The organism is Kribbella hippodromi (assembly GCF_039531045.1).
GTDB classification, from domain to species: Bacteria; Actinomycetota; Actinomycetes; order Propionibacteriales; family Kribbellaceae; genus Kribbella; species Kribbella hippodromi.
On sequence record NZ_BAAAPH010000035.1, the window covers coordinates 1 to 56,772 of the forward strand.

General features: G+C 66.9%; 54 protein-coding genes and 1 pseudogene (1 of these 55 only partly in view). 33 read left to right on the forward strand and 22 right to left on the reverse strand.

From position 1 onward, the window contains the following. Window positions 1-42 precede the first annotated feature (42 nt). Window positions 43-315, reverse strand: coding sequence for a helix-hairpin-helix domain-containing protein (locus tag ABD260_RS35235; RefSeq protein ID WP_344240914.1), 273 nt, complete (start codon window positions 313-315; stop codon window positions 43-45). Between the two features lie 108 nt (window positions 316-423). Here ABD260_RS35235 and bioB point away from each other — a divergent pair, with 108 nt between their 5' ends. The 3 genes from bioB to ABD260_RS35250 all read left to right on the forward strand — a co-directional run bounded on the left by bioB (window position 424) and on the right by ABD260_RS35250 (window position 2,210). After that, window positions 424-1,578 (forward strand): biotin synthase BioB, encoded by a 1,155-nt coding sequence (gene bioB / locus ABD260_RS35240; RefSeq protein WP_425553474.1) that lies wholly within the window; start codon window positions 424-426, stop codon window positions 1,576-1,578. Window positions 1,579-1,731: 153 nt separating this feature from the next. Then, window positions 1,732-1,929, forward strand: a complete 198-nt coding sequence (locus tag ABD260_RS35245; RefSeq protein WP_344240918.1) for a P-loop nucleotide/nucleoside kinase family protein — start codon at window positions 1,732-1,734, stop codon at window positions 1,927-1,929. After that, entirely contained in the window at window positions 1,836-2,210 is a 375-nt protein-coding gene (locus tag ABD260_RS35250; RefSeq protein WP_344240920.1) for a P-loop nucleotide/nucleoside kinase family protein, read from the forward strand. The genes ABD260_RS35245 and ABD260_RS35250 overlap by 94 nt, the downstream gene beginning before the upstream one ends. 593 nt (window positions 2,211-2,803) lie before the next feature. Here ABD260_RS35250 and ABD260_RS35255 read toward each other — a convergent pair. The 7 genes from ABD260_RS35255 to ABD260_RS35285 all read right to left on the reverse strand — a co-directional run bounded on the left by ABD260_RS35255 (window position 2,804) and on the right by ABD260_RS35285 (window position 9,064). Continuing rightward, on the reverse strand, window positions 2,804-3,454 hold the full coding sequence (locus ABD260_RS35255; RefSeq protein WP_344240922.1) for a hypothetical protein: 651 nt from the start codon (window positions 3,452-3,454) through the stop codon (window positions 2,804-2,806). A gap of 818 nt (window positions 3,455-4,272) precedes the next feature. Next, complete coding sequence (locus tag ABD260_RS35260) at window positions 4,273-5,358, reverse strand: hypothetical protein (RefSeq protein ID WP_344240924.1); 1,086 nt, start codon at window positions 5,356-5,358, stop codon at window positions 4,273-4,275. Window positions 5,359-5,630: 272 nt separating this feature from the next. Next, window positions 5,631-5,873, reverse strand: a complete 243-nt coding sequence (locus ABD260_RS35265; RefSeq protein ID WP_344240926.1) for a hypothetical protein — start codon at window positions 5,871-5,873, stop codon at window positions 5,631-5,633. An 85-nt stretch (window positions 5,874-5,958) separates the two neighbouring features. Beyond that, window positions 5,959-6,795: a DUF72 domain-containing protein gene (locus ABD260_RS35270; protein WP_425553475.1), complete on the reverse strand. Its 837-nt coding sequence runs from the start codon at window positions 6,793-6,795 to the stop codon at window positions 5,959-5,961. Next, window positions 6,792-7,334, reverse strand: coding sequence for a GNAT family N-acetyltransferase (locus tag ABD260_RS35275; RefSeq protein ID WP_344240928.1), 543 nt, complete (start codon window positions 7,332-7,334; stop codon window positions 6,792-6,794). Before ABD260_RS35275 ends, ABD260_RS35270 begins: the two co-directional genes overlap by 4 nt. Before the next feature lie 69 nt (window positions 7,335-7,403). Next, the gene (locus ABD260_RS35280; protein ID WP_344240930.1) at window positions 7,404-8,483 is read right to left on the reverse strand and encodes an inositol-3-phosphate synthase; all 1,080 of its coding nucleotides are present in this window, start codon (window positions 8,481-8,483) and stop codon (window positions 7,404-7,406) included. Beyond that, complete coding sequence (locus ABD260_RS35285; protein WP_344240932.1) at window positions 8,480-9,064, reverse strand: PadR family transcriptional regulator; 585 nt, start codon at window positions 9,062-9,064, stop codon at window positions 8,480-8,482. Before ABD260_RS35285 ends, ABD260_RS35280 begins: the two co-directional genes overlap by 4 nt. A 213-nt stretch (window positions 9,065-9,277) precedes the next feature. Between ABD260_RS35285 and ABD260_RS35290 the strand changes: the two genes are divergently transcribed. Next, window positions 9,278-10,765, forward strand: a complete 1,488-nt coding sequence (locus ABD260_RS35290; protein WP_344240934.1) for a short-chain fatty acid transporter — start codon at window positions 9,278-9,280, stop codon at window positions 10,763-10,765. A gap of 6 nt (window positions 10,766-10,771) precedes the next feature. Here the strand turns inward: ABD260_RS35290 and ABD260_RS35295 are convergent, their stop codons facing one another. Beyond that, complete coding sequence (locus tag ABD260_RS35295; RefSeq protein WP_344240936.1) at window positions 10,772-12,865, reverse strand: glycoside hydrolase family 43 protein; 2,094 nt, start codon at window positions 12,863-12,865, stop codon at window positions 10,772-10,774. 178 nt (window positions 12,866-13,043) lie between these two features. Here ABD260_RS35295 and ABD260_RS35300 point away from each other — a divergent pair, with 178 nt between their 5' ends. The 4 genes from ABD260_RS35300 to ABD260_RS35315 all read left to right on the forward strand — a co-directional run bounded on the left by ABD260_RS35300 (window position 13,044) and on the right by ABD260_RS35315 (window position 18,219). After that, complete coding sequence (locus ABD260_RS35300) at window positions 13,044-15,293, forward strand: transglycosylase domain-containing protein (RefSeq protein WP_344240938.1); 2,250 nt, start codon at window positions 13,044-13,046, stop codon at window positions 15,291-15,293. A gap of 89 nt (window positions 15,294-15,382) precedes the next feature. Further along, the gene (locus ABD260_RS35305) at window positions 15,383-16,597 is read left to right on the forward strand and encodes a mannosyltransferase family protein (protein ID WP_344240940.1); all 1,215 of its coding nucleotides are present in this window, start codon (window positions 15,383-15,385) and stop codon (window positions 16,595-16,597) included. Window positions 16,598-16,894: 297 nt separating this feature from the next. After that, complete coding sequence (locus tag ABD260_RS35310; RefSeq protein WP_344240942.1) at window positions 16,895-17,416, forward strand: SigE family RNA polymerase sigma factor; 522 nt, start codon at window positions 16,895-16,897, stop codon at window positions 17,414-17,416. Beyond that, complete coding sequence (locus tag ABD260_RS35315) at window positions 17,413-18,219, forward strand: hypothetical protein (protein WP_344240944.1); 807 nt, start codon at window positions 17,413-17,415, stop codon at window positions 18,217-18,219. The genes ABD260_RS35310 and ABD260_RS35315 overlap by 4 nt, the downstream gene beginning before the upstream one ends. An 18-nt stretch (window positions 18,220-18,237) precedes the next feature. Here the strand turns inward: ABD260_RS35315 and ABD260_RS35320 are convergent, their stop codons facing one another. Further along, on the reverse strand, window positions 18,238-22,188 hold the full coding sequence (locus ABD260_RS35320; protein ID WP_344240946.1) for a GH92 family glycosyl hydrolase: 3,951 nt from the start codon (window positions 22,186-22,188) through the stop codon (window positions 18,238-18,240). 498 nt (window positions 22,189-22,686) lie between these two features. Between ABD260_RS35320 and ABD260_RS35325 the strand changes: the two genes are divergently transcribed. From ABD260_RS35325 to ABD260_RS35370, 10 genes are all read left to right on the forward strand, one after another. Next, complete coding sequence (locus tag ABD260_RS35325) at window positions 22,687-23,310, forward strand: hypothetical protein (protein WP_344240948.1); 624 nt, start codon at window positions 22,687-22,689, stop codon at window positions 23,308-23,310. Further along, the gene (locus tag ABD260_RS35330; RefSeq protein WP_344240950.1) at window positions 23,303-25,114 is read left to right on the forward strand and encodes a hypothetical protein; all 1,812 of its coding nucleotides are present in this window, start codon (window positions 23,303-23,305) and stop codon (window positions 25,112-25,114) included. Before ABD260_RS35325 ends, ABD260_RS35330 begins: the two co-directional genes overlap by 8 nt. Then, on the forward strand, window positions 25,111-27,801 hold the full coding sequence (locus ABD260_RS35335) for an ATP-binding protein (RefSeq protein ID WP_344240952.1): 2,691 nt from the start codon (window positions 25,111-25,113) through the stop codon (window positions 27,799-27,801). Before ABD260_RS35330 ends, ABD260_RS35335 begins: the two co-directional genes overlap by 4 nt. 422 nt (window positions 27,802-28,223) lie before the next feature. Next, window positions 28,224-29,171, forward strand: coding sequence for a hypothetical protein (locus ABD260_RS35340; protein ID WP_344240954.1), 948 nt, complete (start codon window positions 28,224-28,226; stop codon window positions 29,169-29,171). Continuing rightward, entirely contained in the window at window positions 29,164-29,421 is a 258-nt protein-coding gene (locus tag ABD260_RS35345; protein WP_344240956.1) for a hypothetical protein, read from the forward strand. The genes ABD260_RS35340 and ABD260_RS35345 overlap by 8 nt, the downstream gene beginning before the upstream one ends. Further along, window positions 29,414-30,385, forward strand: a complete 972-nt coding sequence (locus tag ABD260_RS35350; RefSeq protein ID WP_344240958.1) for an HD domain-containing protein — start codon at window positions 29,414-29,416, stop codon at window positions 30,383-30,385. Before ABD260_RS35345 ends, ABD260_RS35350 begins: the two co-directional genes overlap by 8 nt. A gap of 172 nt (window positions 30,386-30,557) precedes the next feature. Then, window positions 30,558-31,133: a hypothetical protein gene (locus ABD260_RS35355; RefSeq protein WP_344240960.1), complete on the forward strand. Its 576-nt coding sequence runs from the start codon at window positions 30,558-30,560 to the stop codon at window positions 31,131-31,133. 254 nt (window positions 31,134-31,387) lie between these two features. Beyond that, window positions 31,388-31,564 carry a hypothetical protein gene (locus ABD260_RS35360; protein ID WP_344240962.1) on the forward strand — a complete coding sequence of 59 codons (177 nt, stop codon included), beginning with the start codon at window positions 31,388-31,390 and terminating at the stop codon, window positions 31,562-31,564. Window positions 31,565-31,596: 32 nt separating this feature from the next. Further along, on the forward strand, window positions 31,597-32,496 hold the full coding sequence (locus ABD260_RS35365; RefSeq protein WP_344240964.1) for an NAD-dependent epimerase/dehydratase family protein: 900 nt from the start codon (window positions 31,597-31,599) through the stop codon (window positions 32,494-32,496). Between the two features lie 41 nt (window positions 32,497-32,537). Continuing rightward, window positions 32,538-34,745 carry a glycosyltransferase family 2 protein gene (locus tag ABD260_RS35370; RefSeq protein WP_344240966.1) on the forward strand — a complete coding sequence of 736 codons (2,208 nt, stop codon included), beginning with the start codon at window positions 32,538-32,540 and terminating at the stop codon, window positions 34,743-34,745. Here ABD260_RS35370 and ABD260_RS35375 read toward each other — a convergent pair. Then, window positions 34,645-35,133, reverse strand: coding sequence for a GtrA family protein (locus ABD260_RS35375; protein ID WP_344240968.1), 489 nt, complete (start codon window positions 35,131-35,133; stop codon window positions 34,645-34,647). The genes ABD260_RS35370 and ABD260_RS35375 overlap by 101 nt on opposite strands. A 157-nt stretch (window positions 35,134-35,290) precedes the next feature. Between ABD260_RS35375 and ABD260_RS35380 the strand changes: the two genes are divergently transcribed. After that, a complete protein-coding gene (locus ABD260_RS35380; RefSeq protein WP_344240970.1) occupies window positions 35,291-36,445 on the forward strand; it encodes an NAD-dependent epimerase/dehydratase family protein in 1,155 nt (384 codons plus the stop codon). 18 nt (window positions 36,446-36,463) lie between these two features. Here ABD260_RS35380 and ABD260_RS35385 read toward each other — a convergent pair whose 3' ends face one another. From ABD260_RS35385 to ABD260_RS35400, 4 genes are read right to left on the reverse strand one after another with little or no spacing between them, the layout of a single operon-like run. After that, complete coding sequence (locus tag ABD260_RS35385) at window positions 36,464-37,186, reverse strand: methyltransferase domain-containing protein (protein WP_344240972.1); 723 nt, start codon at window positions 37,184-37,186, stop codon at window positions 36,464-36,466. Between the two features lie 59 nt (window positions 37,187-37,245). Then, window positions 37,246-38,247, reverse strand: a complete 1,002-nt coding sequence (locus ABD260_RS35390) for an alanine racemase (RefSeq protein WP_344240974.1) — start codon at window positions 38,245-38,247, stop codon at window positions 37,246-37,248. A 4-nt stretch (window positions 38,248-38,251) separates the two neighbouring features. After that, a complete protein-coding gene (locus ABD260_RS35395) occupies window positions 38,252-39,382 on the reverse strand; it encodes a lipid II:glycine glycyltransferase FemX (protein ID WP_344240976.1) in 1,131 nt (376 codons plus the stop codon). Between the two features lie 55 nt (window positions 39,383-39,437). Beyond that, window positions 39,438-40,370 carry an SDR family NAD(P)-dependent oxidoreductase gene (locus ABD260_RS35400; protein ID WP_344240978.1) on the reverse strand — a complete coding sequence of 311 codons (933 nt, stop codon included), beginning with the start codon at window positions 40,368-40,370 and terminating at the stop codon, window positions 39,438-39,440. A gap of 119 nt (window positions 40,371-40,489) precedes the next feature. Here ABD260_RS35400 and ABD260_RS35405 point away from each other — a divergent pair, with 119 nt between their 5' ends. Together ABD260_RS35405 and ABD260_RS35410 are read left to right on the forward strand one after the other, a co-directional pair. Beyond that, the gene (locus ABD260_RS35405; RefSeq protein ID WP_344240980.1) at window positions 40,490-41,056 is read left to right on the forward strand and encodes a TetR/AcrR family transcriptional regulator; all 567 of its coding nucleotides are present in this window, start codon (window positions 40,490-40,492) and stop codon (window positions 41,054-41,056) included. A 17-nt stretch (window positions 41,057-41,073) separates the two neighbouring features. After that, a complete protein-coding gene (locus ABD260_RS35410; protein ID WP_344240982.1) occupies window positions 41,074-41,772 on the forward strand; it encodes an SDR family NAD(P)-dependent oxidoreductase in 699 nt (232 codons plus the stop codon). Window positions 41,773-41,816: 44 nt separating this feature from the next. Here the strand turns inward: ABD260_RS35410 and ABD260_RS35415 are convergent, their stop codons facing one another. Both ABD260_RS35415 and ABD260_RS35420 read right to left on the reverse strand, forming a co-directional pair. Next, window positions 41,817-42,191, reverse strand: a complete 375-nt coding sequence (locus tag ABD260_RS35415; protein WP_344240984.1) for a hypothetical protein — start codon at window positions 42,189-42,191, stop codon at window positions 41,817-41,819. Between the two features lie 26 nt (window positions 42,192-42,217). Then, window positions 42,218-43,579 (reverse strand): helix-turn-helix domain-containing protein, encoded by a 1,362-nt coding sequence (locus tag ABD260_RS35420; protein ID WP_344240986.1) that lies wholly within the window; start codon window positions 43,577-43,579, stop codon window positions 42,218-42,220. A 235-nt stretch (window positions 43,580-43,814) separates the two neighbouring features. Between ABD260_RS35420 and ABD260_RS37705 the strand changes: the two genes are divergently transcribed. The 4 genes from ABD260_RS37705 to ABD260_RS35435 all read left to right on the forward strand — a co-directional run bounded on the left by ABD260_RS37705 (window position 43,815) and on the right by ABD260_RS35435 (window position 47,498). Next, entirely contained in the window at window positions 43,815-44,093 is a 279-nt protein-coding gene (locus tag ABD260_RS37705; protein ID WP_425553478.1) for a putative ATP-grasp-modified RiPP, read from the forward strand. Continuing rightward, entirely contained in the window at window positions 44,093-45,043 is a 951-nt protein-coding gene (gene tgmB, locus ABD260_RS35425) for an ATP-grasp ribosomal peptide maturase (protein WP_344240988.1), read from the forward strand. The genes ABD260_RS37705 and tgmB overlap by 1 nt, the downstream gene beginning before the upstream one ends. Next, a complete protein-coding gene (locus ABD260_RS35430; RefSeq protein ID WP_344240990.1) occupies window positions 45,040-46,167 on the forward strand; it encodes a methyltransferase domain-containing protein in 1,128 nt (375 codons plus the stop codon). Before tgmB ends, ABD260_RS35430 begins: the two co-directional genes overlap by 4 nt. A 122-nt stretch (window positions 46,168-46,289) precedes the next feature. Further along, a complete protein-coding gene (locus tag ABD260_RS35435; protein ID WP_344240992.1) occupies window positions 46,290-47,498 on the forward strand; it encodes an MFS transporter in 1,209 nt (402 codons plus the stop codon). A gap of 107 nt (window positions 47,499-47,605) precedes the next feature. Here the strand turns inward: ABD260_RS35435 and ABD260_RS35440 are convergent. Continuing rightward, window positions 47,606-47,902 (reverse strand): annotated as a pseudogene (locus ABD260_RS35440) (NUDIX domain-containing protein); the annotation flags it as partial. On the opposite strand from ABD260_RS35440, the gene ABD260_RS35445 reads away from it, so the two are divergent. Further along, the gene (locus ABD260_RS35445; protein WP_344240994.1) at window positions 47,901-48,395 is read left to right on the forward strand and encodes a hypothetical protein; all 495 of its coding nucleotides are present in this window, start codon (window positions 47,901-47,903) and stop codon (window positions 48,393-48,395) included. The pseudogene ABD260_RS35440 and the gene ABD260_RS35445 overlap by 2 nt on opposite strands. Here ABD260_RS35445 and ABD260_RS35450 read toward each other — a convergent pair. Both ABD260_RS35450 and ABD260_RS35455 read right to left on the reverse strand, forming a co-directional pair. Further along, window positions 48,385-49,191 carry a deoxyribonuclease IV gene (locus ABD260_RS35450; RefSeq protein ID WP_344240996.1) on the reverse strand — a complete coding sequence of 269 codons (807 nt, stop codon included), beginning with the start codon at window positions 49,189-49,191 and terminating at the stop codon, window positions 48,385-48,387. The two genes, ABD260_RS35445 and ABD260_RS35450, sit on opposite strands and share 11 nt — an antisense overlap. Before the next feature lie 44 nt (window positions 49,192-49,235). Next, window positions 49,236-49,745 carry an Lrp/AsnC family transcriptional regulator gene (locus ABD260_RS35455; RefSeq protein ID WP_344240998.1) on the reverse strand — a complete coding sequence of 170 codons (510 nt, stop codon included), beginning with the start codon at window positions 49,743-49,745 and terminating at the stop codon, window positions 49,236-49,238. A 94-nt stretch (window positions 49,746-49,839) separates the two neighbouring features. Here ABD260_RS35455 and ABD260_RS35460 point away from each other — a divergent pair, with 94 nt between their 5' ends. The 6 genes from ABD260_RS35460 to rplI all read left to right on the forward strand — a co-directional run bounded on the left by ABD260_RS35460 (window position 49,840) and on the right by rplI (window position 53,549). Next, window positions 49,840-51,060: an MFS transporter gene (locus tag ABD260_RS35460; RefSeq protein WP_344241000.1), complete on the forward strand. Its 1,221-nt coding sequence runs from the start codon at window positions 49,840-49,842 to the stop codon at window positions 51,058-51,060. A gap of 7 nt (window positions 51,061-51,067) precedes the next feature. Then, window positions 51,068-51,592: a DUF4241 domain-containing protein gene (locus ABD260_RS35465; RefSeq protein WP_344241002.1), complete on the forward strand. Its 525-nt coding sequence runs from the start codon at window positions 51,068-51,070 to the stop codon at window positions 51,590-51,592. 210 nt (window positions 51,593-51,802) lie between these two features. Next, on the forward strand, window positions 51,803-52,093 hold the full coding sequence (rpsF, locus tag ABD260_RS35470) for a 30S ribosomal protein S6 (RefSeq protein ID WP_130386399.1): 291 nt from the start codon (window positions 51,803-51,805) through the stop codon (window positions 52,091-52,093). Between the two features lie 92 nt (window positions 52,094-52,185). Beyond that, window positions 52,186-52,782 (forward strand): single-stranded DNA-binding protein, encoded by a 597-nt coding sequence (locus ABD260_RS35475; protein WP_344241004.1) that lies wholly within the window; start codon window positions 52,186-52,188, stop codon window positions 52,780-52,782. Window positions 52,783-52,854: 72 nt separating this feature from the next. Then, window positions 52,855-53,088, forward strand: coding sequence for a 30S ribosomal protein S18 (gene rpsR / locus ABD260_RS35480; protein WP_012924539.1), 234 nt, complete (start codon window positions 52,855-52,857; stop codon window positions 53,086-53,088). Between the two features lie 14 nt (window positions 53,089-53,102). Next, window positions 53,103-53,549, forward strand: a complete 447-nt coding sequence (gene rplI / locus ABD260_RS35485) for a 50S ribosomal protein L9 (RefSeq protein ID WP_344241006.1) — start codon at window positions 53,103-53,105, stop codon at window positions 53,547-53,549. A gap of 494 nt (window positions 53,550-54,043) precedes the next feature. Here rplI and ABD260_RS35490 read toward each other — a convergent pair whose 3' ends face one another. Together ABD260_RS35490 and ABD260_RS35495 are read right to left on the reverse strand one after the other, a co-directional pair. Next, window positions 54,044-54,538, reverse strand: coding sequence for a hypothetical protein (locus ABD260_RS35490; RefSeq protein WP_344241008.1), 495 nt, complete (start codon window positions 54,536-54,538; stop codon window positions 54,044-54,046). Window positions 54,539-54,666: 128 nt separating this feature from the next. Beyond that, window positions 54,667-56,097, reverse strand: a complete 1,431-nt coding sequence (locus ABD260_RS35495; RefSeq protein ID WP_344241010.1) for a hypothetical protein — start codon at window positions 56,095-56,097, stop codon at window positions 54,667-54,669. Window positions 56,098-56,345: 248 nt separating this feature from the next. Here ABD260_RS35495 and ABD260_RS35500 point away from each other — a divergent pair, with 248 nt between their 5' ends. Further along, window positions 56,346-56,772: the 5' portion of a DUF6668 family protein gene (locus ABD260_RS35500; RefSeq protein WP_344241012.1), read on the forward strand. 194 nt of this gene lie beyond the right edge of the window; 427 of the gene's 621 nt are visible here — the first part of the coding sequence; the start codon lies at window positions 56,346-56,348; its stop codon lies beyond the right edge, outside the window.

Below are 56,772 nucleotides of genomic sequence, written 5' to 3' on the forward strand. Positions count from 1 at the left end.
ACATTCACACTGTTAAGGGCCACCCCCATCCGGGGGTGGCCCTTAACATTTCCCCAGTTCTTTGCGTTCTGGCGTGTAGGACCACCACGGCCGGCCGGGATTTCCGTTGGCCTGATCGACTGCGGACATGATCGTGTCGAGCAGACAGGGGTCGTGCCGCTGGCCGTCGCGCTCGCAGATCGTCTCGTACAGCTCAACCGGGTCGCGCCCCACCAGCTGCCTGACCTCCGTGACCTCGGCCCGAGCCAGTCGGCGGGCCACCGCCGGCCCGACATTCATCAGATCCGTGAGGTCGCTCGAGTTCTTCGTTCCCATGATCCGACTGTCCCCCAAGCACCGTCCGGCTGTCTTGAACAGATCGGACAACTACTGCCCCCACCCCGCCGGCCTGAGCCACCGGCGCCGTCAGCTCGGGCTGCCGAGATGGGTACTGCAAGCGAATTGCCTGCAAGATCCCGGGCATCCCGTTGTGTGGTTCTGACAATTGTTGGTCGGGAGTCGCCACGCGAGGATCGAGTGGTGAATGTACTCGAAGGGCTTGTGACAAAGGCGCTGGAACGCGAACTGCCGACTCGCGAGGAGGCACTCCAGGTACTGGCCGGCGATGACGACCTACTGAAGATTGTCGCGGCCGCGTACCGAGTACGGCGGGAGTACTTCGGGCGCCGCGTGAAGCTCAACACGATCATCAACATGAAGAGCGGTCTGTGCCCGGAGGACTGCGGCTATTGCTCACAGCGCCTCGGCTCGACCGCGGAGATCATGAAGTACTCGTGGATCGATCCCACCGACGCCGCTCAGTTGGCCTCGAAGGCGGTGCAGGCCGGCGCGAAGCGCGTCTGCCTCGTTGCGAGCGGGCGCGGCCCGGGCGATCGCGACGTACGCCGGATCGAAGGCACCATCGACGCGATCAAGTCCGAGCACCCACAGGTAGAAATCTGTGTCTGCCTCGGATTGCTCAAGGACGGCCAGGCGGAAGTACTCCGAGACGCCGGCGCCCACGCGTACAGCCACAACCTGAACACCAGCGAAGAGCGGTACGCCGACATCTGCACGACTCACACCTACGCGGACCGAGTCGACACACTCGAGCGCGCCACGAAGGCCGGCCTGTCCCCCTGCTCCGGCGCGATCTTCGGCATGGGCGAATCGGATGACGACGTCGTCGACCTGGCGTTCGCGCTCCGCGAGCTCGATCCGGACTCCGTGCCGATCAACTTCCTGATCCCCTTCGAAGGAACACCGCTGGAAGGCCGCTGGGAACTGACGCCGGAGCGCTGCGTACGGATTCTCGCGCTGTTCCGGTTCTGCTTCCCGGATGTCGAGGTCCGGCTGGCCGGCGGACGGGAGATCCATCTCCGCGGCCTGCAGGCGGTGGCGCTGCATGTCGCGAACTCGATCTTCCTCGGCGACTACCTCACCAGCGAAGGCCAGCCGGGTACGGACGACCTCCAACTGATCGCCGACGCCGGCTTCACCGTCGAAGGCCTCAACCATCCGACACTGCCGACCGCCCGCCACGACCTGGTCACCCTAAGAAGACGCGGAGCAGGCACCACCACTCCCCCAAACGCCTGACTCCATACCCCGTCGCCGGACATCGCCGGGGCCTGCACTCTGTCCCGGAGCAGGCGGGCCCGTCCGTTCTCCGCCTGCGTGACGTGTGTGGTGCCGGGCACGCTTGGCATAACGCTGTCGCGCACGCCTTGCCGGAACCGTAAGGTCAGCTGGGTGGCTGAGCTGGTGTTGATTGTCGGGTTGCCGGGCGCGGGCAAGAGTCGGTGGGCCCGCAAGGTCGAAGCGGACCGTAAGGCACTTCGCCTGACACCCGATGAGTGGATGCATGCCCTGTTCGGCGCCGGCGACGCGACGGCCGGCGCTGGATCCTCGAATCCGAACTCCTCTGGAGCATTGCGGCCAGAACACTGACCCTCGGCACCGACGTCATACTCGACTACGGCTGCTGGTCCGAGGAAGAACGCGAACTCTTCCGAACCCGCGCCAAGCACCTCGCCGCCAGCACGCAACTGGTGCTGCTCGATCCACCGTTCGAGGTGTTGTGGAACCGGCTCGAGCGCCGAAACGAGAACCTGCCGCCGGCGACGTTCCCGATCAAGCAAAGCGAGCTACGCGAGTACCAAGCAAGATTCGAGCTCCCGACCACCGACGAGCTACACCGTTGGGACCACCACGTCGTGATCAACGACTAACTGATCCAGCAAGCCCGCGTCCGGCAGCACCGGCACTCACAAACCACTCACGAGCAGGTCGAACGACGCCTCGCCAGGGCCGCCCGCCGCCAAGTACTCCGCCTCAGCCGCCTACATGCCGGTGAGGACTGCTGCTGATTCCTGATCAGGCAAATGTGTCACGCCGCGAATCCGAACTGGATGACATCGTCATGCGGCCAGCTTGCTCACCACCGGATGAGCTTGCCGGCGGCAATCAGACACCGCTGCCCGGCGCGACCATCACTTCCACAACGCGCCGAGTCGGCGCGCGATCCGCGACGCGACAGCTTCGCGTCCGTGCCGGCCGCCGACCAGACACGCGCAGGACCGCGACGCGATAGTTTGGCGGCCGCATCGGTCGCCGATCAGTCAGGTGCATGACCGCGAGGCCGTTAGCGGCAGACCCGCTACCGACCAAGAGGGGGAGTGCATGGCGTGCGGCTCACCCCGGGTGGGGCTGACCTGGCGTGGGGCTGACCTGGCGTGCGGCTCATCCGGCGTGGGCTCAGCGCTCAGTAGGTCGGGTCGGCGATGACGATCAGGGGCGCGAGCACCTTGGTGGCAGGGGGCGGTTAGATCTCGGGTGCGATTCCGACCAGGGCGGCTGCGGCGCAGATGTGTACGGGGGTCATGTCGATCGGCGATACCGGTGCTTGGAGGAGCGTCCCCCGCTCGTACGGGGTGAGGTCGATGTCGATGCCCGGTGCGCCCGCGACCAGGCCGCGTACGTACGTGAGCCAGCCCATCATCGGAATCCCGCGACGGAAGACGCCTGCCGCGGCGGCGAGCTCGGTGTCGGCGATGCTCGCCCAGGCCGGTTCCCAGATCGTGACGACCGCGCGAAGTACCTGCGCGAAGCGCTCAGACTGCTGCAGCGCGTCCTCGTCACTCCAGTGCAGGGTGAGCTGATCCGAGACCGTGGTCATCGTGCCGCCCATGGACAGGTCGAACAGCCACGGGAGTTCGCCGGTGCTCTGCAGGTGCAGCCGCGTCGTACTCGTGCCGTTGGCAAGGACCTTTGTCGTCGCCTCCACCATCTCCTGCAACGGGGTGGAGCCGTCGGCCTCGAGGACGTGATAGCCCCACCGTTCGTCCTGGGTCCAGTTGTGCACGTCGGGGAACGCGACCGCGACGGCGGTCAGCGTACGGAGGACGCGCAGGGCCCGGTGTTCGACGGTCTCGTCACGGTGCGACCACTGGGCGCGGAGCAGCCACGAAGCCATTCACGCCCTCCGATCATGAGGCGGCCGGTTCTGCGGAGGAGAAACTGCACCGGATGCAGGCGACGGTACGCCGTCAAACGATCGGTTGACCAGAGTTCCGCCTACTCGGCGTGAGCGGGCACGACGGCTCTCCGGAAAAGTCACCGCAACAGTCTGCTGCACCCCCACCCCTGAGACCAGCACCGGGTCCGACTTCCGCAACAACCCATCCAAATCTGAACAACTGTCAAGACCCACCGCTGACCCGACAACCACCTCCCGCTCACAGGCGATGGGGATGCCGGCCCCCGACCAGGCTGAGGGCCAGGAACAGCACGAGACGCGTCCGAGCCCGATCAGCACGCTGACCACCGCCGCCTCACACCGCCGCCTCACACCGCCGCCTCACACCGGCGGGGGCAGTTGCCGGCGGTGCATTTGGGCCGGTCAGAGTGCGGTTCGGCCGGGTAGGCGTGGTCGGGCTGAGCAGTGTGCGTCAGTCCGAGCAGGGTCCCGAGCAGGCGGTTGGGCTGTGCAGAGTCGGTCGGGGTCGAGCAGAGCGGTCAGAGTTGAGCAGGGCGGTCCAGGCTGAGCGGGCGGTCGGGGCTGAGCGGAGCGGGTTGGGTTGAGTAGGCGGTCGGGGTTGAGCGGGGCGGTTGGGCTGAGCAGGCGGTTGGGCTGACCGGAGCGGGTCGGGGTTAGCAGGGTCAGAGTTGAGCGGAGCGGGTCGGGGTTCGCAGGGTCGGGTTAAGACGAGCGGGTTGGGGTTGAGTAGGGCGGTCGGGGTTCAGCGGGGCTGTCCAGCTGAGTGGGTGTGCGTAGCGGGGAGCTGGGTGGGGTCAGTTTGGTTGGAGGTGGTTGGGGGTTGGGCGTTTGGGGCGGGTGCCGGTTGAGGGGTGGTGGGAGACGGCTGCGCGGGGTGGTGGCGTGGTTGGGCTTGGTGGGGTGGGGCGGTGGGTTGGGGGTGCGACGCCGGACAGAGCGGTGTGGGTCGGGGACGGGACGGCGGTGTGGGTCGGGGATGGGGCGTCGGCGTGGGTCGGGGATGGGGCGGCGACGTGGGTTGGGGACGGGAGGGCGGTGTGGGTTGGGGATGGGAGGGCGGCTGGTGCTGTGTGGGTTGGTGGAGGGATGGCGGGGAGGTGGGGGCTGAAGGTGTAGGCGGACTCGGCGGACTGGATTTCCTGGTGGAGGTGGTCCAGGAGTTGGTGGGCGGTGGTCAGGGAGCTGGCGGTGGCGGCCTCGGGCGGGGCGAACTCGAAGTTGTCGAGGTGGGCCAGGCCGGAGCGGAGGATGGATTCGAGGCGGGATCGGGTGGGGGTGTCGGGCGGCTCCAGGTCAGGGAGGCGGGTGGAGTTGTAGGTGAGGGCGACCAGGAGCGGGAGCTGGCCGGCGGCGGTTTGGCGGTTCAGGAGGGCGAGGAGCTCGCCGGGGGCGAGGTTGTTGCGGGACTCCAGGTCGGTGGTGAGGGTGCGTACGGCGGGGACGAAGGCGGCGTAGTAGCCGGGGGCCTGGATGGAGGTGATGCCGGGGGCGGCTTTGTCGATGCCGAGGTGGCGGATGTACGCGTCGAGGTGGTCCTGTGCCCAGGCCTCGGTGACGCCTTCTTCGAGTTGGCGGCTGCCGGGTTTGACGAAGGCCTCGCGGGCGGCTTCCTGAGTGGCGTTGGTGGGGCCGAGGAAGTGCGCGTGCTCGTGGAGCAGGGTGGCGAGGGATTCCCGGTAGCGGATGAGGGTTGCTGCTGACTGGGTCTCGCCGGCGTGGGCGTACAGGTGGTGGAGGGGGTCGATGATTGCTTCGCGGTCCAGGTAGAGGGTGCCGTCCCAGTGCGCCAGACCGAGCATCGCGCCGGTGGACTCGACCACCCGACCGTTCCAGGCTGAATGGTCCGCGGCGGCAAGCACCCGCGCCGCTTCACCACTCACCTGGAGCAGGGCGCTGGCGGAGCTTGGGTAGGAAAGAGGTACGGGCGCGTCGGTGGTGGGGGCCGTCGCCGCGCGGTTGGTGGCGCGAGGGGCGGCTTGCTTGGTACTGCGGGCGCTTGTGGTGGAGCTGTTGGTGGGTGCGTGATCGCGTGTGGCGTGGCGGGGAGTCGTGCGTGCTGGTGTCGCGCGGTACGACCTGGTTGGAGGCAGACGGGTGTCGAGTGAGTTGGTTGCGGAGCGTGGGTGGGCCGGCTGGGGTGGCTGCCGGGCCGTCACGGGCGGGAGGCGGTGGCTAGGCGGATGAGGGAGTCGGCGGTGCGGCGGTAGCGGGCCTGGTCGTGGGGGTTGTCGGCGTGGGTGGCCAGGCGGCTGAACTCAGAGATGAGCCACTCGGCGCGGGCTTGGCGTTCGGCACGCGAGGAGCGGGGTGCGGCGGAAGTCGCGGCCGGGCTGGTCGGGATGGCCGGGCTGGCCGGGCTGGTCGGGCTGGCCGGGCTGGTCGGGATGTGGTCCATGTGTTGTCCTCCGAGGGGTGAAGTCGGCGGAGAACATATGGACTTTTGGGGTGGTGCGAGGTGGTGAGTTTGGGGTTGTGGATAACTAGAAAAGGGTGGGCGGCTCGGAGGGGGTCGGGTCGGGGAGGGGAGCGAGGGCTGGGAACGCCGCAGCTACGGAGGTGTGGAAGTGGCGGGCGAGGTTCAGGGCCTCGTTGTTGTCGGGGGTGTGGAGGAAGATGGTCGGCGAGCGGCCTTCGGTGAGCCACTGGACGGCGAGGGCAACCAGGTACGCCCAGCCGTCGACGGTTTCGGCAACTGAGTCGCGGCCGATGTAGCGGACGATCGGGTGGGCGGTCAGGGCGCGCGTACGGCGGGTGACGCGCGGCTTCTTCATCCACGCGTCGCGTTCGGCGAAGCTGGTCGGGCGGTGGGCGAACAGGGTGCCGGTGTCGAACGGAATCCACTCCGCGTTGACGCGGGCGAGGACGCGTTCGAGGTTGGTCGCGGCCTGCGGCTCGTCGAAGAACGCTCGGTGCCGGACCTCCACGGCGTACGAGTGGTCGCGGGGCGCCTGGTGGAGGAACGCGGCGAGCGTACCGAGGTCCGTGGGAGCAAAGGAGGCCGGCAGCTGAATCCAGACCGCGTGGTTGCGCGGGCCGAGCGGTTCGATCGCATGCAGGAAGTTGCGCAGTTCGGTGTCGGCGTTCGTCAGCCGGCGTTCATGCGTGATCAGCTGCGGGAGTTTCACCACGAAGCGGAAGTCGGGTGGTGTCTGCGCGGCCCAGTTCTCGACGGCGCCCCGGGAGGGCGTTGCGTAGAAGGTGGTGTTGCTTTCCACCGCGTTGCACCACGAGGCGTACGCCCGAAGTTTCTCCCGCCCTGGTTGCGGCCAAGCAGGATGTGTCCACTGCGCACACCCCACATGAAGCTGCGGGCTCACAGCTGCCGCACATACTGTCGGCAGATGTGTACGCGGGCGAAGCGTTCACGCATTGAGGCCTCGGCCGAGATCGGTGCATGCATGAACGCGGACACCAAACCGATCATGCCCGCGGGCGTCTCGAAGCCGTCCGCATTGTCCTGCCACGACTTGTAGACATGCAGATAGCGGAAGTTTTCCGTGAACCCGGATCGCTGGTACCACTCGTTCGCGGACCGATCGCCTCGTGTCCACGCGTCCAGTACGCCGGAGTCCAGCCGTGGGAGCACCGCGTCGAGTAGTTGCGAGGCCAGCCCGCGTCTGCGGTGGTCGGGATGTACGGCGAGCACGGCGATCGTCGCCCGGTCCGGAAAGATCTCGACGTCCATCAGGCCGATCACCGCGTCGTTCTCGACGGCGACAAGTTGGTGGGCTGGGTTCTCGTACGCCGGGCGTTGGACTGCGACGTCGTCGAAGTATTCGGTGTCGAAGAAACTGAGCAGGCGGCAGCGTAGCCAGGTGTCGGCGTCGGTGGTGCGGTAGTCGCGGATCTCGGCCATCCGACGCCATGATGGCACGCCGCCCCGCATCCGGCCGGATACGGGGCGGCGCCGATCAGAACGGTGCGATCAGTGGTCGATCTCGCCGCGGATGAACTTTTCCACCTGCTCGCGGGCCACGTCGTCGGCGTACTGCTCCGGCGGGGACTTCATGAAGTACGAGGAGGCGGACAGGATCGGGCCGCCGATGCCGCGGTCCTTGGCGATCTTGGCGGCGCGGATGGCGTCGATGATGATGCCGGCCGAGTTCGGGGAGTCCCAGACCTCGAGCTTGTACTCGAGGGAGAGCGGGACGTCGCCGAAGTTGCGGCCCTCGAGGCGGATGAACGCCCACTTGCGGTCGTCCAGCCAGGCCACGTAGTCGGACGGGCCGATGTGTACGTTGCGGTCCTCGATCTCCTCGCGCAGCTGCGAGGTGACGGACTGGGTCTTGCTGATCTTCTTGGACTCCAGCCGCTCGCGCTCGAGCATGTTCTTGAAGTCCATGTTGCCGCCGACGTTCAGCTGGTACGTACGGTCCACGGTGACGCCGCGGTCCTCGAACAGCTTGGTCAGTACGCGGTGGGTGATGGTCGCCCCGATCTGGGACTTGATGTCGTCACCGACGATCGGGAGGCCGGCCGCGGTGAACTTGTCGGCCCACTCCTTCGTGCCGGCGATGAACACCGGCAGCGCGTTCACGAAGGCGACACCGGCGTCGATGGCGCACTGCGCGTAGAACTTCGCGGCCTGCTCCGAACCCACCGGCAGGTAGCAGACGAGTACGTCGACCGCCGCTTCGCGGAGCGCCGCGACCACGTCGACCGGAGCGGCGTCGGACTCGGTGATGGTCTCGCGGTAGTACTTGCCGAGGCCGTCGAGGGTGTGACCGCGCTGCACCGTGATGCCGGTCGGCGCCACGTCGCAGATCTTGATCGTGTTGTTCTCGCTGGCGCCGATGGCGTCGGCGAGGTCCAGGCCGACCTTCTTGCCGTCGACGTCGAACGCGGCAACGAACTCCACGTCGCGGACGTGGTAGTCGCCGAACACGACGTGCATCAGGCCGGGGACGCGCTCGTCGGGTTTCGCGTCCCGGTAGTAGTGCACGCCCTGGACGAGCGAGCTTGCGCAGTTGCCGACGCCGACGATCGCCACGCGGATCGAGGTCATCTGGAATCTCCTTGGATAGGCGGTTGGTGCTGGTCAGGGGGCCGCTGCTGCCTCCGCTCGCCGTCGATCAGCTCGTTCAGCCAGCGGACCTCGCGCTCGGCCGACTCCAGGCCGTGCCGTTGCAGCTCGAGGGTGTAGGCGTCGACTCGCTCCGCGGTCCGGGTCATCGCGGCCCGGAAGTTCGCCAGCCGCTCTTCCATCCGGGCCTTGCGGCCCTCCAGGATGCGCAACCGGGTGGCCGGATCGGTCCGGCCGAAGAACGAGAAGCGGACGCCGAACGTGTCGTCCTCCCAGGCCGACGGGCCGGCTTCGTGCATCGCGTGCGCGAAGTAGTCCTTGCCGTCGGCGGTGATCGTGTAGACGATCTTGGGCCTGCGACCGGCCTCCGGCGTCCCGGGGTCGGCCGTGATCAGGCCGTTGCGGAGCATCGCCTTCAGGCACGGGTACAGCGAACCGAACGACAGCACGCGTCCCCAGCCGAACTGGGCGTTGACGCGCTTGCGGAGCTCGTAACCGTGCATCGGCGCTTCGTGCAGCAGACCGAGTACGGCGAGCTCCAGGACCCCACTGCGGTTTCCCATGAGCACCTCCTCGGTCCAGTTTGTCATGACCTGATGTATCGGTTCGATACATCGCACCGCCACTGTAAGCAGCCCGATGGCCTGTGGACAACACCTGACAAAGCTGAACTTTGTCACCTGAGTCACGCGGGCGCGCCGGGAAAGCTGTTACGTCAGGCTCCGATCGGCGTTAATCGAGTGACACGCAAAGTCGCGGTCCACGAGCGGAGGGTCATGACCGACACGCATGGGAAGCACGCCAGGTCCGAGGCCGTAGCCGAGGGCGTCCTGGCCCGGCTGGCGCTGCGATTCACCGCGTTCACCGAGAAGTGGCTGCCGGACGCGTTCGGGTTCGTGCTGGTGGGTACGTTCGTGGTGCTGCTGTTCGGTCTGGTCACCGGCGAACCGCTGCTGAAACGCCCCGACGACCCGGCCGCGACCAAGGGCTTCGGGATGATCGATGCCTGGGGCATCGGGTTCTGGTCGCTGATCACCTTCACCCTGCAGATGGCGATGATCATCATCGGTGGGTACGCGGTCGCGACCAGCCGGCCGGTCGCGCGGCTGATCGCACGGCTGGCGCGCATTCCGCGGACCCCGCGGACGGCGGTCGCGTTCGTCGCCGCGGTCGCGATGCTCGCCTCGTACCTGAACTGGGCCTTCAGTCTGATCTTCGCCGCGATCCTGGCCCGGGAGGTGGCGCGCAACGTGCCGAAGGCGGACTACCGGGCGCTCGGTGCGATGGCGTTCCTCGGGCTCGGTACCGTGTGGGCGCAAGGGCTTTCCGGCTCGGCCGCGCTGCAGGTGGCGAGTGCGAGCAGCAGCCCGGCGCCGGTGCAGGAGGTGATCAAGGCCGGCGGTCATGCCAGCGGGCTGATCCCGTTGAGCGACACGATCTTCACCTGGCAGGCGATTCTCGCGACGCTGATCGTGTACGTGGTCGGCGTGACGATGGCGTGGTTCATCGCGCCCGGCGAGGGCAATGCGCGGACGGCCGATCAGCTGGGCATCGAGCTCAAACCGTTGATCGGCCGCGGATCGGCGTACAACGGCCAGCGTGACGAGACCGAGACGCGCAGGCCGGGCGACTGGCTCGAACACTCACCGGTGTTCAGTTTGCTGATCGTTCTTCTCGGTGCGGTGTATCTGGTCCGCTACTTCAGCGGGAAGAACTTCTTCAACGCGCTCGACCTGAACACGGTCAACCTGATCCTGTTCCTGCTCGCACTGTTGCTGCACTGGCGTCCGTGGCGGATGGCCCGGGCGGTACGTGATGGTGCACCGGCCGCATCCGGCGTACTGCTCCAGTTCCCCTTGTACGGCGGGATCTTCGGCATGATCGCCTACACCGGGATCTCCGCGCGCTTGGCCGGCTGGCTGGTGCAGGCGAGCAGTCAGTTCTTCTTTCCGCCGCTGGTGGCGATCTACTCGTGCATCCTCGGCATCTTCGTACCGAGTGGTGGCAGCAAGTGGGTGATCGAGGCGCCGTACGTGTTGCAGGCGGCCAACGAACTCAAGGTGGACGCGGGCTGGATGGTCGTCGTGTACGACCTCGGTGAGGCGAGCGCCAACTTGCTGCAACCGTTCTGGATGCTGCCGACGCTCGCCATCCTCGGCCTGAAGGCCAGGGACATCATGGGCTATACGTTCACGATGTTCCTGGCCTGCTTCCCGGCCGCACTGATCGCGGTGACGCTACTCGCCCCGCACGTCACCTCATAGTTCACGTCACCTCGTAACGCGGAAGTAGTCGAAGAGTGCGGTCGCCTTGCCGTACTGGGCCTCTGTCTGGGCGGATGAACCCTGTGACACCAGGCCGATCCGCGGTGTCGTACCGGCCGGCAGAGTCCAGGCGGCACCCCACACCCAGTGCTTGCCGTCTGTGCTGGACGCTGCGCGGTACCGGTGTTCACCAGTCTTCGGTACGACGTCATGCGCCAGCCGCAGCCAGGTGGTTTCGGCCGGCGGACCGATCATCGCGCCGCCGAACGTGACGATCGACGGCGCGCCGACCGGGGTGAACCGCATCCGCTTGCCGAACTCGATGAACCGGCCCGTGCCGCCGGCCACGTGGTCGAGCCGCATCCAGTTCTCGTCGTCGAGGTACACGAGCAGTCCGGCTTGCTGGTAGTTCCGCACGGTGTCAGTACCGACATCGAGGTGCAGCTTGGTCTCCACGACGAAGTTGCCGGTCGGCTGGTCGCGCAGTAGCAGTGAGGCTTTGGCGGCAGTGTTGTTGTCGGTCAGGTCGTTCGCCTCGGTCTTCCACTGCAGCGCGCCGTTGGCGACCGTTGCGTCCGGACTGACGTTGCGCCAGGTCCACCCGGCGCCCAGGCCTCGAGTGAACTCGTCGGAGTAGCGCGAGTCCACGTGGCCGATGCGTGGTGTCGGTACGGCTCGGGTGACCGGCTTGTAGAGCGGAGCGACCGAGAAGTTGCCCGCACCGCCAACCGGTGCAGCAGAACCACTACCCGCGGGCACCGGCAGCTGGAGCGTCGCCAGCGGATCGCCCAGCCGGTCCTCACTGAACTCCGCCGTCGCCTGGTTGCCGCGCACTTCCAGTGCAACCGTGCCGGGCACGTTGAGCGGCAACTGCACGGACCGGCTCAGACCGAAGCGGTCGGTCAACCGGAGCCGGCCGTTGTCGATGACCGCGCTGACCCGCCCGCCACGTGCCGATACGCCCTGACCGGTGCCGGTGATGTCTGCTTCGACTCGGACGTCCCCAGTGGCCGCGCTGGAGGTCGTGACCGGCGAGACCTTGCTGGACTCGCTAGGACCGGCGCCCGCGTTGACGACCGGCCAGCCGTCGATCCAGTCGAGGCGGTCGAGCAGCATCGGCCGGAGCAGCCAGCCGTTGCTGTTGGTCACGAACGGGTCGGTGCGGTCCACCGCGTGGTACGCGAACCACTGCTGACCGCTCAGGTCCGTGACCATCGACGAGTGCCCCGTGCCGACCCAACGGTTGCCGTTCGACGCGACGACTGGCGTACCGCCGGTGCGGGATGCGTTCAGGTCGTTGCCCAAGCGGTCGACGAATGGACCGAGCGGACTACGCGAGCGGCCGGCGAAGACCGCGTACCCAGTGGTTGGGCCGGCGCAGCAGTTCGAAGAGGAGCCGAACAAGTAGTAGTACCCGCCGTGCTTCACGACGTACGGACCTTCGAAGCGGTCACGCGCGACATTGGTGACCGCACCGACCGTACGTAGTCCGTCGGCAGTGAGGCGTACGGCGTGGATGCCCCCGTTGTAACTGCCCCAGTACAAGTACCGCGTACCGTCCGTGTCGGTGAACTCGGCCGGATCAATGGTCCACTCGAATCCACCTCCAGCCGCTGGACGTGGCGCCACTACTGGTGCACCGGAGTCGGTCCATGGACCAGCTGGTGTCGGTGCGGTCGCGGCACCGATCGCGTAGTCCCAGTCGCCAGGCGTGGCAGTGGTGTTGGGGACTGTGAAGTACAGGACGTACTTCCCGTTCAGGTAGCGAATGTCCGGCGCCCAGAAGCCACTGCGGGGGTCGGCCCAGGTCGGGCGATTGTCCGCACCGAAGACGGAGCCGACCTTCTCCCAGTGGGTCAGGTCGCGGGAGCGGGCAATCTTGTACGCGTCGCCGTCGTGCCCGTCCTTCGCGTACGGGCCACCGGTCGAGTACGCGTACCACCAGCCGTCACGGCCCTTGATCATCGACGGATCGGGGAAGTCGGCGGAGTACCCGGCGGTGACGGGATTCGTGTAGCCCTCGGCCGGTGGGGCCGCGGCATGGCTGAGTGAGGTCGTGAGCAGGGTCAGACCGGCTGCAAGCAATGAGAGGCGGATCACATCGCCCAGGCAAGCCGAACTTTGCAACGTTGTAAAGAGTCCGCCCGGAGATGGGTGTGGACCACTTTTCACCTGATCGGCCCGGGGTTGCTAGCATCCGGAGCGGATTCGGGCCTGTTACCACACCCACCGTAGTCTGTGGGGCAATGACTCCCGCGAGATCGTCGAGGATTGCACTGTGAGTGAAGCTCGTAGGAAGGCCGCCAAGCCTTCGCGCCGGAAGAAGCACTGGGCGCTGAGGTTGCTTGGCTGGCTGGCCGCGCTCATGTTCCTCGGCATCATCGGCGCGGTCGCGGCGTTCTTCATCATGTACCAGACGACGAAGATCCCGGACATCAACAAAGAGTTCACCACGAACACCACCACGGTGACGTACGCGGACCAGCGCAACCCGCTGGGATCGTTCTACGAGCAGAACCGGAACACGGTGCCGCTGTCGCAGATCCCGAAGCGGGTCCAGGACGCGGTGATCGCGGCCGAGGACCGGACCTTCTGGACCAACCCCGGCATCTCCCCGTCCGGCATGGTCCGGGCCGCGGTGAACATCGCCCGCGGGCAGCAGTTGCAGGGTGGTTCGACGATCACCCAGCAGTACGTCAAGATCATGTACCTGACGCAGGAACGGACGGTCGGCCGGAAGCTCAAGGAACTGTTCATCGCCACCAAGCTCGGGCGATCGCAGGACAAGAACAAGACCCTCGAGGGCTACCTCAACACCATCTACTTCGGTGAAGGCGCGTACGGCATCTCCGCCGCCGGCGACGCGTACTTCGGCGTCAAGGACCCGAACAAGCTGTCCGTTCAGCAGGCGGCGCTGCTCGCGACCGTACTGAACAACCCGTCCCTGTTCGACGTCAACGACCCCGACCCGCGCACCAAGAAGCGGATCATCGACCGCTACCACTACGTCCTCGACGGCATGCAGCAGATGGGCACCATCACCGCGGCCCAGCGGGCGCAGTACGGCAAGAGCCTGCCGAGCCTCAAGGACATGAAGAAGAAGAGCAGCCGCTACGCCGGCTCCAAGGGCTTCTTGCTGGACATGGCGCGCAAGGAGCTGCTGCAGCGCGGGTTCACCGAGGACCAGATCAGCGGCGGCGGCCTCAAGGTCACCACCACGTTCAACTACGGCCAGCAGAACAAGATGCTCGTCGCGGCACAGAACGAGCTGCCGAAGAAGCGGGACAAGCTGCATGTCGGAATGGCTGCCGTCCAGCCGGGCAGTGGCCAGCTGCTGGCGATGTACGGCGGGCCGGACTTCCTGAAGAGCCAGCTGAACTGGGCGACGACCAAGGCCCGACCGGGTTCGTCGTTCAAACCGTTCGCGCTCGCGGCCGCACTCGAGGACAAGAAGTCGATCTGGGACACCTTCCAGGGCGACAGTCCGATCGTGATCCAGGGCCTGAAGCTGAACAACGAGTTCAACCAGGACTACGGCGACGTGACTCTGCTGAAGGCCACCGAGCAGTCGATCAACACCGCCTTCTACGACCTGGTCGACAAACAGATGGACGACGGCCCGAACAAGCTGGTCGACGTGGCCGAGGCGGTCGGAATCCCGAAGACGAAGGCCCTGGAGGCGGGCCGGCACAACCCGTCGACGGTGCTGGGCCCGGACCCGTACGCGTCGGCGGTCGACATGGCGTCGGCGTACGCCACCTTCGCCGCCGACGGCAAGCACGTGCCGGTGCACGTGATCAAAGAGGTGCGCGGGCCGGACGGCAAGGTGCTGTTCTCGGACGCGAGCCTGATCAACAAGGCCGTCCAGGTGATTCCGGTCGAGACCGCCCAGATGGTGAACTACGTCCTCCAGGACGTGGTCCAGAAGGGCACCGGTACTGGTGCCAAGGACCTGGACCGCGCAGTGGCCGGCAAGACCGGTACGGCGGGTGGCGTCGCGGTCGAAGACCGGGCGAAGAACAAGGCCTGCGGTGGCTGTAAGGACGGCTCCGCGACGCTGACCTCGTGGTGGACCGGATACACGCCGCAGCTGTCCACCTCGGTCGTGTACCGGGCCGGCAACACCGGTGAGAGCAACCTGGACGACTACACGAACGAAAAGGCGTTCTTCGGTGGCACCTGGCCGCTGAAGACCTGGCTGGCGTACATGAAGGGCGCCCTCGAGGGAGTGCCGGAAGCGAGCTTCGCGGAGCCGACTGACGAAGAGCTCTCGAACGGCAGCCCGACACCGACCTACACGCCGCCGACGACCACGCCTACGAACACGCCGACGACCACGCCGCCGCCGAATACACCGGCGAGCACGCCGCCGCCGAACACACCGACCAGCACGCCGCCGCCGGAGAAGCCGACGCCGAGCAAGCCGACCAAGACCAGGCCCACGAAGACGCCGGAGTTCCCGACCTTGCCGACCGGCGGTCCGTCGACACCCCCCGAAACCCCGCAGCAACCCGCCGGCGGGCAGTAGCGCCGCTCGCCCGGGTCCGGCCCCTGGTACCCGGATGGGAGACGATAGGGGCGTGACTCGGGCGGACTTTGGCGTGCGGCGGTGCTGTCGTGTTTGAGCGCGCGGCTGCTGATCAGCCGGATGCTGAGCCGACGCGGCCCGGGAAGGGACGGGCTCGGCGGGCTCGGGTTGACGCGAGCTGGTGGCGCCGGTGGTTGCCGGGTACGCAGGCGCGGGAGGTGCTTGGGTGGTGGCTGGTCACGCGCCTCGCGCTGTTCGTACTGTCGGTGTCCGCGCCGCTGCTGCTCAACCGGGGCAATGACTACCCGGACGTCTGGCGCGCCTGGCTGCAGTGGGACGTCTGGCACCTGAAGGCGGTCGCCGAGTTCGGCTACAACCACGGTGAGCCGTCCGGGGCGCCGTTGGCGGCGTTCTTCCCAGGGTTCCCGTTGCTGATGCGGCTGGTCAGCTACACCGGCATCGGGTACGTGGCCGCGGGCATCGTGGTGTCAGCAGCGGCCAGTGCGGTAGCGGGCGTGTACTTGGCGCGCTTGGCGCAGTACGAGTTCCCGGAGCTCAAAGACCTCGGCCCGAACGCAGCGGTGCTCTGGTACGGCGCCCCGGTCGGAGTGTTCCTGGCAGCTGGGTACACGGAGGCGCTGTTCTGTGCATTCGCCTTCCCGGCCTGGCTGGCGGCGCGGCAGGGGCGCTGGGCGCGGGCGGCGGTTTTCGTCGCACTGGCGTCGACAGTACGGGTGTCAGGACTGTTCTTGATCTTCGCACTGCTCGTGGAGTTCATGACGTCGAAGAAGCGGGACTGGTTGTCGCTGCCCTGGCTGGCGCTGCCCGCGGTACCGATGCTCGGCTTCATGGCGTACCTGAAGCAGGTACACGGCTCCTGGTTCGCCTGGCAGGAGGCGCAGGAGAAGGGGTGGGCGCGGCAGTTCACCTGGCCGTGGACCTCGATCAAGCACACTGTGGAAGCAGCGACCAAGGGGCACTTCCCAGCGGACCACACCGACTGGACCTGGATGTTCCGGGCCGAGCTGGTCGCGCTGTTCATCGGGCTGGCGCTCCTGGTCTGGCTGTTCTGGCGCAGGTCCTGGGGCGAGGCCGCATGGGTCGCGGCGACCATCGGCGCGTTCTGCACCTCGTTCTGGATCTACTCACTCACCCGCGCCACGCTGCTCTGGTGGCCGCTGTGGATCGGTCTGGCTGTCCTGGCCAGGCGGAAACCGTGGCTTGGCCGCCTCTACCTGGCGATAGCGATCCCACTGGCCGCGCTCTGGGCAGCCGGCCTCTTCACCGGCCGCTGGTCCGGCTGAGAAACCGCTCAGCTGTCCGGCATGTGGACAGTTTGGGGTGGAGGCAACCCCTGGGAGAGTTCGCGCGTCGTTAGGGATGAAGGGGTGGCAGTCCGGGCGGGGACCGCCACCCCTCACAGACTCCGGCGGAACCTTTCAGGGGCAGGCTCCGCCGGGTGACCACCGAGGGCGGCGATCGCGACGCCGCCCTCGTCATGTCCGCACCGAAACATCCGCGGCAAAAGTAACCATGCAACCTCCGGCCGGGCTCACCCAGTAGTTCCAGGGTGGGAGATCACCGACCAGGGAGGGTAAACCGTGAGCGACAGGGACGCGGACTACCTCGAGTACGTGACCGCGCACCGGGGCCGGATGCTGCGTACGGCGCGACTGCTCGCGTCCGGCGACGCGCATTGGGCGGAGGACCTGGTTCAGGTCGCGCTGACCAAGCTGTACGTGCACTGGGCGAAGGTGCGGCGTGAGGACGGCCCGGCCCGGTACGCGGACCGGATTCTGGTGAACGCCTTCCTCGACGAGCGCCGCCGGATGTGGCGGCACCGGGAGTCGGCCACCGAGCGGCTGCACGACGCCGAGCCGCAACCCGGCCAGGACCAGGCTGAGCGGCTGACCGTCCTGAGTGCGCTCGCAAAGCTCCCTCGCCGGCAGCACGCGGTCGTCGTACTGCGCTATTTCCGCGATCTGGACGTCCAGACCACCGCCGAGCTGATGGGCTGCTCGGAAGGCACGGTCAAGTCGCAGACGTCGCGGGCCCTCGCGACGATGCGCGATCTCCTGCATGAGCCCCTCGAAACCTCGGAAGGCATGGAGAGCATGCGATGACCGATCTCAAGCAACTCCTGGACGACGCCGCCGGCCCCGAGCCCGCCGCCTCCACCGATGACCTCACCGCGGACCTGGCCCGCGGCCACCGGGCGGTACGCCGCCGCCGGATCGCCAGTATCACCGGGGGTGCGCTGGCGACCGCGCTGGTGGTCGGAGTGGGCTGGTCAGTGCTCCCCGCGGCCACGACAAGCAGCCCGGCCCCAGCGGTCAAACCCACCGTGACGCCGACGACCAGCGCGAAAGCACCGAAGGCCAGCACGAAGGTACCGACAACGAACGCGAAGGGTGCTCCAGAGCACCCCGTCCCGCCCAGCCAGAAGGAGGACCCGCGCCCTCCTGCGCCCCTGCCGGCCACGCCGGTGCCACTGGTCGTGAACAGGAGTCCGTTCCCCGGGCCGATCACCTGTGACCTGATCCCCCAGGGCTGGGCGGTACGGATCAAAGGCAACGCACAGGAGCTCTACGATCCGAACCTGAAGAATCCGATGAGGTACCGCGCCCTGACCTCCACACTGCTCCTGCAGGCCGCGGAGCTGATGCCGCGCCCCGGCGGTGGCCGCATCGACCGGGTCCCGAACGTACCGTGGGCTCAGGTGGCCATGAAGAGGGCCGGCAAGAACCCCGCTGCCGTCTTCCACATCAACGACAGCAGCGGCAACAACCTCCCGTCGCAAGCGGAGGTCTACGAACAACAAGGCGCAACCAATCGGCTGGTCATCGTCAGCAACTACGCCCTGCCGCTGGGATGGATTGCCTATCCGACGCTGCTGCAGTTCGCCGATTCCTGCCACTACAAGTGACAGGAACCGGCGGAACCATCAGCCGTAGTTGCGGTCGATGGACTGCGAGGGAGTCGGGCTCGGCTTGGTCTGGGCGACGCGCTTGTCGCTCGGATGCGTGCCGGGCTCGACGCCCTTCAGCGTGCCGAGCAGCTCGAGCTCAGCCAGCGTGACGCCGTCAGCCGCCCCAGCGAACACCAGCCGGTACTGGGTGTACGCCTTCGGTGCGGCGACGCTGAAGGACCGGGTGTACGACGCCCACGCCCACGTCTCGTTGGTACGCCGATCCACCGTGCTCCACGTCGTACCGTCGTTCGAACCCTCCAAAGTCCAGGCCGACGGCGCTGTACCGGTCGCACCGCTGGTCAGCGTGTACATGCCGACCGGACGCCCCTGTGGCAGAGCGACCGTGACGGTCGGCTGCTCTCCGGTCAGCGTGACCTGTGTCTTCGCGTCATTGTCGATCAGCTTGGAGACGTCCGCACCGCCGGCGCCGATGACCGCACCGGTGTCGGAGGTGGAGTCCCGCCAGGTCGTGGGGTCCTGACCTGGCGTGGTGATCGACGGCGGCGCGTCGTTGCGGCCGGTACCCCACTTGGTCGGCTGGTCGGTCATCTCGAACTCGATCTTGCCGCCGTTCGCGATCAGGTCGTGCGGCAGTGAGGTGGACGTCCACGCCCGCCCGTTCACTCGTACGCCCTTCACATAGATGTTCTTCGCGGAGTTCTTCGGCGCACTGATCACCAGCTTCTTCCCGCCGGCCAGCCGGACAGTCGCCTTGGTGAAGAGCGGCGAGCCGATCGCGTACGCCGGTGATCCGACCTGCAACGGGTAGAAGCCGAGTGCGCTGAACAAGTACCAGGCCGACATCTCGCCGTTGTCCTCGTCACCCGGGTACCCCTGGCCGATCTCCGAACCGGTGTACAGCCGGGACAGCACCTCGCGGACCTTCTCCTGCGTCTTCCATGGCTGTCCAGCCACGTCGTACATGTAGGCGATGTGGTGCGACGGCTGGTTGCTGTGCCCGTACTGACCCATCCGGACGTCACGCGCCTCGAGCATCTCGTGGATCGTGCCGCCGTACCCACCGGTGTGCGTGGCGTCCTCGGGCGTACTGAAGAACTCGTCCAGCTTCTTCGCCAGCCCGTCCCGTCCGCCGTAGATCGCGGCCAGTCCGGCGCCGTCCTGCGGGGTCGAGAACGCCATGTTCCACGCGTTCGTCTCGGTGTAGTCGTGGCCCCAGTCGCGCGGGTCGAACGTCGTCGGGGAGTTGCCCCAGACGCCGTCTGGGCCCTTGCCCTGGAAGAACCCGATCGCCGGGTCGAACAGCGTGACGTAGTTGCGCGCCCGGTTGAGGAAGTACTTGTAGTTGTCCAGGTACTCCTGTTTGCGCGGGTCGTTCTTCTTCGCCTTGTCGTACAGCGCCTTCGACAGGTTCGCGATGCCGAAGTCGTTGATGTACCCGTCCATCGACCAGCTGAAGCCCTCACCAGTCGTGTTGGCGGTGTAACCGTTGAACGTGGACAGGTCCATGCCCTTCCGGCCGACGTTCTGCGACGGGGGTACGACGGACGCGTTCTTCACCGCCGCGTCGTACATCGCCTGCACGTCGATGCCCTTGATGCCCTTCAAATAGGCATCCGCGAAAGCGACATCGGACGACGTACCGACCATCAGGTTCGCGTACCCCGGTGAGGACCAGCGGGAGATCCAGCCGCCGTCCTTGTACTGCTGGACGAACCCGTTCACCAGCGCGGCCGCATCGTCCTGGGAGAACAGCGAGTACGCCGGCCACACCGTCCGGTACGTGTCCCAGAAGCCGTTGTTCACGTACGTCTGCCCGGCAACGATCTTCGAGCCGGTCGTGGTCGGCGTGTCCGCACCCACCTTCGGGGAGGTCGGCGACGCGTACGTGATCACCGGCTTCTGCGCGGTGCCGGTGTTCTCGGAGCCGTTGTTCGGGTAGAGGAACAGCCGGTAGAGGTTGGAGTACAACGACGTCAGCTGGTCGGCCGTGGCGCCTTCGACCTCGATCGTACGGAGCTTCTTGTCCCACTGCTCTTGCGCGGCATCCTTGACCTTGCCGAACTTCGAGCCCGCGGGCAGTTCCAGCTCCAGGTTCTTGCGGGCTTGCGCGGTGCCGATCAGCGAGGTGGCGATGCGCAGTTGCACCTGGGTCGTCTTGGCGCCGAAGCTGAAGTAGCCGCCGACGTTCGCGCCGCCGCCGTCGGACAGTTTGCCGGAGGCAACTACTTTCTGGTCCACCACGCCGTACACGAACAGCCGGCCGGCGCCTGTGGACAACCCGCTCTTGACGTCCGAATAGCCGGTGACGACGCCGGTCTCCGGGTCGAGCGTCAGGCCGCCGTTGTTGTTGACGTTGTCGAAGACCAGCGACGCCTGGCCGGCCGGGAAGCTGAAGCGCAGCATCGCGGCGTGGTCGGTCGGCGCGATCTCGGCCGCGTTGCCGTTGTCGAACGTGACGCCGTAGTAGTACGGCCGGGCGATCTCGTTGTCATGACTGAACGACCAGGCGCGGGCCTTGCGATCTGCGGTCGGCGTGGCCGCCGTGGACGGCATCACCTGGAAGGTTTGCCGGTCACCCATCCACGGGCTCGGCTCGTGGCTGATCGACAGCGCCTGCATGGCCGGCCGGTTGGCTTCGTTGTTGCCCTTGGCATAGTCGTACAGCCAGGACGTCGAGCCGGCGTTCGTCACCGGGGTCCAGAAGTTGAACCCGTGCGGTACGGCGGTCGCCGGGAAGTTGTTGCCGCGCGAGAAACCGCCGGTCGCGTTCGTCCCGCGAGTGGTCAGCGCGAGGTCCGACGGATGCTTGGCGGCGGTCTTCTGGGCGGCGCGGTCCGGGTTGATCGCGGCGGCGATCCGGATGTCGTCGAGCCAGCCACGGAAGTCGGCCGGCCCGGACGGCTTGTCGTACCCGACCAGGATCCGCTTGATCGTCTTGCCGGCCGCGACCTTGCCGAGGTCGGCCTCGACGTTGTTCCACTGGTTCGTGTACAGCGCCTTCGAATCGCCCTGGCCGCGTGGACTGAGCTCGAAACCGTGGTGGTCCTTGGCCTTCAGATCACTCAGGTACGTGCCGTCGTCGAACGCGAGGTCGAGCGCGGCGTACGTACTCGGGTAGCTGAGATCACCTTCGACGTGCTCGGGGAAGATCTTGTACGACAGCCGGGTGTCCTTGCCGACCTTGAGGTCGACGTCGGAGATCTTGTTCCAGGTGTACCCGCGGCCGGCCGCGTCCTGGTGACCGGCGTACCGGAACGACTTCACGCCGGTGAAACCGACACGGGCGCGGGCGTTGTACGCGCTGGTCGGACCGGAGTCCAGGCGCGATTCGGCAACCGGTCCGGGTGGTGGGAGCGGGGCGCCGTTCGACAGGTACCAGTCGGCGAGCTGGACGATGTTCTCGCCGTGGTTCAGCGTGATGTCCAGCTTGTAGTAGGTGTACGCCGCCGTGTTGGCGAAGCTGTACTCCTTGGTCTGAAACCGCTGCTCGAAGTTCTGACCGGTCTGGGTGTCGAGCGTGGTCCAGGTGGTGCCGTCGTTCGAACCGGAGACGGTCCAGTTCTTCGGGTCGCGGCCGTCGGCGTCGTTCGCCGAGGTGAGCGCGTACTTCTTGATCACCACCGGCGCGGACGTCTGGTACGTCAGCCATCCGGTCGGCTGGAAAACCAGCCATTTGGTGAACTTGTCACCGTCGGCCGCGTTGCTGGCGATCTCACCACCACCGGTGTTCTCGCCGTTCGCGGTCACCTTCGTGACCTTGTCCATCTCGCTGCCACCGATCCCGGTCGGCGTCGGGCCACGCACGCCGTCGGCGCGCGGCTTCCCGTCCGCCCCGGTCTCGACGGCATCGGTGTACCCCGGCTGCGGCTGGCCGGGCTCGAACGAGGTGTAGTACGACGAACCGTTCACGACTTCCTGCGCCACACTCTGCGCGGAGCCCGGGACGGCATTGGCTGGCGTCATGGCAGTAGACATTGTCACAACAAGCCCGAGCGACACGACGAGCCCTAGCGTCCCGTACCGCCGATTCCTCGGCGCTGGCGGCGCCCAGGCACGCACCTCGCGGCGCCGGAGAAGCTTCCACGATGAAAACCACATCGAGGAAGCTTCTCCGGCTTGCGATGCACGCACCTGGACACCGCCATCGCTCGAGCAATCGGCGGTACGGGACGCTTGTGGGCGGTGGAGATCCATCTACACGCTCCTTGCACATCCGGCCGGTGGCCCCGGTCCACCGGTGTGGGTGCGCGGCCCCGATGACAAGGTTGTCAGCCCACGCCCGGCCGGAATCGTCTCCCGACCATCACTCCCGGTCAAGACTTCGTCGCACTCGGTCCCCGCAACGGCAGCGAGTTTTCCACAAGTGGCAACGCGATCCGGCTGCGGTCGGCACAGTCGGTAACTACAGTTACCTTGCGCGGCTTGTTCTGGCCGGCGAACCGACGGTTTCTGGAGGGCAGTGTGGCTGTGGACAGGGCCAAGCTCGTCCGCCGGCAGCACACGCACCTCCTGCTGCCGCATGCCGCGCTGGACGATCCGCAGCGCGCCCTGTTCGAGGCAGCGGTCCGGCCGGCCGGATGGGTCCGGGACTCGGCCGACACCTCGTCCATCGCCCTGCAGTGGCGCCGTGGTCAGGCCACGCTGCGACTGCAGACGCTCGGCTGGTTTCCACTTCTCGTGACTGTCGGAGCGATCGGCGGCGCCACCTCCGTACACAGAGATGCCACTGCTCGCCTGACCGCTGCCGTGCTGTCCAGCGGTGGGAAGAGCCTCACTGACCAACAGCTGGTCGACTACCTGCCGCAGTCTCAGCAGCGGTGGCAGCGGGCTCTGCTGGAGCGCCAGCGGCTGGCACAGGCGGAGCGGCTGCTGCAGGCCCGTCGCTGTACTGCATGCGGCGCCTGGTCCGACCTGTCAACCACACACTGCGCCGGGTGCCACCGGCGGTTCACCTCTGCTGACGACGCAGAGCGGGACGCCGGCGTCGACCGTGCCGCTACAACAATCAGCGAAGCAGAGGCTGTCCTGGCGGAGCTGGCGCGCGGGGTAGTACTCGAAAAGCTGAGCGGTGTACGGCATGGCTGAGCGACTCGCGACTCGTGAGACTGAGCAATGGGGCTGGGAGTACCGCGGCCGGGAGGTCGTGGTTGTCGAGCAGGGCGAACCACCGGTGCCAGCCGTACCGCCGCCATCGAGTCTCGCCACGCTTGAGCGCAAACGGGCGAGCGTAACCCGGGTTAGTACGGCTCTGGTCTGGGCGACGGCTGCTGGGGTCGTAGTCACAGTTGTTGTCGGCATCGTCGTACAGCCGTTGGTAGCGCTGGTACCTGCTGTGCTGACGGCAGGACTCGCCTGGTGGCGGTGGGGACGGCCGGAGCTGCTGCGACGGTCTGCTGTTGCGGAGCACCAGCGCTGGCTGGCGGAGTGCATCGACACGATGTCTGGCTTCGAACAGGACGTGCAGGCCTGGGAGCAGCAGCTGAACGCCCGGGAGCAGTCCAAGGCGGCAGCAGTCGCTTCTGCCCGTCTGTGGGTTCCGGTTGGCCCGGCGACGAAGGAGCGTGTCGACCTGTACGGCGGTACGCCCGCTGGGTGGCGTGCGGCCGTACTGGCGATGGGCAGCTCGCTGATGAGTGCCGGCGGACGTCTGACTGTTCTGGACCTGACTCAGGACTCGGTCGCAGAGCCACTGCATCGGCTCGCCGCGGAGCACGGTGCGCCGATTCGGGCATCACTGGTTCCGGACGAGGGCAAGTCCCTGAACCTGCTCGCGGACCTCAGCACGGAGGAGATCGGGGTTGTCGTCGCGGAGGGGCTGCGGGCGGCGGAGCCGGAGCAGTCGGAGTCGCGTGGGGTGGATGCGACTCTGGTGCAACAGGTCGCGGAGTGTCTGACCGACGGGCCGATCACGTTCGCGCGCCTGCAGTTGGCCTTCCAGGTGCTGCAGCGGCAGCTCACGCCAGAGCAACGCGGGGAGTTGTCGCGGGCGGAGTACGCGACGCTGGCCGATCTGCTGAGCGAGTCGGCCCGCCGGTCGGCTGAGCCGCGGCTGTTCCGGCTGGCCGCCGGAGTGAAGCGGTTGGCGTCGGTGAGCGGCGACACCGTGATGGACGACGCTGACATCTCGCTGCGGGTTGTTCAGTTGTCGCATCGCGAGTCCGAGCTGACGGCGTCGCTGCTGAGGCAGGTGCTGTTCCAGATCACGATGGTTCGCATCCAGCGCGGGCAGTTGTCCGGGCGGGGCGAGCGGATCGTACTGATCGCCGGTGCTGATGCGCTGGCGCGACCGGAGCTCGAGCGGTTCGACAGCATCTGCCGCCGGAACGGGCTGCGGCTCGTGCTGCTGTTCGCACATCTGCGGGACAGCGCGGTGGAGCTGCTGGGCGGCGGTGATGCTGTCCTGTTCATGCGGCTCGGCAACGCGAAGGAGGCCGAGCAGGCGGCAACGTTCATCGGCCGGCAGCATCGGCTGGTTGCGAGTCAGTTCACCTACTCGCACGGGACGAACACGTCGACGTCCAGCTCGGACAGTACGACCCGGGGGAACAGTGCGTCGACGAGCGATTCGGTTGGCGTACAGACCTCAGACAGCCGGCAGGCGACGTTCGGCTTGTTGTTCAGCCGGCGGCATCGATCCGGGTCGAAGAGCAGCGGGGAGCAGTACTCGTCCAGTACGACAGGCGGCACGTCCTGGTCGGAGTCGACTTCTAGCTCGGTGTCGGACGGGACCACGGAAAGTACGTCGATCGGGTATCAGCGTACGTACGAGTACTCCGTTGAACCGACCGTACTGCAGGGGTTGTCGCCGACTGCGTTCGTCATGGTCGATCCGCTGGATCCGGCCAGTCCGCGGCTCGGGGACTGCGATCCGCGGTTGGGTGCGCTGTGATTCCGCGGCTGCGGATCGTCGAGGTGCCGCTGGCCGGTGGACCGGACGCGGATGCGGCGCAGCGGTTGGCGGCGCTGCGGCGCGGGTTGTTGCCGGCGTTGGCGTTGCAGGCGGCGGGTGAGGAGGAGTTCAGTTGCTGCTGGACGCGTACGGTCGCCGGCGGGCCGGTCGAGGTACGGGTCGCGCAATGCCCTTTGGGTACACGAGTTGTCGAGGCTGATGCGGCCGACTTTCCGGTGTGGGTGGGGGTCGATGGTGTACATGATGTGCTGAGCGCGCTTCCTGAGGCGGATGTGGAGCCGGTTGGCACGCTGGAGGATCTTGTCGAGGCGCTGCCGTTGGAGCCGTTCGCCTGGGTCGTCCGGGCGGTGCCGGTGCGTGGGACCGAGCGGGTCGAGTTGCTGGACGATCTGCATTTGCGGATGACCATGGGGTTGGACCGCGAGAAGGTTTCGGGGCGGGAAGCGCTTGAACTGGAACGCAATCGTGCGCGGTACCGCGACTTCGCGGCAGCCCAGGGCGGGCTGTGGACAGTACAGATCGCGGTGGGCGCCGAAACCGAGAAGATGGCCAGGCTGACCGCTCGCACCCTTGCCGGAAGCGCCGACCTGCACACGACGCCGTACACGTTGACTGCGCTCGATGCGACCGGGGTTGGGGCGGCGGGTTTTGTGGCTGTGGGGGACTTGCTGGCGGCGGTGGGGAGGCCTCCGGTGCGGGAGATCCCCGGCGTGCGCGTGGTCGAGCAGGTGCGTTTCGACCTGACGCCGGAGACGCCGCCGGACGGGATTCCGCTCGGTGAGGTCATCGACGCCGCCGGTCGCCCGGTCGGCCCGATGACCGTCTCGCTCGACACGCTGAACCGGCACACGTTCGTCGCCGGCGCCACCGGTTCCGGCAAGTCACAAACGATCCGCCACTTACTCGAAGGCCTCACGGCGGCATCCGTACCTTGGCTGGTGATCGAGCCCGCGAAGGCCGAGTACGCCGCAATGGCCGGCCGCCTCGGCTCCGACTCGTCCGTTGCGGTGATCCGGCTGGGCGACCCCGACGCCGTACCCCTGAGCCTCAACCCGCTCGAACCCGAAGCCGGCTTCCCGCTGCAAACCCACCTGGACCTGGTCCGCGCGCTCTTCCTCGCCGCCTTCGAGGCACACGAACCTTTTCCACAGGTACTCAGCCAGGCCTTGACCCGGTGCTACACCTCGTACGGCTGGGACCTCGCCCTCAGCCAGGGCGCCACCGAGTACCCAACCCTCGCCGACCTCCAGAAGACCGCCCGCGCGGTCGTCGACGACATCGGGTACGGCGCGGAGCTGGCCGCCGACGTACGCGGGTTCGTGGACGTACGGCTGACCTCACTGCTCCTCGGCACCCCCGGCCGCTTCCTCGGCGGCGGCCATCCGCTCGACGTCGCGGACCTGCTCAGCCGCAACGTCGTACTGGAACTCGAAGACGTCGGCGACGACCAGGACAAAGCCTTCTGCATGGGCGTCGTCCTGATCCGCCTGATCGAACACCTCCGCCTCCGCCACGCCGCCGCCCCCGCCACCGGCCTGCGCCACGTCACCGTCGTCGAGGAAGCCCACCGCTTGCTCAAGGCAACCACCGACGGCACCGCCGGCCACGCGGTCGAGATGTTCGCCGGCCTGCTCGCCGAAATCCGCGCCTATGGCGAAGGCATCGTCGTCGCCGAACAGATCCCCGCCAAGATCATCCCCGACGTGGTCAAGAACTCCGCCCTCAAGATCCTGCACCGCCTCCCCGCCGCCGACGACCGCGAAACCGTCGGCGCCACCATGAACCTCGACACCCCCCAATCCCGAGCCACCGTCACCTTCCCACCCGGCCAAGCCGCCACCTTCACCGACGGCATGGACCACCCCATCCGCCTCCAAGTCCCTTACAACCAGTCCCACGAACGCCGCGCCGCTTCACCACCCACAGTCGCGACCACCAGGCGACGCACCCCCGCCTGCGGCCCGAGCTGCCACCTCAGACCATGCACAATCCGCGAAATCGCGACCGCAATCGGGCTGCTGGACGAGAACCCCAAGCTCACAGTTTGGGTTGAGCTGCTGACGGTTGCTCATGTTGCAGGTTTGCGACGCCCGGTGCCGATCAGCCGGTCGGTGCTCTCACCTGAGCTACCCGACCGCCTCAGGGAGTGTGTCGTTGCCGAGGCCATCACCCGAGCTGTCGCCGGCCGGGCGGACCTGATCCGCAACGACTACGAACCAGCTTCACTGGCCGCTCATCTGGCCGCCATCCTGCAGCCAGGGCGAGCGGGAATGTGTACTGCCGAAACCGAGCCACAGTGGCAAGCCGGCCGCTACCGCTTCGCTGATGTGGCCCAAGAGCTGCACCAATGGGATGGTCCACAGGACCAGCCGCATCCGCTGACAGCAACCTGGCGCGCTCGCGGCCTCGACCTCACCGGCCACTCAATCAGCGCACAACTGGAGAGCTACCTCGCTCGCCCTGGCCGGCGACTCCCAGCCGGCCCCATGCTCTGGGGAGGTGGGCACCTCGCCAACGCAATCGACCAACTCTCGACAGGCCCCAGCCAGTCGGACCGACTGATCGACGCCGCATCCTTCCTCCACGTTCCGTCCGACTGGCACCACTTCACTTTCCACCTGGCCGCCACCACCGACTCCGCCAACCTGACAGCCGGCACCGCATGACCGAACTGACTCCGCGGCACCAGGACGAGCCTGCCAAGCCGGAAACTCAAGCTCCACTTGAACTAAGCGAACCGGCGCCAGACAAAGAACGTGCGACACCGGCTGACTCTGACGACACGACTGCGCGCCTGCAGTACATGCCCAAGCTGGATCGTGTGGAAGCCGCTGAGCCTCGGTCGCCAACCGAGGCTCGCCCGATCCCAGCGTCCCTATCGCATCGGGAGCCGGAAACCGAAGCCATCGCCGTACCTGTCGAGCGGCCGGCTGATTCTCGCTCGCAGACACCACCTCCTGATGAGGCAGTGCAGAAACCAAGAGAGGAGCCAGACTCCGAAAGGGCAGCTGCCCGGCCCGTCGATGTGGACAGCGGCGGTACAGGCGCTGCTCAAGCAACGACCGACGTAGGGGCCGACGATCGTGCGGTGGCAATCCGGGAAGTGCGCGAGGCACTGAATGAACGTCATCCCGACGTCGCAGGTGTGGTCACCCGGCTCGTCGACGACAAGGACCACCCACTCGACGTGGTGGAACGCCTGCGTGACCCCGAGCGGCGTTCGACCGCGATCGCAACCCTCCGTGAGCTTGCGGACGAGCGAACGCTCGAAAGTCAGGGTCTCGAGGAGTTCCGCGCGGAACATCCTGGCCGTGGTCCACTCTTCAGGCCGGTGCCGTATGAGCTGAATAATCATGACGACGGCCGGTCTCGTAAGGCGGCGTATGTCGCCGACTGCAAGGCGAGTGAGCCGGCGCGAGTGGTCGGCCCGCAGCCATCGGACGACGAACGCGAGCTCGTATCGGACTACGCCCGCCGATTGTCGGACGATGTGATGCCGCAGGTGTGGCTCGAGGTCGGTGCCCTGTCGAGGGGCGTCGAAGGCATCAGGAGTATCCGAGCCAAAGACGCCGACGGCCTGCACGACAAGGTCGCACGCATGGCTGGGGGAGCCGGCGAGCGCGAGGCGCGACCCGAGTATCAGGTGGGGGATGTGATCGATGCTGTCGGAGCGCGGATCACTGTGTCGGACACGGAGCGGCTCGAGCAACTGCTGTCCGACATCAAGGACCGGTTTGGAGTGGGGGACGGTGGACGGATCCTGGAGCTGGAGAACATGTACGCCAGCCCGAAAGCGCACAATCCGTCGTACCGCACCGTCCCTCTCATCGTTGCGGTCGAGGTTGACCGCAGGCCGTACACGTTCGAACTGCAGCTGTGCACCTGGCGATCCTCGATTGCGTCCGACCTCGAGCACAACACTGTCTACAAACCCTACATCCGCCCGGCTCAGGCGGAACAGGAGAAGGTTCGCCGTATGCAGGCGGAGGCAGCCGCGCTGGATCAGAACGAAACAAGGAGAAGATGGCATGGATGAGCCTGACAACCTGTGGGTCGGCCTTGGGTATGTGCAGGTTGACGGCGACCTCAAGGCAGCGTTCATTGTCGACGCACGCCGCTATGCGGATGCCGGCGCCGCTCGTGAAGTGATCAGGGACGCGGGTGCTGAACTGCGCCGCCGTGGTATCGCCGGGCAGTTCGAGATGCGCGAGATCCGAGCTGATCAACCACTGCCGTTCGATTTGCCGACCTGGGACGAGTACTTGAGTCAGCAGCTCGATGACTAGTCCGGGCCAGTCGCGTGTTTTCGCCGGATGGGAGAACTGGAAGGCTGCCGAGACCGAGCTGCTCGGGTGGCTCCGACAAGACGTCGTCGGCGAGTTGCAGACCGCGTTTGAAGCCGCGAAGGTCTGGCACGAGGGGCAGACCCGTCCAGCTGGAGAGCCGTACTGGCAGCACTTGTTGCAGGTGCTGCAAGTGCTGACAGTGGCTCTTGAAGTGACGGACGTCGACCTGCTGCGGGCGGGTGTGCTGCACGACGTGGTGGAGGACACTGACGGGACCGCGGCCGACGTGGAGAGGCGGTTCGGAAGGCGAACGGCGGAGTTGGTTGCCGCGGTCACCATTCCTGAAGTACGGAACGGCGAATCAAAAGACTCCGTAAGGGCCGTCTATCTTGCGCATCTCGCGATGGCGTCTCGTGACGTCCTGACATTGAAGCTGTCGGATCGGTACAGCAATGTGCAGCGGTTGCACACGCACCCGCGGGTCGCGAAGCAGCGTTCGTACTATGCCGAGACGGTTGAGCATTTCGTTCCACTTGCGGCTGTCCATCCGCGGTTGGAGGAGTTGTTCGCGCGATGGGCGCAGGCGTATTCGTACCTCACGGGACGGGTGGACACCGCCTCAAAAGTCGACAAGCTGGCCGCAGCGATGCACAGCGAGCAGGTCGGCAAGAGCGGGCGCCGGTATGTGAATCGTGTGCGTGGTGTGGCGTCGATTGCGCGGGAGAACGGCGCGAGTGAAGACCAAGTGATGGCTGCTCTGCTGCACGACTCCGTCGCCGACGGCTCGTGCACGCTGACGCAGCTCAGAGATCTCGGCGTGCCGGAGCCGGTCGTGGAGATGGTGGACGCTCTGTCACATCGCGACGGCGAGAGCCAGGACCAGTACCTCGCACGATTGGCCGACACTCCCGACGCAATCCTCGTCAGACACGCTGTCGAACTCCTCGGTCGGTCCGGCCGGTAACGCGCAGGCTCAGGCAGGCGCACGCTCTCCGGAGCGGCAGGCGTCCCAGTCGGACTTGCGCGCAGCCATGCGTCAGGATGACAGCGCGGCCGGCCTGCGCTACCTGTCGCAGGCCGGAGAACATGCCTCCGAACAGCCCGCTGCCGACGTCCCGAGGGTCGAGCCGCAGGTCATGATCGTTGGCGACGACATCGCCGCTCTGAGGCCGACGGATTCGGACGTGCTTCCCTTCGAGCAGCCCGAAGCGGAGACGGCAGGTAGTCGGTGGCTTCGACCAGAATCGGACGCCGAGCCGGTCGGCGAGGAGACGACAAATCCAAGGGACTCAGAGGTCCCGGACCAGCCGCCAGCAGGAAGGGTCGAGGATTCCACAGCCCTTCCGGACGATGACGCAGCGGATCACAGGGCGGTTCAGGTACGGGATACTGCCGGTCAGAGCACGCCTCTCACTCTCGACCGCCTGAGTCGGAAGCTGAGCGGTCGGTCCACGGGGGCGGCACAACAGACGATCGGCGCGCAGTCGACGAACAGAATGCCGGTCCAGAGCGTGTACGCCTCGATCGACCAAGGCGACAGGCACGGTCACATTCGCCATGGCGCGATGGGTACCGACGAGTTGTACGTACGCCGTGTCGCCTTCAATGAGGATCCGGCACAGACCGACCCGCAGCAGAGATCCGGTGGGATCGATGGCCTGAAGCCCGACAAGGACCACTACCTGTGGTCGGGACTCCACCAGAATCCATGATGCGACCGCCTTCGCGGCTGCTTATGTCTATTGTTCGGATTTTGCGTTGAAAGACTGGCCGGAATCGAAGAAGCCACGGAAGCAATGGCTGCAGGCGAGAGACTCCGGCAGCGATCTCACCCTTCTGCCACAACCTCAGGTCGAACCGATTCCGACCTTCGAGGGCGGCAGCATCAAGGTCGTGTTCGGCGGGAGCGCCGAGTCCAGGCGATACGAAATCAAGACGATCTCTGCACAGGTATATCGCACAGATTGTGGCGGTCTTCAGGCAGGAACTTGTCCGTCTCGTCCAAGGAGACCGCGAAGGTCTGCATCCGGAGGCTCTGGACACCGCCACCGACTACGACGACTGGGAAACCGATGACGAGTTCCTGGTTTGGTTGTGGGGTGCGTTGTATCCGGGGGAGGCGGTGCCGGTCAAGGGGCCGTAGATCGGTGGGTGAGGCGCGGGTAGGTTGAGGGTATGGATGGTCGGGTGTTGGTGACGGGGGCTGCTGGGTTTGTGGGGCGGGCCTTGGTGGGGGCCTTGCGGGGGCGGGGGGTGTTGGTTACGGCGGTGGATCGGGAGGCGCCGGATGCCTCGTGGGATGACGGGGTGCTGGTGGTGAGGGGGGATCTTGCGGAGCAGGAGACCTGTGTGGCGGCGTTTGAGACTCGGCCTGATGCGGTGGTGCATTTGGCGGCGTTGACTTCGGTGTTGCGGTCGGTGGATGCGCCGATGCGGACGTTCGCGGAGAACGTGACGATTACGCAGGTGTTGCTGGAGTTGTCGCGGGGTAGTGGGGTGGATCGGTTCGTGCTCGCGTCGACCAACGCGGTGGTCGGGGACGTGGGGACGTCGACGATCACCGCGGACCTTCCGTTGCGGCCGTTGACGCCGTACGGGGCGACGAAAGCGGCCGGTGAGATGCTGCTCTCCGCGTACTCGGGGAGCTACGGGATGGCGACCGCCGCGCTCCGGTTCACCAATGTGTACGGGCCGGGGATGTCGCACAAGGACAGTTTCGTGCCGCGGATGATGCGCGCGGCGCTGGGTGGGACGGGCGTCAAGGTGTACGGGGACGGTACGCAGCGGCGCGATCTCGTGTACATCGATGATGTGGTGAACGGGATCCTGCTCGCGCTCGACAGCAAGTACGACGGGCGGGCGATCCTCGGGTCCGGCCGGTCGGTGTCGGTGCTGGAGATGATCGACGCGGTACGGAACGTGACCGGCTGTGCGGTACCGGCGGAGCACATCGCGGCGCCGGCGGGGGAGATGCCGGCCGTGGTCGTTGACGTCACCAACGACCTTGGGTACCAGCCGACTGTTTCGCTGGAGGATGGTCTCGCTCGAACGTGGCAGTACTTCAGGAACCAGTGAAGGCAAAAGCACCCCTCGCTTCGCTCAGGGCTGGAGGGGTGGTGAGAAAGCACTGGTTGCTCGGCATCTTCCTGGTGGCGGGTCTGTTGCTGCGTACGCTCGCCACCGTCGCCTACTGGCCGGCGATCATCTACACCGACTCCGTCCAGTACCTCAGCAACATGGGCAAGTTGAGCCCGGATCAGCTCAACCCGATCGGGTACGACTTCGTGCTCGGCCCACTTGTCTGGATCGGCGGACTTCCGCTGGTCGTGATCGTGCAGCACCTGGTCGGACTGTTTCTCGGCGTCGCGATCTACGCGCTCGCCCGCCGCCTCACCGTCTACCGCTGGCTCGCCGCCGTAGCCGCCGCCCCGCTCCTCCTCGACGCGTACCAAGTGCAAATCGAGCAGAACATCATGGCCGAGACCACCTTCGACGTGATCCTGGTAGCGATCCTCTGGCTGCTGCTCGCGAAGGGCGTGCCGGGCTGGCGCCGCGCGGGCGTGGTCGGCCTGCTGGTCGGATCAGCGTTCGCGGTACGGGCGATCGGCATGGTCCTACTCATCGCAGTAGTCATCTACTTGGTTGTCGTCGGCAACGCATGGCGCAAGCGGCGGATGGCCGTCGTACGCCGCACGGTCGCCGCGATCGCGGGCTTCGGCATCGTCTTCGCCGCGTACGCCGGCTACTACCGCGCCGAAACCGGCCGATGGGGTTTCACCGGCGCCGAGAACCAGATCCTGTACGGGCGTACCGCGACGGTCGCCAACTGTGCAAAGCTCCCACTCAACGAGGGCACGCGGCTCTTCTGTCCGAAGGAACCGCTCGGCCAGCGGCTGGGCGTCGACAAGTACGCGCACAACCACTACGGCGACCCGAACTGGCCCGGCCCGCTCCCACCGGGTACGACGAAGCGCCAGCTGGCTACTGAGTTCGCGCACCTGGTGATCACGCATCAACCGCTCGATGTGACTTGGGCGGCGTTGAAGGACTTCGCGAAGGGGTTCGCGCCTGCTCGGACCAGTTCGCCAGATGACGTACCACTGAGCCGCTGGCAGTTCCAGACGGTCTACCCGAACCTCAGTGACCCCAACACGGCCAAAGCAGCAGTGAAATGGGGAGGGTCCGAGCCGCACGTCGCCCACGTGCCTGCGGTCATTCTGCGCGCCTACCAGCTCCACGGCGGCTACACCTCCGGCACGTACCTCGGTCTGTGCGTGCTGATCGCACTAGCTGCTGTAGCAGGGCTGGGACGCGCCAAGACCTCGAGACTCCGCTCAGCCGCGCTGCTACCCGCTGCGGCCGGTCTGATCCTGCTGCTCGGCTCAGCAGCGTTCGAGTTCTCCTGGCGCTACCAACTGCCCGGGCTGGTGTTCTTCCCACTAGCTGGTGCCATTGGCCTAAGAGCGATACTTGGCAAGGACCAGGCACGACCTGCGATGGCTGACTACCCAGATGACGTGGACAGCAAAGCAGTGCAGGACTTCGGTACGCCGGACTTCGCGCCGATCGTCGTAGTGATCGCGGCATACAACGAGGCCGGCGGAATCGGACCAGTACTCACCAACATGCCCCGTACTTGCGCAGGCATGCCCGTGGACGTCCTGGTCGTAGTAGACGGCGCAACCGACGACACCGCGGACATCGCCCGTCAGCACGGGGCGTACGTATGTGTTGCCCCCAGCAACCGTGGTCAGGGCGCGGCGCTCCGGCTCGGGTATCACCTTGCCGCACAAGGCGGAGCCGAGTACGTCGTCACAACGGATGCCGACGGCCAGTACGACAACGCCGAGCTCGAGGTACTCCTGGAGCCGATCCTCACAGATCGGGCCGACTTCGTCACCGGATCGCGGCGGCTCGGTGCGGAGGATGCGGACAGCCGCCTGCGCTGGATCGGCGTCCGGGTGTTCGCCGTCATCGCCTCGATCCTGACCCGGCGCAAACTCACCGACACCTCGTTCGGCTTCCGGGCGATGCGCGCCGAGCTGGCGACCGCGGTGACGCTGCGCGAGCCGCAGTACCAGTCGTCGGAGCTCCTGGTCGGTGCGCTGGCGATCGGCGCGCGGGTGGTCGAGCTCCCGATGACGATGCGCCGCCGCGGCGACGGCACCAGCAAGAAGGGCCCGGGCCTGGTGTACGGCGCGAACTACGGGCGGGTGATGACGACTACGTGGTTGCGGGAGTACGTGCTTCGGCCGCGTCGCCGGAAGCAGCGGGCGAGGGCTTGGCGAACACCAGCCGATCGAACAGCCAGAACTTCACGATGAACAGCACCGCGTACGTGGCCAGGTAGGAACCGCTGACCAGAATCGTCTTCCAGGCGTGTGATTCGAGCGGCTGGACCAGGTGGTCGGTCAGCGACGTGACCAGCGCGGCGGTGACCGCGGAGCCGATCACGATGATTGTGTACGGCAACTTCTGCCCGCTGCGGCCCCAGGTCCAGCGACGGTTCAGTACGTAGTTCGGCACCGCGCCGGCGATCCACGCGACCAGAGTGGCGACCAGCGCCGGGGACCCGAACCAGTAACAGAGAGCGAACGCGACCTGACTCACCGCGGTGGCGACCACGGAGGACGCCGAGTACCTCGCCCAGAGCAGCAGGCGGGCACGGGACAGCCGGACCCTCGTGGGCCAGAGTTTGTCGAGTAGGGGCATCGCCGCCCATTGTGCACCTTCGCGCGCGCGACCGGCAGCCCGGCGGAAATTCTCAGTCGATTGCCAGCGAATAGGTGTGCCTGGTCACGTTACTGCGACGGGTACACGGGATAGGAAGGACTGTGACGACGTCCACCGATTGGAAGGCGGCCGAGCCGTGCGAGTACTCGTTCTGGGCGGTGACGGTTACCTAGGGTGGCCAACAGCCCTGCATTTGTCCGACCGCGGCCACGACACGGCCGTGCTCGACAACCTGGCCCGGCGCGGCTACGACCGTGAGCTCGGGGTCCAGAGCCTGGTCCCGATCGAGGACCTCGAGACCCGGGTGGCCGCCTGGGAAGAGGTGTCCGGCCGGAAGATCCCGGCGTACACCGGGGATCTGCTGGACGCGGACTTCGTCTACCGGGTACTGCGCGAGTTCGCGCCGGACGCGATCGTGCATTTCGCCGAGCAGCGCGCCGCACCGTACTCGATGATCGACCGCGAACACGCTGTGTACACGCAGCACAACAACGTGGTCGGCACGCTGAACCTGATGTACGCGATCGCCGAGACCAACCCGGACATCCACCTGGTCAAGCTCGGCACGATGGGTGAGTACGGCACGCCGAACATCGACATCGAGGAAGGCTGGCTGGAGGTCGAGCACAACGGCCGCAAGGACCGGATGCTGTACCCGAAGAAGCCCGGCTCGTTCTACCACCTGAGCAAGGTGCACGACTCGCACAACCTGGAGTTCGGCTGCCGGATCTGGGGGATGCGGGTCACCGATCTCAACCAGGGCGTCGTGTACGGGCAGCAGACCGACCAGACCGTACGCGATGCGCGGCTGGCGACCCGGTTCGACTACGACGCCGTGTTCGGTACGGTGCTGAACCGCTTTGTCATCCAGGCGGTACTCGGCGAACCGCTGACTGTGTACGGGGCCGGTGGCCAGACCCGTGGCTTCCTGGACATCCGGGACACCGTCGAATGCATCCGGCTGGCTGTGGAAAACCCTGCTGATGCTGGTGAGTTCCGCGTGTTCAACCAGATGACCGAGAGCTATTCGGTGTCTCAGCTCGCCGCGCTGGTGGCGGAGTCGTTCGCCGGGCCGGTTCAGGTCGAGCACCTGGAGAACCCACGGATCGAGCAGGCCGAGCACTACTACAACGTCAAGCACACCGGCCTGGTCGGTCTGGGTCTGCAGCCGCATCTGCTGTCCGAGACGCTGATCGAGTCGATGTTCGACATCGTGTCGGCCAACAAGGACCGCGTCGACCCGGCCGCCCTCCTCCCGACCGTCCGCTGGCAGGGCCCACTCAAGCGCTAGGCCAAGCGCCAGGCCGAGCTAAGCGTTGGCCGCGACCAAAATCGTCGGGATCGCCGCCAAAAAGCGATCCCGACGACCTCGGCGTGCCTGATCGGCAAGCCAGCTGTCGGCATCCGCCTGCGTGATCAGCGCCTTCTCGACCGCCGCCGCAGCAGCCGCTGCGAGCTGCGGCGCCATCTGCCGATGGTCAGTGACGACATCGGTGTGTACGGCAACCTCCACCTCCCGGAACCCCTTGTCGATCAGCAAGGCTCGAAGACCACGTGCAGCCCGCGGCGCCGCCGTACGCGACTCCAGTCCGAGCAGCACGACATCGGTCAGGTCCTGATCCGTACCGTCGAGCATCAGGAACCCGTAGTCCTGCCCGCCGACCACGATCCGCCCGCCCGGCCGCAGTACGCGCCGTGCTTCGGCCACCGTCGGCGCCGGATCATCGAGCAGATGGAACAGCCGCATCGCGCGGTACCCGTCCATCGACTCGTCCTCGATCGGCAGCTCGTCGGAGTGTGCCACGTGAAACATTGCCCCGGGCGCGCGGCTCCGTGCCGCCTCGACCGCCTCCGGGTCCGCGTCGATCCCGGTGACCTTGAGGCCCTTCCGGGCCAGCTCCGCGGCCGCGTGCCCCGCGCCGCAGCCGACATCCACGCAGGTCGCGCCGCGTTTCAGCGCCAGCAGCCGGTACGACGCCGCGCGTAATTCCGCCGCACCGGGTTGTTCTTCGATCCGTTCCAGGAAGCTCATGACTCTACGGTGAAACTTCAGGTCCACCTGAAGTCAACAGCCACGAGCCAGTACCGGCACTAGTCCATCGACACCTTGTCGAAGTTGGTCGTGGTGTAGCGGACGTCCAGGTCGATCTCGTCGCCGACCGCCGGCGGCGCCACCGCGGACGGCAGGAACAGCATGCTCGCCTGCATGTGCGGCGGCTCGGCGAACCAGCGCTGCTTGCCCTCGATGGTGAACGGCGACAGCGCCATGCCGGCCGCGTCCAGGCTGCCCTTGGCCATCGCGATCGCGCGCTGCCGGACGGTCGCGGCCGCGGTCGGGGCCTCCAGGCCGACGCCGTGCGCGGTACCGCCGGACACGATCAGGATGTGCCCGTCGCCGCTCACCCGGCGCTGCCGGTAGCCGACCCGCTCGCCGCGCCGGACCGAGTGCACGTCCAGTACGGTCGCGCGCACCGTCAGCGCACCACGGTCGCCGAGCCAGAGCCCGGTACCCATCCGGAGCTTCACGTCGTCGCCGATGTCGGCCAGCTTCTGTGCCGGTACGTGCGACACCCAGAGCGTGCTCTTGCGTACGTCCAGCGCCGCCTTGGCCAGCTGCTGCGCTTCCCGCAGGTTCGCCGACGTACCGCCCGCGCCCATCGGGAAGTGCAGCGACCAGCCCTCGAAGCGGATCCGGTCCAGTGCGTTCAGGAGCATCGTGTGCCGCAGCTCGCGGGCGCCGATCCCGTGCCGGCGCATCGACGTCATCACCTCGATCAGCACCCGGCTGCCGGCCGGGATCGAGACCAGGTCGGCCAGCCGGCTGACCGTGTGGATCACGTTCCGGCTCTGCGGGATCTCCAGGAACGGCCGCCACGGCGACAGGACGACGATGTCCTCGCGCGGCTCCGTCGGTACCTCGAAATAGGTGCCGACCGCGACCGTCCGGGCGCCGAGCGCGCGGGCCTCGGCCAGCAACCGGTGATTGCCGAACCCGTACCCGTTGCCCTTGGCGACCGGGACGACGTCGGCGTTCCACGTGGAACGGAGGTGCTCACGCCAGCGATCGGAATCGACGTGCAGGACTAGGGGCATGGTGTCAACGCCGTCTCATGTAGAGGTCGAATGCGGTGTACAGCGCCTTGTTCAACGGCAGATCCCACTCACCGACGTACTCGACGGCCTCGCCGCCGGTACCGGTCTTGAACTGGATCAACCCGACATGCGGGTCGTTCGGGTCCAAGGTGTCGGTGATGCCCCGTAGGTCGTACACGGACGCACCCGCCGCGAGCGCGTCCGACATCATCCGCCACTGGATCGCGTTCGATCCGCGGACGTCCCGCTTGGCGGTCGAGCTGGCACCGTAGGAGTACCAGGAGTGACCGCCGACCCGGACCCAGATCGTCGACGCGACCAGGTCGCCCTCGTGATGGGCGTTGTAGATCCGGAAGTCACAACAGCCGGCCGGCTGGTTGGCCATCGCGGCGTACATCTTCTCGAAGTACGGCAGCGGCCGCGGCGTGAAGTGGTCGCGCTGCGCGGTCTCGACGTACAGCTGGTGGAAGGCCTTGATGTCCTCCGGGCCGCCCTGGCTAACCTCGACACCGGCCTTGTCGGCCTTCTTGATGTTCCGCCGCCAGAGCTGGTTCATGCCCTTGAGCAGGTCGTCCTGGCTGCGGCCGGCCAGCGGGACCTGGAAGACGTACTGCGGCTGCCCGGCCGCGAACCCCTCGGCGATCCGCGGCGGCTTCCAGCCGAGTTTGCGCAGCTGGTCCGCGACGGTGGCGCCGGTCGGCTCGATCACGTCCGGCCGGACGTCGCCGAGCCGCGGCTGCTGCCCGCCGGCGATCGCGTCCTTGATCGTCTTCGCGGTCCAGCGCCGGGTCGCCACCGGCGGACCCATCCGGATCCCGAACGCGCCGGCCTCGACCAGGTGCCCGGCCAGCGGGCGCAGGTAGCGGCCGAGATCGATCGCGTCCCAGTCGATCACCGGGCCCTCCGGCAGGTACGCCAGGTAGCGCTTCACCTTCGGCATCTGCCGGTACAGGACCAGACCTGCACCGACCAGCTCGGCCGGGTTCGCCGGGTCGTACCAGCCGAGTGACTCCGCCTTCCACTCACTCTTCACCGCGGCCCAGCCGGGCGTCTGCAGGAAGCTCGCCGCCGGCTGCGCCGCGATGTACGCGGCATGCTCGTCGGCCGAGATGGTCCGAATGCTGAAGTCACTCACGGTCGGTCAGGTTACCGGCCCGGCCGACGGAACCGTAGCCGAGCCGCTGACCTGATCAAACCTGCGCGACCAGCCGCTCGGACAGTTCCCACAACCGAGTGGCCGACTCCGGATCCAGCGCGTACGGCGCGACGCCGCCGTTCCGCCCCTCGACCGGCGCCTCCGCCTCGTTGTTGTCCTCGAAGTACTTGCCCGTCACGCCGGCGGTCAGCGGGGACGCGGCGAGCAGTACCGAGGTCGCCGCGCCCTGCTCGACGGTCTTCCAGGTGGCTTCATCGAACAGCTTCTGCATGGCCGGCGTCAGGTTGTTCTCGACGTGCCGCTGCAGCGCGGTCCGGATGCCGCCGGGCATCAGCGCGTTGACCACGATGCCGGCACTCGCCCAGCGCTTCGCCGCCTCCACGGCGAACAGCACGTTCGCCGTTTTCGACTGTCCGTACGCGGCCCAGGGATCGTACGGGCGTACGTCGAAATGGACGTCGTCGAAATGCACGTCCGAGCGCAGATGCGCACTCGAGCTGACCGAAACCACGCGGGCGTCACCGGCGGCGGCGAGCGCGTCGTACAGACCGAGCGTGAGGCCGAAGTGGCCGAGGTGGTTGGTCGCGAACTGGTGCTCCCAGCCCTCCGGCGTACGGGTCAGCGGCTCGGCCATCACGCCGGCGTTGTTCACCAGGATGTGCAGCGGGCCGGTCCAGTTGGCCGCGAACGCACGGACCGAGGCGCGATCGGCCAGCTCGATCGGGGCGACGAAGACGTGGTTGTTGCCGGTGCTCTCGATCAGCTGACCGGCGACCCGTTCGCCGGCCGCCGTGTTCCGGACCGCCAGCGTCACCTCGGCGCCGGCCACGGCGAGGGCGCGGGCGGTCTCGACGCCGATACCGGACGCACCGCCGGTGACGATCGCGCGGCGCCCGCTGAGGTCGACGCCCGCGATCACCTCGGCGGCGGTGGACTCGAAGCCGAACGGTGTGGTGATTCTGCTCATCAGGATCTGTCCTGTTCTCCGACCTAGACTTGAACCGGAGGAGCCTCCGGTAATCCCAGTTAAGCGGAGGGTCCTCCGGTTATCAAGCGGTCCGCTAGGTTGGTCCGCGAGGAGGGGACATGACGAGTACCGGCGAGCGTCCGTTGCGGGCGGACGCGCAGCGCAATCGCGACCAGATCGTGGCCGCGGCCGGCCGTGCGTTCACCAAGTGCGGCCTGGAGGCGACGCTGGAGGGGATCGCGAAGGACGCCGGGGTCGGGATCGGCACGCTCTACCGGCACTTCCCGACGCGCGAGTTGCTGATCGAGGCCGCGTACCGGAACGAACTCGCCGCCGTCTGCGATGCCTCGGTGGAGTTGCGGGCCGAGCTGCCGCCGGATCAGGCGCTGCGGGTGTGGATGGACCGGTTCATCGACTACATGACCCGGAAGCGCGGCATGGCCGACGCGTTGCGCGCGGTCTTCGCGTCGGGCGCGAACCCGTACGCACAGAGCTTCGAGTTGCTGGTCGGTGCGGTGCAACCGCTGCTGGACGCCGGCGCGGCGGCCGGTCAGATCCGCTCGGACATCTCGGCAAGTGACCTGCTGGTCAGCATCAGCGGAGTCGGTGGCGCGGCGGCGGACGACCGCGAACAGGCTGGTCGCCTGCTCGACCTGCTGATGGACGGGCTTCGGTACCGAGCCTGATGACGAAGGTTGCTTTGGTGACCGGTTCCGCGTCCGGAATCGGCGCGGCGACGGTACGGCGGTTGGCGGCGGATGGGATGACCGTCGCAGTGCACTCACGGACCAGCCGGGCCGAGGGCGAGGCATTGGCTTTGGAGCTTGGTGGGTCGTATCACCAGGCTGATCTGTCCGATGACGCGGCGGCTCAGCAGTTGGTACCGCACGTGCTGGCCGAGCACGGGCGTCTGGATGTGCTGGTGAACAACGCGGGCATCAGCTGGCCCGTACCGCATGCGGAGCTCGATGCACTCACCGCCGCGGACTGGCGGCAGTTGCTCGACGTCAACCTGATCGCGCCGTGGCTGCTGTGTACGGCGGCCCTTCCCGCACTGCGCGAGTCCGGCGGATGCATCGTCAACGTGACGAGTCACGCGGGCGTCCGGCCGAAGGGCAGCTCAGTCGCGTACGCCGCGTCGAAGGCTGCCCTGAATCACGTGACCAAGTTGCTGGCGGCCGCACTCGGGCCGGACGTCCGAGTCAACGCGGTCGCCCCCGGCCTGGTCGACACACCGCTGACGGCATCGTGGACGGAAGCCCAGCACCTGTGGAAAACCACAAGCCCAATGCGCCGCGCCGCCCAGCCCGCGGACGTAGCCGACTTGATCTCAGCAGTTATCCACAACCGCTACCTGACGGGCGAGGTCATCCTGCTCGATGGTGGTCTGAATCTGCGCTGAATCTGGGCCTACGATCGCGAGAGGTCTTTGGGGCCGGACAGACGTTAGCGGACGGCCGAGGCTCCCGCCGCCTCGATCGCCTCGAAGATGTCGGCGTCGGTCTCGCGTTGCCAGTCGGGCAGTTCCTGCCAATCGGCGACGTACGCGGGTTTCGGGTCGGGGATGTGCTTGTAGATCTGAGCGATCCAGCACAGGGCCACGAAGCGACCCTTTTGCTCGCGCGTCAGCTTCGAGGTGTTGCCGGCGCTGACCTCGACGAATTCGGCAACCTGTGTACAGACACTCGCCGCGCTGCTGCGCTCCCACTCAGGGGTGTCCTCCCAAGGGGTGACATAGCTCGCTTTGGGCTCGCCGGGGAAGTGTTTCTTGACTCCTGCAATCCAGGCGTCGCGGAAGATTCGGCCGGGCTCAAGCGTCACTGTGGGTTCTCCTCAGGGGTTGTCGTTCAGAGGTTGGCAAGCGCGGAGATCTCGGCGTTGAGGTGGCGCACCTCCCGGACCGCAGCGAAGGACGCCAATTGTGGCTGAAGCGTCCGAAGCTTCTGCGCGACCACTCCGGACCTTGTCCGCTGGGCCATTTCGAGTGCAGCGTTTCCGTAACTCACGACCTGCTCAGCATCGCCGCGCTGGGCACCGGTCATGGCCAGGTCGGACAGCACACATCCTCGCCGCCTCGCAGACAGCGCGGTCTGAAGCGCTGCGGTCAGAGTTGCTTTCGCTCGATCGGGAAGCTTCAGGGACACGTAACTTGTGCCGCGTTCTTCGGCGATGCGTGATCCATCGAACCGGAGCCAGCCGCCGTTGTTGTGAGGCGCGGACAGTTCGTGGACTCCCTCGGCGTACCCCATTGCGCGCTCGAACCCTGCGATATCGCCGAGCCCTGCCAGTGCCTGTGCCTCGACACAGCTCACCCAGTAACGCGTACAGAGGCTTCTGCTGCCGTTTCGAGCGAGGCTGCCGGCTATCTGGAGCATGGGTAGCGCCCTGCCGTACTCGTGGCCGTACAGGCCAAGGAACGCGTGCCGGGTCATGGCGCAGGCCCAGAGATCGAAATCGTCAGCTTCCTTGCTCGCCGTAGCGGACAAGGTGTAGCACTGCGCCGCGTCGGTGTACTTGCTCGCGTCGAACGAGATCTCACCCGCAAGCTGGAACAGGTCGGCGACGAGTCGGGCAAGTCCGCGCCGCTCGTCAGGTCGCTTCACCTTGCCAAGATTGTCCATCAGGACGGACAGCTGATTTCTGACAAGAGGGTACGCCGCACTCTTCGATGAAGCGCTCGTGTAGAGCTGCCAGAGATGTGTGTTGAGATCGGACAGCTCGGCCAACGCGGCCTTTCCCGCGACAGAGCCCTTGATCGGCTCGGTGGCGCGGTCCCAATCGACGGACGCGCCGGCTGGAGGCACCGCCAGGGTGGCACCAGCCACCGCGAGCAAACGGAGGAGTTCACGGCGGTTCATGTCGTCGATCTCCTGCTGGCCCTGGCGGAGTGGGTCGGCTGGCGTTGGGCTCAGTGCTGTGGTGCTTGCCGCGAGACCAACCAGGACTCTTGCCTCGGGAGGCATGTTCAGTCCTGATGCGATTCTCTCAATAACTTCAAGCCGGGTGATCCGGCGTCTTCCACGAAGCGTCTCGCTGATCCGTCCCTGACTCAGGCCGACTGCTTCGCCAAGTCGGGTCTGGCTGACGCCTCGCTGGTTCGCCTCACGAAGCAGCGAGCTCATGTCCCGGGATGCCAAGGCATGCCCGACTGCGACCGATCGCCAGAAACTGGCGGGCAGCTTGATCAGTCCCACTTCGGAGTCTTCCATCGCCCAACCCGTCGCTCACTGTATTGGCATCGTAACGGTCCATCTCGGGCTGAATGTGGCGCCATCGGCGGGGCTCAACCAAAGCGGTATCCCATCGTGAGATGGCTCGACCGTCACGCAGCCAGCATCATCGACTACAGAAAGTCAAAGCTCTGCTGAGGGGGAGACGGACTTCCGGGCTGAGATCCGGCGCCGGGGAGACGGGTAACAACCACAACCGAAAGGACGTGACCCGATGACGACCACTGCTCCTGTTCGTCCATGGGGCGTACGCCGAGCCTGCGGCTACGCCCAATCGCTGGAAGAGGGAGACCTGCTCCCGACGACCGTCACGGTAGATCCCGAGACGCAGCTTGCTGTCTATCGCGACCCAACCGGCCAACCCGTCCAGGCGGGGCCGCCCAAGCATGGGACCTCGCGCGCCCAGTTCAAGAGTCTGCCGACCGGAGGAGGCGACGGGAGCAGGCCCAGCCCGCCGGACGACACGAAGATCGTTGAATACGTGCCGGACTGATGAACAAGGACAGGCCGATCCTCGTCCTGACGTGCGCGGACGATCCCACCTCGGACGTGGTCATAGCCGAACTCAACAGTCGTGGTGCGCCTGTCGTCAGGTGCGATCCGGCCGATGTCCTCGCCGGCGGACTGGAAGTCTCAGCTCGTTTCGGTGGCGACGCTCCGGGCGGCTACCTTCGAACCGACTCCCGCACCATCGACCTCGCGGCAATCCGGTCGGTTTACTACCGACGCCCGTCCTCGTACGTCGCTCCGGCGAGTATGGCTGCGCAGGACGGACAGTTCGCCAAAGAGCAGGCCAAGCACGGCATGGGCGGAATCTTGGCGAACATCCGCGGCCGGTGGGTCAATCACCCTTGGCGGGCCATCGAAGCGGAGTTCAAGCCGACGCAACTCGCGGTCGCGAGTGAGGTCGGCTTCTCCGTACCGGCAACGCTCATCACCAACAGTCCGGATGAGACGCGCCTGTTTGCCAAGGAGCACGGCCCGATCATCTACAAGCCGTTGCAGAACACGAACCTGACGAAACCCGATGGCAATGCCTTGATGGTGTGGGCTGACGAGGTTCAGCCGGACGAGCTGGACGATTCCGTTTCGCTGGCTCTGCACCTGTTCCAAGCGCGAGTAGGCAAGGTGGCAGATGTTCGAACGACCGTCGTCGGGGATCAGGTATTCAGCGTGCGGGTCCAGTCGCCGCACCTGGACTGGCGCCGGGACTACGACCAGGTGACCTACGCCGTGATCGATACGCCGTGCCAGGTCGTGGAGGCTTGTCACCGTTACCTCGATAGATTCGGGTTGCTGTTCGGAGCATTTGACTTCGGCATCGTGCACGACGGTTCGTGGGTTTGGTACGAGTGCAACACAGCTGGGCAGTGGCACTGGCTCGAACTTGAGACCGGGCTGCCGATGACGGCGGCGCTGGCAGACCTTCTGGAGATCAGATGACAACCGACGGCGTCGCGCCGGAAGCCTGGCAACGCCAGGTCGGCGAAATGGTTGCCGAAGTCGAGAAAAAGGGGCATCTGACAGACCCGCGTCTCCATGCGGCATTCAGTGAAGTACCCCGGCATGTCTTCGTTCCGGGCTTCCTGCGGATCGAGCTGAACACCGACGGGTTCGCGGTCACGGACGGCACGGTGGATCAGACCGACTCCGGATACCTTGATGCCGTCTATTCCGATCAGCCGCTGATGACCCAGACGAAGCCGGTCGAGGGTCAGCCGGACAGCTACGTGTGGAGTTCGTCCTCCTCGATGCCGTCCGTGATGGCCGACATGATCGAGGAGTTGGGCGTCGAGCCGGGTATGTCGATCTTGGAAAGCGGTACCGGCACCGGGTACAACGCTGCGATCCTTTGCCACCTTCTCGGCGACGATGCGGTGACTACCGTCGAGATCGACCCAGATCTCCTCCGAGAAGCGCTGGAGCGACTGGACAGCCTCGGGTACCACCCGGCGACGAACCCGGCCGGACGGCACCATGACCGGGTACTTGCGACTCATGCTGTCGATCACGTGCCGTACGACTGGATTCGATGGAGCAAGCCGGGCGGGATCATCCTCGCCGATCTGCGGCCACCGTCGAACACCGACGTTGGCGCGTGGGTCAAGCTCACCGTAGACGCGGACGGAACGACCGCCACCGGCAAGCTGATGCCACCTCGCGGGTACTTCATGAGCGCTCGCAAGGTGGCCGACTTCGCGGACGTCGGGTACCAGCTTCCGGAGCTGACCCTTGAGGAGCACCAAGCCCGGGCCGACCTGATGGACGGGCGCGAAACCGGCCTCTCATCGGCCGTCTTTCAGGACGAGGCTTTCCGCCTGTACTTCTGGAGGCAGAGCATCGACGTGTGGTGGTGGAGCCAGGACGAGACCATCAATCTCAACGCTCCCGATGGGTCCTGGGCGCAGGTCAACGAAGGAACGGTGAGCATGATCGGCCCGCGTGATCTCTGGGCCGAGGCGGAGCAGGCTCACGCGCGGTGGGAGAACGCGGGGCGGCCGGACCTGTCGGAGTGGACGGTCACGGTCACGGCAGCTGGCCGGACAGTGATAGATCTCCCACAGTAGCGACGCGGGGCCGAGGGTCGCGGCAGTTATCCACAACCGCTATCTGACGGGTGAGGTCATCCTGCTCGATGGTGGTCTGAATCTGTGCTGAATCTGTCCGTGCTCGGGCCTACGATCGCGGGATGTCTTTGGGGCCGGACTTTCGGCGGTTGTGGGTTGCGTTCACGGTCAGTGCGGTCGGATCGGCGGTGGGGCTTGGTGCGTTGCCGCTGATCGCGGTCTTGGTGCTCGATTCGAGCACCTTGCAGGTGTCGATGCTGGCGGCGTTGTCGGCGGTGGCGGGTGCGGCGCTCGGGTTGCCGATGGGGGACTTCATCGAGCAGCGCCGGAAACGGCCGGTGATGATCGCGGCGGATTTGGTCCGGTTCGGTGCGCTGATCACGGTTCCGATCGCGGGGGCGTTCGGCGTACTCACGTACGCGCACTTGTGTGTTGCCGGGGTGCTTCAGGCAGCCGGGACGATCGCGTTCCAGGCGGCCAGCGGTGCGCATCTCAAGGCGCTGGTGCCGGCTGCGGGGCGGGCGGAGGCGAACAGCCGGTTCGAGCAGACGAACTGGGTTTCGCTGAGCGTCGGGCCTGCGGTTGGTGGCGCGCTGGTCAGTCTGGTCGGCGCGACCGTCACGCTGGCGGTTGACGCGGTCTCGTTCCTCGGCTCGGCGCTGGGCATCCGGCGCATCCAGGCGCCCGAGCCGGAGCCGGTGAAGCGCGAGGGTAGGGCGGACATCACCGCGGGCTGGCGGTACATCCTGCGGCACCGCGGGCTGCGCGTACTGTTCTGGAACTCGCAACTGTTCGGCGGACCGGTGATGATGACGTCGCCGTTGCTCGCGGTCTTCATGCTGCGCGATCTTGGGCTGAAACCGTGGAGCTATGGGGTGATGCTCGGCGTCTCCTGCATCGGCGGGGTGGTCGGTGCGCGGATGGCACCACGGTTGACCAAGCGGTACGGGCTGCGGTGGATGCTGCTGGTGTTCGGCGTGGCGCGGGCGCCGTGGCTCCTGCTGTTTCCGCTGGCGCCGCATGGCATGGCCGGCTTCGTGGTCCTCACCGCGGCGGAGACTGCGTTGCTGGTCGGCGCCGGCGCGTTCAACCCGTCGTTCGCGACGTACCGCATGGAGGTCACCGAAGACGGCTACATGGCCCGCGTCCTCGGCTCCTGGTCCATCAGCTCCCGCTGCGTACAACCCGCCTTCATGGCACTAGGCGGCGTACTGGCAACCACCTTCGGCACCCGCGGCGCCCTCTGGACAGCAGCCATCTGCTGCACCCTCAGCGCCCTCCTACTCCCCTGGCGCCCCCCTAAACCAGCCCCACTGCCTGAGCCAGCCTGACCACCGGCCCCATCACCCCAGTACGAGAGCGGGTGCGGCAGGTGCGGACGGTATGGTTGCGGGCGGCGGTGGTCGGCGCGGTGGGCGCCCAGCCAGGTCATCGGGCCGGTCAGACGAGCCCCGGCTTCTTCGAGGAGCTCGCGCTGGACCAGTTGCTCGATCGTCTCGGCTGGTTCGCGGGTTCCGCCGGGGAGGAAACGCCAGCCGAGGTCGTTGCCACAGACAACGATTCCGCCGGTTGTACGGCAGACCACATGGACATTGCTGATCAGCTCGTCGGGTGGTTCCTCGACCGTGAACCGGACGTCCAGGTCAGCGAACTCCCAGTAACCGGGAGCGAACAATTCCGGGAACTGCTCCGGCCAGGGCTGCATAGCCTTATTCTGCGCTACCGTCGCTGGCATGGTGGAGTCAGATTCCGAGCCCGAGCCGGCTCCTGTGGCTGAACCGGCGCCGGCGAAGGTGCCGGGCTCGGACGGCGGTAAAGCACCGGAGTCTGACAAGGAGCCGGATGGCGACAAGGCTCAGCGGACGGTTACGAAGTTTTTGTGGTCTTGTGGGTGGTTGACGGTGCTGGTGGGGGTGTTCTTGCTGTCGGAGATCTTCCAGTCCGACGGTAAGTACGGGGGTCTCGCCTGGCTGGGGGCGGTCGTCTCAATGGTGTCGATCGTCGCAGTGGCGGCCGCGTACGTCGGTTGTGCGCTGGGCCGGATCGCGCTTCGTACCCGATTGCTCGGCTCGTTCGACCTCTTTCAGGCCATCACCGTGATGATGCTGATCGCGGTGGTCACCGGCGTCCTCATCCCCACCGAGCACACCACCGCGCTCGCCCTGCTGCTGCCCTGGGGCCTCAGCTACTGGCTGCACAACCTGAAAACGCCGACGCCTACCCCTTGAGGTGCGACCGCAGGTAGTCGAGGTCGGCCTTCTGCCCGTTGTTCGCGTTCGGCGTCTCGACCACGACCGGCGCGCCGGCCGCCTGTACGACCGCGACGATGTCGGCCGGATCGATGTGCCCGTCCTCGAAGTTGCTGTGCCGGTCCGCGCCCGAGCCGAACTCGTCCCGCGACCCGTTGGCGTGCACGAGGTCGATCCGCCCGGTGATCGCCAGCACCCGCTCCACGATGCTCGGCAGCTCCTCACCGGCCGCGTGGAAGTGGCAGGTGTCCAGGCAGAACCCGACGTTCTCCAGGCGGTCGTTGCCCGACGCCTGCACCGCCTCCCACAGCCGCTCGATCCGCTCGAGCTGCCGGGCCATCGCGTTCTCGCCGCCGGCGGTGTTCTCGATCAGCAGCGGCACCGGCAGCTCGGCCCGCTCGATGCACTTGCGCCAGTTGTCGAACCCCGCCTCCGGGTCGTCCTCGTCGCCGACGTGACCGCCGTGCACGATCACGCCCTTGACGTCGATCTCGGCCGCCTTGTCCAGCGTTTGCTGCAGCAGTTTGCGGCTCGGGATCCGGATCCGGTTGTTCGTGTTCGCCACATTCAGCCGGTAGGGCGCGTGCACGTACAGATCGACTCCGGCCGCGGCGGCGCGCTCCTTCAGCGCTTCCTCACCATCGGCGTACGCGAGCTTGGGCGCTTTGTAGTCCTGTGGGTTGCCCAGGAAGAACTGCACCAGGTCGGCCCCACGATCGGCCGCCTCGGCCAACGGGTCGTCCTGATCCACATGCGCGCCAAGCTTCACAGTCATGACACCACCCTAGAACCGCCCACCGACACTTTCCGAACGCACCATCACCCCGCGTCGCCGGACCAGCCGGTCGAGCGGGTCACCTTCCGCTCGTCCTCGGCCGGCGGCTGTACCGGACGCCCTTCGTACTCGGTGGAGAGGACGATGTGGGTGTTCATCTCGCCATGCTCACCGAGCCGTTCGAAGAGGCCTTCCAGGTGATGCATCGAGGTCACGCGGACCCGGAGCATCGAGCACGAGTTGCCGCTGAGCTTGTGGATCTCCAGCACTTCGGGGAAGTCCTCGGCGCGCGTGGTCTTCAGCAGGCATCGGCCGGTCGTGCAGCGCATCTGGACGAACGCGGACAGCGGCTGACCCGCCTTCGCCGGGTCGACGTCGGCTCGGTAGCCGGTGATCACGCCGGTTTCCTCCAGCCGACGGACCCGGTCGGCGACGGCGGGCGGTGAAAGGTTGACCCGCTTGCCCAGCTGGTTGAACGACAGCCGCCCGTCGGACTGCAGCGCGGCGAGGATCTGCCAGTCGGTCGAGTCCAGGTTTCGCTCTTGAAAGGCCATGCACCCAGAACACCTTCGAGACCCGCGCTTCGCAACCACAAATGCCTTCGATCGTGCATTCTGCGCGGGAGCTGGGCTTTCTAACGTGTTGCGCGTGCTGATTCCCGTCGTACTCGCCGCTGCCCTGATGAATGCCGCCATGGTCGCCGCCAGCGCTGTCAGCGCGATCGTGATCGCCGATGACCTCGGTCCGGCGCTGGCCGGTCTGCCCAACACCGCCGGCGTACTCGGTACCGCCGGGGGCGCCATGGCGGTTGGCCGATGGACTGTGCGGTTCGGTAGAGCACAGGCGCTGCGGACCGGGTACGGCGTGGGTGTCGCCGGCGGTGCGCTGACCGTACTTGCCGCAGTTGGTGCTCCGGTCGCTCTGCTCTTCGTCGGCATGCTCCTACTCGGCGTAGGCAATGCGGCGAGCCTCCTGTCCCGCTACGCCGCCGCTGATGCAGTACCGGTCGCACGGAGGGCTCGGGCGATGAGCACAGTGGTGTGGGCGAGTACGGCGGGTGCCGCGGGCGGACCGTTCTTGATGGCGCCGTCGCAGTCGTTGGCAACTCACCTCGGTCTACCTGCACTTGCCGGCCCGTTCCTGCTCGCACTAGTGGCTGTGTTCTCCGCACTGGTCGCATCCAGCGCAGTACGTGGCGCTCCAGTCGCACCCGCGCCGAGTAGTACGAGCAGCACGCGCCGTACGCCCGTGTTTGCGGCCGCAGTGATGGTGGTGGGTCATCTGGTGATGGTGGCGTTGATGACTGCGGTACCGGTCCACGTACACAGCCACGGTGGCGGACTGGGTGCGCTTGGCGCGATGCTGTCCGCTCATACCCTCGGGATGTTCGCGCTGTCGCCAGTCACCGGCTGGTGGATCGATCGGCGTGGAACACGGCCTGTTGTACGTACTGGTCTGGCGCTGCTTGTTCTTTCGGGTCTGCTGATCACCCTGACCGGTCCTCTGTTCACGCCGGCGCTCTTCCTGCTGGGGTACGCGTGGAACCTCTGCTACCTCGGTGGGAGCGCACAACTCGGTTCAGCGGAGTTGGAGAGTCGCGTGGAGTCTTCGATCTGGACAGTGGCCGCAGTGGCGACAGCTGCATCGCCCTGGCTGTTCACGGTGGGTGGATTCCCCGTACTAGCGCTTGTTGCGGTCGTACTGGCGGTTCCACTGCTCGTTGTGTCACTAGCCTTGGCGTGTGATCAGTCCCGAGTACTTTCGCGCCTTGCGCCCTGGTCCTGTCCAAGTCGACGGACGGACCTGGTCGCTCACCGTTCACGACCTGGGCGTACTACGAGTCCCGAGCGGCCGGCTGGAGGCCAGTGATCCGTTCGTGAGCCTGGGTGAGGCTGCTGTGGTCGACGTGCCGCCGGGGGACTACCCAGTGCAGGTGACCGTCGCGGATGTGTCGGAGGAACAGGACGGGAGTCACCTGCGGGAGGCGTTCCTGTCGGTGCGACTGGCCGACGGCGAAGTCGCACGGGTCGAGGCCGCGACCACCGCGGAGCAGGCGCTTGGTGAAGAGGAGTTCTGGATGGTCGGGGTGGACGCCGGCACGGTCGGCTTCGCCGACGCCGAGGCGGCGCGGTCCAAGATGCCGGCGGGGGACTGGTACGAGGACCTGTTCGACAACGGCGCGGACGACAGCTGGTTCGCGCTGATGGACTCGCCGGACCACCTTCGCGAAGGCAGCGCCAACATCGTCCTGCCGCTGGCCACGGAGGGTGAGAATGTCGTGCTCACACACTCCGGCTGGGGTGACGGTGCGTATCCGGTCATCCGCACCGTCGACGCGTCCGGGCGGATTCTCGCGGTCCACATCGACCTGCTCGTGGTGGGTCCGGAGAGTGACGACTGATCGGCATTCAGTGACCGGACCGGTAGGAAATGGCCTGTGGATATGGTCAGGGCGGGGTCCGGACGCTGGTATTCTTTTTGACGTGGCCCGGTCCATCGACCGGGCTCATTGCTTGGCGCCGGTGGCAATTGCCGGCGTGGAGCACCCCGCATCGCCCTCCTGCCACGGAGAGACCGTGGCCGCCAAGTCCGAAGGAGGTGGAGTTCGCGCATGCGTCGTTATGAAGTCATGGTGATCCTCGACCCGGAGCTCGATGAGCGCACCGTTGAGCCGTCCATCGACCAGTACCTGAACATCGTCCGCAAGGAAGGTGGCACGGTCGAGAAGCTCGACATCTGGGGTCGTCGGAAGCTCGCCTACGACGTCAAGAAGAAGTCCGAAGGCATCTACGCCGTCGTCGACCTGACCGCCGAGCCGGCGGTCGTGAAGGAACTCGACCGTCAGCTCACGCTGAACGAGTCGATCCTGCGCACCAAGGTCATCCGGCCGGACCAGCACTGAACCTGGGGTCGTCAGCAGCCATCGGTACTGTCGGCTCCGGCCGATACCAATAGCTGTAGACACAGCCACACCCGATAGCAGGAGGAACGGCAATGGCAGGCGAACCACCCATCACCCTGATCGGAAACCTCACGGGTGACCCGGAGCTGCGATTCACGCCCTCAGGGGCCGCGGTGGCGAATTTCACCATCGCGTCCACCCCGCGGACGCTGGATCGGCAAAGCAACGAGTGGAAGGACGGGGAGACCCTCTTCATCTCGTGTTCGGTGTGGCGGCAGGTCGCCGAGAACGTTGCCGAGTCGCTCACCCGCGGTTCCCGGGTCGTCGTGCACGGGCGCCTGAAGGCGCGCAGCTACGACGACCGCGACGGGAACAAGCGCACCGTGTTCGAGTGTGACGTCGAGGAGATCGGCGCCAGCATGCGGTACGCGACGCTGAAGATCTCCAAGACCTCGCGCTCCGACGGCGGTGGCGGCGGCTTCGGTGGTGGCGGCAACCAGGGTGGTGGCTACGGTGGCAACCAGGGCGGTGGTGGCAACCAGGGCGGCGGCTACGGCGGCGGCCAGGGTGGCGCCCCGCAGAACGACCCCTGGGCGACCCCGCAGCAAGGCGGTGGCGGTCAGTCCGCCCCGCAGAACGACCCCTGGGCCAGCCAGGGCGGCGGCTCGATGGAGGAGCCCCCGTTCTGATCTGCCCGCAATTTCATCAGTGACCATTCCGGCATTCGTGCCGGGCTCTGGAAGTAGGAAGAGAGCACCACAATGGCCAAGATCATTCGGAAGCCGAAGAAGAAGGTCTGCGGCTTCTGCAAGGACAAGGCAACGTACGTCGATTACAAGGACACCGCGCTGCTGCGCAAGTTCATCTCGGACCGCGGCAAGATCCGCGCCCGCCGGGTGACCGGGAACTGCGTGCAGCACCAGCGCGATGTGGCCACCGCTATCAAGAACGCTCGTGAGGTGGCCCTGCTGCCGTACACGAGCACGGCTCGCTGAGGGAGGCACGGACCATGAAGCTCATCCTGTCTCAGGAGGTCGAGGGCCTCGGGGCTCCCGGCGACATCGTCGAGGTGAAGGACGGCTACGGCCGCAACTACCTGGTTCCGCGCGGCCTGGCCATCGGCTGGACCCGCGGCGCCGAGAAGCAGATCACCACGATCAAGCGGGCGCGCGACGCCCGGGCGATCCAGGGCAAGGAGCACGCGAGCGAGGTCAAGAACCAGCTCGAGCAGCTCGCCGTGACGCTGGCCGTCAAGGCCGGTGACACCGGTCGCCTGTTCGGTTCGGTCACCCCGGCGGACATCGCCGGCGCGATCAAGGCCGCCGGCGGTCCGCTGGTCGAGAAGCGCGCGATCGCTGTCGGGTCGCCGATCAAGACCACCGGCAAGCACCAGGTCTCGGTCCAGCTGCACCCGGAGGTGGCCGCCACGGTCCGCCTCGAGGTCGCCGCAGGCTGACACCAGCACCACCACGAAGGCCCGTGCCCCCAAAGGGACACGGGCCTTCGTGCGTCCACCTCCGGCCCACCCAGCCACGGTGCGACCGGAGGGTGGCCTACCGATGCGGCCACCCGGCTGTGGTGCGACCGGTGGGTGGCGTACCGGTGTGGTCGGCGGGGCTGTCGTGCGACCGGAGGGTCGCCTACCGATGCGGCCACCCGGCTGTGGTGCGACCGGTGCGTGGCGTACCGGTGTGGTCGGCGGGGCTGTGGTGTAACCGGAGAATGGCGTGCCGAATGCGGTCGGCCCGGCGGTGGCGCGACCGGAGAGTCGTCGGCGGACGTCGCTATCGGTTGCGTCAAGCGGGTGCTGGGTGCCCCAAACCGGTTTTGGGGTGGTTGTGTACGTGGTGTGGGGAGGGTCGTACTCCTGGAATGGGCGATGGGGTGCCCCAAACCGGTTTGGAGGGCTCACCTCTGCACGGGAAGGTCGGCCAGCGGACGGCTGTTCGGTCAGCCGGAGCGTTGGACTGTGGGCCAGCCGGTGGGTTTGGGGTCGGAGTTGGAGCCGCCGACGTCGGGCTTTTGCACCTCGAGCCATTTGACCGGCACCGGGTCGGCCGCGTTGCCCGGCCCGGTCTCCTCCACTGTCGGCCAGCTCACCGGGCCCGGATCGTCAGCCGCCAGCACCCGCCCGGCCGGCGCCACCAGCACCACCACCGCCAACCCCACCGCGGCCACCCGAGCCGCCCGCACGACCCGAGCCGCCCGCACGACCGGAGCTGTCTGTACGACCGGAGCTGCCCGTGCGACCGGAGCTGTCTGTACGACCGGAGCTGCCCGTGCGACCCGAGCTGCCTGTACGACCGGAGCCGTCTGTACGACCCGAGGTGCCCGTGCGACCGGAGCTGCCTGTACGACCGGAGCTGCCTGTACGACCCGAGTTGCCCGTACGACCGAAGCCGTCCGTACGACCGGAGCCGTCCGTACGATCCGAGCTGCCCGCATCAGCCGCGCGACCCGAGTTGCCCGGGTGGGCCGGTCTTCACGGGCCGCCTGTGGCACCCGGGCGGTGCGTGACTGCGTCAGCGGGTTGGTCTGTGTCGGTCGAGTCGGCTCCGGTGATTGATCTGCCGTCATCGGGTGGCCTTGTTCAGGGCGTACAGGAACGAGCCCTGGACGACGATCGCGTGGTTGCCGACGATCCCCCACGGCCGGGCGGTGTTGTCGGGGATCTCGTGCGCCGCGCCACCTGGCACGACCGTCACCATCTTGCTGCCGTTCATCCCGTACACCGTCGTCCCGCTGATCGACAGCGGCTGGAAACCCGGCATCGTCACCGAGGTCTTGGTGGTGAAGTTGATCAGGCAGGCACCCCACGCGGCCACCTTGCGGCTGTTGTCCGGCACCCACTGCCAGCGCTCCGCGTCCTGAATCCGCGCCTGCTTGCAACTCGCCACCACCGCGCCGGTCGCGGACGAGTGCACCACCGGGATCACAGTGTCGGTGACCCCGGTTTTCCACAGCGCGAGAACCAGACCCGGGCTGGCCGCGACGATGTGATCCAGACCCTTGTTGTCCTTGGGCCCGGCCAGGTTCACCGGCTTCTGGTCCTTGCCCGGCTGATCCCAGTACAGCGGGCCGCGGTACCGGGCCGACAGCACCCGCTCGCCCTCCGCCAGCAGGACCGTCGAGTCACGGCGCCGCGGCGGTACGGACTTGAGCTGACCGCCCGAAATCACACTGTTGCCGGCGTCGGCGGCCAGGGTGATGAGCGGTGACGTACCGAAGTACTGCACCGCGGACGAGTTCGGCAGCTCGATCGCGGTCGGAAGGGCACCGTGGCCAGGCCAGTAATAGAGCGTGTCCTCGGTGGTGACGACCAGCGCCGGCTTGGAGTCGATCGTGGTGTACACCGGGCTGCTGGTCCGCGACGGCAGGGTGTCCTGCCAGAGCACCTTGCCGTTGGCGTCGAACACGGCCAGCTTCTGGTCGGGGGTCAGGATCGCGACCTCGGTACCGTCCGGGGACACGGCGGGCGTCGTGTTCGGCATCATGTCGACGGTCCAGCCGGCCTGGACCGACCAGTTCGGCGGCACCGGGCGGGCGACGAACTGGTCCGGCGTCACGGTCGGCGCGGGCAGCGCCGGCAGCGTCGGGGAGACGGTCGGCTTCGGCGGGCCGGCCGGCTTGCGGAGCACCAGCAGGTACACCGCCGTGCCGGCGATCAGCGCGAGGGCCACGACGCCCGCCACGATGATCGGCCAGAGCGGCTTGCTGCCGCCGCCACCGCGCCCACTCCGGCCGCGGCCGCCCTCGGGCTCGACCGCGTCGACCGAGCCGTCCGGGTGGATGATCAGCGGCCAGGAGGCGCCGTCGGCCTCGACCGCGGTGGCCTTCACCGCGCGGCCGAGCTGCGCGGCCCGCTCGCTGACCAGCTGGATGGCGGCCTGGCGGGGGTCGTGGTGGTTGACCGGGTGGCTGCGCCCGGCGATCTTCACCTCGGCGTTGTGGTCGTCGTACAGCCGAATCGTGACCTTTGGCCAGGAGGGGATCTTCTCAGCCACGATGACCTCTCATTCCCGCCACAGAACTCCCTCGTTCACCGGACTCGGACGTCCTCGTTCTAGCATGGCCACCGCACGAGGCATGCCACGGAATCCGGGCACGCAGAAACCGCGCGAGCCCGGCGGCTCGACTGACCCCGACAAGGGGGTAGAAACATCCTCGCCTGTGGATGGGTCACGAAAGTACACCTGGAAAGCGAGAGAATACGGTGGGCGACAGCCTGTGACGCACCGCGAGAGGAGGGGCCATGACGCAGAATCCGTGGACACGAGAGCAGACTCCGGGTCCGCAGCAGCCGTCGCCCGGTCCCGCGCCTCAGCCGGACATCACCCCGCGTGGGCCGTCCGCCCCGCAGCACGGGGTGCCGGCGCCCGCGGAGGACCAGCGCCTGCCCAAGTTCGCGATCCCGGTCGCCGACACGCTCTGGTGGGTCGGAGTGCACGGCGGAGCCGGCGAGACCACCATGTCGCAGTTGCTGCCCGGCACCCGGGCGGCCGCGCACCGCTGGCCGATTCCGCCGCCCCCGGTGCCGACTCCGGTGATCCTGGTCGCCCGGACCCACGGGTCCGGCCTGCGGGCCGCTCAGCGGGCCGCGATCGAGTGGGCCTCGGGTGTCGTCCAGGGTGTCGCCGTGCTCGGCCTGGTGCTGATCGCGGACGCGCCGGGCCGGTTGC

Coding starts and splice junctions, on each gene's coding strand:
- bioB (WP_425553474.1), top strand. CDS start 424: ATGGGTACTGCAAGCGAATTGCCTGCAAGATCCCGGGCATCCCGTTGT.
- ABD260_RS35490 (WP_344241008.1), bottom strand. CDS start 54,538: ATGCGGGCAGCTCGGATCGTACGGACGGCTCCGGTCGTACGGACGGCT.
- rplI (WP_344241006.1), top strand. CDS start 53,103: ATGAAGCTCATCCTGTCTCAGGAGGTCGAGGGCCTCGGGGCTCCCGGC.
- ABD260_RS35400 (WP_344240978.1), bottom strand. CDS start 40,370: ATGAGCAGAATCACCACACCGTTCGGCTTCGAGTCCACCGCCGCCGAG.
- ABD260_RS35450 (WP_344240996.1), bottom strand. CDS start 49,191: ATGACTGTGAAGCTTGGCGCGCATGTGGATCAGGACGACCCGTTGGCC.
- ABD260_RS35265 (WP_344240926.1), bottom strand. CDS start 5,873: ATGGACCACATCCCGACCAGCCCGGCCAGCCCGACCAGCCCGGCCAGC.
- ABD260_RS35345 (WP_344240956.1), top strand. CDS start 29,164: ATGGATGAGCCTGACAACCTGTGGGTCGGCCTTGGGTATGTGCAGGTT.
- ABD260_RS35350 (WP_344240958.1), top strand. CDS start 29,414: ATGACTAGTCCGGGCCAGTCGCGTGTTTTCGCCGGATGGGAGAACTGG.
- ABD260_RS37705 (WP_425553478.1), top strand. CDS start 43,815: ATGACGACCACTGCTCCTGTTCGTCCATGGGGCGTACGCCGAGCCTGC.
- ABD260_RS35390 (WP_344240974.1), bottom strand. CDS start 38,247: ATGCCCCTAGTCCTGCACGTCGATTCCGATCGCTGGCGTGAGCACCTC.
- ABD260_RS35320 (WP_344240946.1), bottom strand. CDS start 22,188: ATGACGCCAGCCAATGCCGTCCCGGGCTCCGCGCAGAGTGTGGCGCAG.
- ABD260_RS35385 (WP_344240972.1), bottom strand. CDS start 37,186: ATGAGCTTCCTGGAACGGATCGAAGAACAACCCGGTGCGGCGGAATTA.
- rpsF (WP_130386399.1), top strand. CDS start 51,803: ATGCGTCGTTATGAAGTCATGGTGATCCTCGACCCGGAGCTCGATGAG.
- ABD260_RS35280 (WP_344240930.1), bottom strand. CDS start 8,483: ATGACCTCGATCCGCGTGGCGATCGTCGGCGTCGGCAACTGCGCAAGC.
- ABD260_RS35405 (WP_344240980.1), top strand. CDS start 40,490: ATGACGAGTACCGGCGAGCGTCCGTTGCGGGCGGACGCGCAGCGCAAT.
- ABD260_RS35420 (WP_344240986.1), bottom strand. CDS start 43,579: ATGGAAGACTCCGAAGTGGGACTGATCAAGCTGCCCGCCAGTTTCTGG.
- tgmB (WP_344240988.1), top strand. CDS start 44,093: ATGAACAAGGACAGGCCGATCCTCGTCCTGACGTGCGCGGACGATCCC.
- ABD260_RS35375 (WP_344240968.1), bottom strand. CDS start 35,133: ATGCCCCTACTCGACAAACTCTGGCCCACGAGGGTCCGGCTGTCCCGT.
- ABD260_RS35435 (WP_344240992.1), top strand. CDS start 46,290: ATGTCTTTGGGGCCGGACTTTCGGCGGTTGTGGGTTGCGTTCACGGTC.
- ABD260_RS35475 (WP_344241004.1), top strand. CDS start 52,186: ATGGCAGGCGAACCACCCATCACCCTGATCGGAAACCTCACGGGTGAC.
- ABD260_RS35355 (WP_344240960.1), top strand. CDS start 30,558: ATGATCGTTGGCGACGACATCGCCGCTCTGAGGCCGACGGATTCGGAC.
- ABD260_RS35430 (WP_344240990.1), top strand. CDS start 45,040: ATGACAACCGACGGCGTCGCGCCGGAAGCCTGGCAACGCCAGGTCGGC.
- ABD260_RS35330 (WP_344240950.1), top strand. CDS start 23,303: ATGGCTGAGCGACTCGCGACTCGTGAGACTGAGCAATGGGGCTGGGAG.
- ABD260_RS35255 (WP_344240922.1), bottom strand. CDS start 3,454: ATGGCTTCGTGGCTGCTCCGCGCCCAGTGGTCGCACCGTGACGAGACC.
- ABD260_RS35275 (WP_344240928.1), bottom strand. CDS start 7,334: ATGGCCGAGATCCGCGACTACCGCACCACCGACGCCGACACCTGGCTA.
- ABD260_RS35285 (WP_344240932.1), bottom strand. CDS start 9,064: ATGGGAAACCGCAGTGGGGTCCTGGAGCTCGCCGTACTCGGTCTGCTG.
- ABD260_RS35315 (WP_344240944.1), top strand. CDS start 17,413: ATGACCGATCTCAAGCAACTCCTGGACGACGCCGCCGGCCCCGAGCCC.
- ABD260_RS35455 (WP_344240998.1), bottom strand. CDS start 49,745: ATGGCCTTTCAAGAGCGAAACCTGGACTCGACCGACTGGCAGATCCTC.
- ABD260_RS35235 (WP_344240914.1), bottom strand. CDS start 315: ATGGGAACGAAGAACTCGAGCGACCTCACGGATCTGATGAATGTCGGG.
- ABD260_RS35290 (WP_344240934.1), top strand. CDS start 9,278: ATGACCGACACGCATGGGAAGCACGCCAGGTCCGAGGCCGTAGCCGAG.
- ABD260_RS35365 (WP_344240964.1), top strand. CDS start 31,597: ATGGATGGTCGGGTGTTGGTGACGGGGGCTGCTGGGTTTGTGGGGCGG.
- rpsR (WP_012924539.1), top strand. CDS start 52,855: ATGGCCAAGATCATTCGGAAGCCGAAGAAGAAGGTCTGCGGCTTCTGC.
- ABD260_RS35445 (WP_344240994.1), top strand. CDS start 47,901: ATGGTGGAGTCAGATTCCGAGCCCGAGCCGGCTCCTGTGGCTGAACCG.